This is a genomic window from Paraglaciecola mesophila KMM 241, assembly GCF_000315015.1.
Taxonomy (GTDB): domain Bacteria; phylum Pseudomonadota; class Gammaproteobacteria; order Enterobacterales; family Alteromonadaceae; genus Paraglaciecola; species Paraglaciecola mesophila.
The window spans coordinates 1-57,671 of the sequence record NZ_BAEP01000055.1 but is presented as its reverse complement, the minus strand read 5'-3'; the positions used below and the strand labels follow the sequence as shown (position 1 = coordinate 57,671).

At 43.1% G+C, this 57,671-nt stretch carries 50 protein-coding genes (1 of these 50 running past the window's edge); 23 read left to right on the top strand and 27 right to left on the bottom strand.

Features of this window, described 5'->3' with window-relative positions:
- A protein-coding gene (locus tag GMES_RS13645; RefSeq protein ID WP_006993300.1) for an MFS transporter crosses the window boundary here: on the bottom strand, positions 1 to 310 show its 5' end (the start). Its footprint begins 944 nt before the window's first position; the window shows 310 of its 1,254 coding nt (coding positions 1-310); it begins with the start codon at positions 308 to 310; its stop codon lies off the left edge, out of view.
- Between the two features lie 352 nt (positions 311 to 662).
- On the opposite strand from GMES_RS13645, the gene GMES_RS13640 reads away from it, so the two are divergent.
- From GMES_RS13640 to GMES_RS13610, 7 genes are all read left to right on the top strand, one after another.
- On the top strand, positions 663 to 3,062 hold the full coding sequence (locus tag GMES_RS13640; protein WP_006993299.1) for a TonB-dependent receptor: 2,400 nt from the start codon (positions 663 to 665) through the stop codon (positions 3,060 to 3,062).
- Positions 3,063 to 3,083: 21 nt separating this feature from the next.
- Positions 3,084 to 5,225, top strand: coding sequence for a dihydrolipoyl dehydrogenase family protein (locus GMES_RS13635; RefSeq protein ID WP_006993298.1), 2,142 nt, complete (start codon positions 3,084 to 3,086; stop codon positions 5,223 to 5,225).
- A 94-nt stretch (positions 5,226 to 5,319) separates the two neighbouring features.
- Positions 5,320 to 6,198, top strand: coding sequence for a DUF547 domain-containing protein (locus tag GMES_RS13630; RefSeq protein ID WP_006993297.1), 879 nt, complete (start codon positions 5,320 to 5,322; stop codon positions 6,196 to 6,198).
- Entirely contained in the window at positions 6,182 to 7,402 is a 1,221-nt protein-coding gene (locus GMES_RS13625) for an ABC transporter substrate-binding protein (RefSeq protein ID WP_407636009.1), read from the top strand. Before GMES_RS13630 ends, GMES_RS13625 begins: the two co-directional genes overlap by 17 nt.
- Complete coding sequence (locus tag GMES_RS13620; RefSeq protein WP_052013422.1) at positions 7,378 to 9,027, top strand: ABC transporter permease family protein; 1,650 nt, start codon at positions 7,378 to 7,380, stop codon at positions 9,025 to 9,027. Before GMES_RS13625 ends, GMES_RS13620 begins: the two co-directional genes overlap by 25 nt.
- Complete coding sequence (locus tag GMES_RS13615; protein WP_006993294.1) at positions 9,011 to 9,700, top strand: ABC transporter ATP-binding protein; 690 nt, start codon at positions 9,011 to 9,013, stop codon at positions 9,698 to 9,700. The genes GMES_RS13620 and GMES_RS13615 overlap by 17 nt, the downstream gene beginning before the upstream one ends.
- A gap of 59 nt (positions 9,701 to 9,759) precedes the next feature.
- Positions 9,760 to 10,380, top strand: coding sequence for a CDP-alcohol phosphatidyltransferase family protein (locus GMES_RS13610; protein ID WP_006993293.1), 621 nt, complete (start codon positions 9,760 to 9,762; stop codon positions 10,378 to 10,380).
- 70 nt (positions 10,381 to 10,450) lie between these two features.
- Here GMES_RS13610 and GMES_RS13605 read toward each other — a convergent pair whose 3' ends face one another.
- Positions 10,451 to 11,290 carry a sterol desaturase family protein gene (locus tag GMES_RS13605; protein WP_006993292.1) on the bottom strand — a complete coding sequence of 280 codons (840 nt, stop codon included), beginning with the start codon at positions 11,288 to 11,290 and terminating at the stop codon, positions 10,451 to 10,453.
- A gap of 122 nt (positions 11,291 to 11,412) precedes the next feature.
- On the opposite strand from GMES_RS13605, the gene GMES_RS13600 reads away from it, so the two are divergent.
- A complete protein-coding gene (locus tag GMES_RS13600; RefSeq protein ID WP_006993291.1) occupies positions 11,413 to 12,120 on the top strand; it encodes a DUF1499 domain-containing protein in 708 nt (235 codons plus the stop codon).
- A gap of 111 nt (positions 12,121 to 12,231) precedes the next feature.
- Here the strand turns inward: GMES_RS13600 and GMES_RS13595 are convergent, their stop codons facing one another.
- Positions 12,232 to 12,459: an EexN family lipoprotein gene (locus GMES_RS13595; protein ID WP_006993290.1), complete on the bottom strand. Its 228-nt coding sequence runs from the start codon at positions 12,457 to 12,459 to the stop codon at positions 12,232 to 12,234.
- A 284-nt stretch (positions 12,460 to 12,743) separates the two neighbouring features.
- Here GMES_RS13595 and GMES_RS13590 point away from each other — a divergent pair, with 284 nt between their 5' ends.
- A complete protein-coding gene (locus GMES_RS13590) occupies positions 12,744 to 13,304 on the top strand; it encodes a porin family protein (protein ID WP_006993289.1) in 561 nt (186 codons plus the stop codon).
- An 88-nt stretch (positions 13,305 to 13,392) separates the two neighbouring features.
- On the opposite strand, the gene GMES_RS13585 is transcribed toward GMES_RS13590, so the two are convergent.
- The 3 genes from GMES_RS13585 to GMES_RS13575 form a co-directional block, all read right to left on the bottom strand.
- Positions 13,393 to 13,818 (bottom strand): acyl-CoA thioesterase, encoded by a 426-nt coding sequence (locus GMES_RS13585; protein WP_006993288.1) that lies wholly within the window; start codon positions 13,816 to 13,818, stop codon positions 13,393 to 13,395.
- A gap of 54 nt (positions 13,819 to 13,872) precedes the next feature.
- A complete protein-coding gene (locus tag GMES_RS13580; RefSeq protein WP_006993287.1) occupies positions 13,873 to 14,811 on the bottom strand; it encodes a transporter substrate-binding domain-containing protein in 939 nt (312 codons plus the stop codon).
- Between the two features lie 489 nt (positions 14,812 to 15,300).
- Positions 15,301 to 16,056 (bottom strand): glutathione S-transferase family protein, encoded by a 756-nt coding sequence (locus tag GMES_RS13575; protein WP_039987450.1) that lies wholly within the window; start codon positions 16,054 to 16,056, stop codon positions 15,301 to 15,303.
- A gap of 134 nt (positions 16,057 to 16,190) precedes the next feature.
- Here GMES_RS13575 and GMES_RS13570 point away from each other — a divergent pair, with 134 nt between their 5' ends.
- Positions 16,191 to 17,162: a LysR family transcriptional regulator gene (locus tag GMES_RS13570; protein ID WP_226990300.1), complete on the top strand. Its 972-nt coding sequence runs from the start codon at positions 16,191 to 16,193 to the stop codon at positions 17,160 to 17,162.
- Here the strand turns inward: GMES_RS13570 and GMES_RS13565 are convergent.
- The 7 genes from GMES_RS13565 to GMES_RS13530 form a co-directional block, all read right to left on the bottom strand.
- Positions 17,143 to 18,906, bottom strand: a complete 1,764-nt coding sequence (locus tag GMES_RS13565; RefSeq protein WP_006993283.1) for an arylsulfatase — start codon at positions 18,904 to 18,906, stop codon at positions 17,143 to 17,145. The two genes, GMES_RS13570 and GMES_RS13565, sit on opposite strands and share 20 nt — an antisense overlap.
- A gap of 165 nt (positions 18,907 to 19,071) precedes the next feature.
- On the bottom strand, positions 19,072 to 20,253 hold the full coding sequence (locus tag GMES_RS13560) for an MFS transporter (RefSeq protein ID WP_006993282.1): 1,182 nt from the start codon (positions 20,251 to 20,253) through the stop codon (positions 19,072 to 19,074).
- A gap of 13 nt (positions 20,254 to 20,266) precedes the next feature.
- The gene (locus GMES_RS13555) at positions 20,267 to 21,082 is read right to left on the bottom strand and encodes an IclR family transcriptional regulator (RefSeq protein WP_006993281.1); all 816 of its coding nucleotides are present in this window, start codon (positions 21,080 to 21,082) and stop codon (positions 20,267 to 20,269) included.
- Positions 21,083 to 21,274: 192 nt separating this feature from the next.
- Positions 21,275 to 21,490, bottom strand: a complete 216-nt coding sequence (locus GMES_RS13545) for a 4Fe-4S dicluster domain-containing protein (protein WP_006993280.1) — start codon at positions 21,488 to 21,490, stop codon at positions 21,275 to 21,277.
- A gap of 60 nt (positions 21,491 to 21,550) precedes the next feature.
- A complete protein-coding gene (locus GMES_RS13540) occupies positions 21,551 to 23,473 on the bottom strand; it encodes an FAD-dependent oxidoreductase (RefSeq protein ID WP_006993279.1) in 1,923 nt (640 codons plus the stop codon).
- 67 nt (positions 23,474 to 23,540) lie between these two features.
- The gene (locus tag GMES_RS13535; RefSeq protein WP_006993278.1) at positions 23,541 to 24,938 is read right to left on the bottom strand and encodes a ferredoxin reductase family protein; all 1,398 of its coding nucleotides are present in this window, start codon (positions 24,936 to 24,938) and stop codon (positions 23,541 to 23,543) included.
- A gap of 128 nt (positions 24,939 to 25,066) precedes the next feature.
- A complete protein-coding gene (locus GMES_RS13530) occupies positions 25,067 to 27,427 on the bottom strand; it encodes a TonB-dependent receptor (RefSeq protein ID WP_006993277.1) in 2,361 nt (786 codons plus the stop codon).
- A gap of 363 nt (positions 27,428 to 27,790) precedes the next feature.
- Between GMES_RS13530 and GMES_RS13525 the strand changes: the two genes are divergently transcribed.
- Complete coding sequence (locus GMES_RS13525; protein ID WP_006993276.1) at positions 27,791 to 28,201, top strand: hypothetical protein; 411 nt, start codon at positions 27,791 to 27,793, stop codon at positions 28,199 to 28,201.
- A gap of 468 nt (positions 28,202 to 28,669) precedes the next feature.
- The gene (locus GMES_RS13520) at positions 28,670 to 29,587 is read left to right on the top strand and encodes a DUF2971 domain-containing protein (RefSeq protein WP_006993275.1); all 918 of its coding nucleotides are present in this window, start codon (positions 28,670 to 28,672) and stop codon (positions 29,585 to 29,587) included.
- A gap of 76 nt (positions 29,588 to 29,663) precedes the next feature.
- On the opposite strand, the gene GMES_RS13515 is transcribed toward GMES_RS13520, so the two are convergent.
- From GMES_RS13515 to cadR, 3 genes are all read right to left on the bottom strand, one after another.
- Positions 29,664 to 30,512, bottom strand: coding sequence for an HD domain-containing protein (locus GMES_RS13515; RefSeq protein WP_006993274.1), 849 nt, complete (start codon positions 30,510 to 30,512; stop codon positions 29,664 to 29,666).
- Between the two features lie 276 nt (positions 30,513 to 30,788).
- A complete protein-coding gene (locus GMES_RS13510; protein ID WP_006993273.1) occupies positions 30,789 to 31,616 on the bottom strand; it encodes an abortive infection family protein in 828 nt (275 codons plus the stop codon).
- Between the two features lie 484 nt (positions 31,617 to 32,100).
- A complete protein-coding gene (gene cadR / locus GMES_RS13505; RefSeq protein ID WP_006993272.1) occupies positions 32,101 to 32,484 on the bottom strand; it encodes a Cd(II)/Pb(II)-responsive transcriptional regulator in 384 nt (127 codons plus the stop codon).
- 81 nt (positions 32,485 to 32,565) lie between these two features.
- Here cadR and GMES_RS13500 point away from each other — a divergent pair, with 81 nt between their 5' ends.
- The 9 genes from GMES_RS13500 (at position 32,566) to GMES_RS13460 (ending at position 42,314) form a co-directional block, all read left to right on the top strand.
- The gene (locus tag GMES_RS13500) at positions 32,566 to 33,201 is read left to right on the top strand and encodes a cation efflux transmembrane domain-containing protein (protein ID WP_006993271.1); all 636 of its coding nucleotides are present in this window, start codon (positions 32,566 to 32,568) and stop codon (positions 33,199 to 33,201) included.
- Entirely contained in the window at positions 33,198 to 33,557 is a 360-nt protein-coding gene (locus tag GMES_RS13495; RefSeq protein ID WP_006993270.1) for a DUF3703 domain-containing protein, read from the top strand. Before GMES_RS13500 ends, GMES_RS13495 begins: the two co-directional genes overlap by 4 nt.
- Entirely contained in the window at positions 33,550 to 34,434 is an 885-nt protein-coding gene (locus tag GMES_RS13490; RefSeq protein WP_006993269.1) for a cation diffusion facilitator family transporter, read from the top strand. The genes GMES_RS13495 and GMES_RS13490 overlap by 8 nt, the downstream gene beginning before the upstream one ends.
- 87 nt (positions 34,435 to 34,521) lie before the next feature.
- On the top strand, positions 34,522 to 34,917 hold the full coding sequence (locus GMES_RS13485; protein ID WP_006993268.1) for a hypothetical protein: 396 nt from the start codon (positions 34,522 to 34,524) through the stop codon (positions 34,915 to 34,917).
- A gap of 71 nt (positions 34,918 to 34,988) precedes the next feature.
- On the top strand, positions 34,989 to 36,311 hold the full coding sequence (locus tag GMES_RS13480) for a TolC family protein (RefSeq protein WP_193362993.1): 1,323 nt from the start codon (positions 34,989 to 34,991) through the stop codon (positions 36,309 to 36,311).
- Positions 36,308 to 37,246: an efflux RND transporter periplasmic adaptor subunit gene (locus GMES_RS13475; RefSeq protein ID WP_006993265.1), complete on the top strand. Its 939-nt coding sequence runs from the start codon at positions 36,308 to 36,310 to the stop codon at positions 37,244 to 37,246. The genes GMES_RS13480 and GMES_RS13475 overlap by 4 nt, the downstream gene beginning before the upstream one ends.
- A 53-nt stretch (positions 37,247 to 37,299) precedes the next feature.
- A complete protein-coding gene (locus GMES_RS13470) occupies positions 37,300 to 40,413 on the top strand; it encodes an efflux RND transporter permease subunit (RefSeq protein ID WP_039987448.1) in 3,114 nt (1,037 codons plus the stop codon).
- Positions 40,414 to 40,497: 84 nt separating this feature from the next.
- Positions 40,498 to 40,926 carry a hypothetical protein gene (locus GMES_RS22480; protein WP_006993263.1) on the top strand — a complete coding sequence of 143 codons (429 nt, stop codon included), beginning with the start codon at positions 40,498 to 40,500 and terminating at the stop codon, positions 40,924 to 40,926.
- 626 nt (positions 40,927 to 41,552) lie between these two features.
- Positions 41,553 to 42,314 (top strand): site-specific integrase, encoded by a 762-nt coding sequence (locus GMES_RS13460; RefSeq protein ID WP_006993262.1) that lies wholly within the window; start codon positions 41,553 to 41,555, stop codon positions 42,312 to 42,314.
- A gap of 6 nt (positions 42,315 to 42,320) precedes the next feature.
- On the opposite strand, the gene GMES_RS13455 is transcribed toward GMES_RS13460, so the two are convergent.
- The 6 genes from GMES_RS13455 to GMES_RS13430 all read right to left on the bottom strand — a co-directional run bounded on the left by GMES_RS13455 (position 42,321) and on the right by GMES_RS13430 (position 50,683).
- On the bottom strand, positions 42,321 to 43,409 hold the full coding sequence (locus GMES_RS13455; protein ID WP_006993261.1) for a TniQ family protein: 1,089 nt from the start codon (positions 43,407 to 43,409) through the stop codon (positions 42,321 to 42,323).
- 12 nt (positions 43,410 to 43,421) lie between these two features.
- A complete protein-coding gene (locus GMES_RS13450) occupies positions 43,422 to 44,978 on the bottom strand; it encodes a TnsD family Tn7-like transposition protein (protein WP_006993260.1) in 1,557 nt (518 codons plus the stop codon).
- A 24-nt stretch (positions 44,979 to 45,002) separates the two neighbouring features.
- Positions 45,003 to 46,433: an ATP-binding protein gene (locus tag GMES_RS13445; RefSeq protein ID WP_006993259.1), complete on the bottom strand. Its 1,431-nt coding sequence runs from the start codon at positions 46,431 to 46,433 to the stop codon at positions 45,003 to 45,005.
- Between the two features lie 3 nt (positions 46,434 to 46,436).
- Positions 46,437 to 48,557: a TnsB C-terminal domain-containing protein gene (locus GMES_RS13440; RefSeq protein WP_006993258.1), complete on the bottom strand. Its 2,121-nt coding sequence runs from the start codon at positions 48,555 to 48,557 to the stop codon at positions 46,437 to 46,439.
- A complete protein-coding gene (locus GMES_RS13435; RefSeq protein WP_226990299.1) occupies positions 48,544 to 49,353 on the bottom strand; it encodes a TnsA endonuclease N-terminal domain-containing protein in 810 nt (269 codons plus the stop codon). Before GMES_RS13435 ends, GMES_RS13440 begins: the two co-directional genes overlap by 14 nt.
- A 148-nt stretch (positions 49,354 to 49,501) precedes the next feature.
- A complete protein-coding gene (locus tag GMES_RS13430; RefSeq protein ID WP_006993256.1) occupies positions 49,502 to 50,683 on the bottom strand; it encodes a BaiN/RdsA family NAD(P)/FAD-dependent oxidoreductase in 1,182 nt (393 codons plus the stop codon).
- Positions 50,684 to 50,810: 127 nt separating this feature from the next.
- Between GMES_RS13430 and GMES_RS13425 the strand changes: the two genes are divergently transcribed.
- On the top strand, positions 50,811 to 51,485 hold the full coding sequence (locus GMES_RS13425) for a cyclase family protein (RefSeq protein WP_006993255.1): 675 nt from the start codon (positions 50,811 to 50,813) through the stop codon (positions 51,483 to 51,485).
- Positions 51,486 to 51,492: 7 nt separating this feature from the next.
- Here the strand turns inward: GMES_RS13425 and htpX are convergent, their stop codons facing one another.
- The 5 genes from htpX to GMES_RS13400 all read right to left on the bottom strand — a co-directional run bounded on the left by htpX (position 51,493) and on the right by GMES_RS13400 (position 56,140).
- Positions 51,493 to 52,365: a protease HtpX gene (gene htpX / locus GMES_RS13420; protein ID WP_006993254.1), complete on the bottom strand. Its 873-nt coding sequence runs from the start codon at positions 52,363 to 52,365 to the stop codon at positions 51,493 to 51,495.
- Positions 52,366 to 52,466: 101 nt separating this feature from the next.
- Complete coding sequence (locus GMES_RS13415; protein ID WP_226990302.1) at positions 52,467 to 53,258, bottom strand: substrate-binding periplasmic protein; 792 nt, start codon at positions 53,256 to 53,258, stop codon at positions 52,467 to 52,469.
- A gap of 148 nt (positions 53,259 to 53,406) precedes the next feature.
- Positions 53,407 to 53,622 (bottom strand): hypothetical protein, encoded by a 216-nt coding sequence (locus tag GMES_RS13410; protein ID WP_006993252.1) that lies wholly within the window; start codon positions 53,620 to 53,622, stop codon positions 53,407 to 53,409.
- 318 nt (positions 53,623 to 53,940) lie between these two features.
- Positions 53,941 to 54,840, bottom strand: a complete 900-nt coding sequence (locus tag GMES_RS13405; protein WP_006993251.1) for a hypothetical protein — start codon at positions 54,838 to 54,840, stop codon at positions 53,941 to 53,943.
- Positions 54,841 to 54,850: 10 nt separating this feature from the next.
- Complete coding sequence (locus tag GMES_RS13400; protein WP_006993250.1) at positions 54,851 to 56,140, bottom strand: DUF6895 family protein; 1,290 nt, start codon at positions 56,138 to 56,140, stop codon at positions 54,851 to 54,853.
- 176 nt (positions 56,141 to 56,316) lie between these two features.
- On the opposite strand from GMES_RS13400, the gene GMES_RS13395 reads away from it, so the two are divergent.
- Positions 56,317 to 57,576 carry a DUF6895 family protein gene (locus tag GMES_RS13395; RefSeq protein WP_006993248.1) on the top strand — a complete coding sequence of 420 codons (1,260 nt, stop codon included), beginning with the start codon at positions 56,317 to 56,319 and terminating at the stop codon, positions 57,574 to 57,576.
- Positions 57,577 to 57,671: the final 95 nt, after the last annotated feature.

The following is a 57,671-nucleotide window of genomic DNA, read 5'->3' as shown; positions in this document are numbered from 1 at the left end:
CAAGCATCACCACACAAGCAACCAGGTAATTTTGCGTGTTCGCCAGCACAACCAGCGCACCAGCAGCTAAAAAACTAATCCCTATTAGCCAATGCTTGTGCTTACCAACTCGCTCCACAATACGCGCAATGAAAAACGCATACATAATGCTGCTCAGCGCATACCCCCCCAATAGCGTACTGAGTTGAGTCGCAGTGGCGTCTAAATAACGATATGCATACAAAGATAATACAGGCATCAAACTTGCCATAACGCACGCATTTAAAAAGCCCGCAAGATAGTAGCCGCTGCCCTTAGCAATGACGCTCATGCCATTATCAATCCTTTAATTGTGTTTTAGTGTTGGCAATAAAATATTTCTAAAAGCTAGGTTATTTAGCAGTGAAATTAATACTCGAGATTTAAAATTCGATTCTATCTGCATTCTATTTAGCTTATAACATATTGTTTATTATGATTTTTAATTAAAAATTTAAGCTAAGATACAGATGCAAACGTAGACATTGTCGGCAATACATTAGAATAAAAAAACTATTTAGGCTGTAATGCTTAAAAAAATATAGCGCTTAATACTGATACAAAGCCATTCATTAGAATATTCGTGTAATAAAAACTGCCGCCGATGGGTCTCTTGGCACAGAATCATTTTAAAAGGAAAAACCATGTCGATTTTACCGCACAGCTTGATTGTTAGCGCGAGCTTAGCGATGGCATTCACTGTGAGCGCCCAAGAACAGAGTAGCCCTACTCAAGCTGGTATTGGGCCACAGACAAATAGTGAACAAGACAACAACCTTGAACACGTCACTGTTACTGGCTCTGCGCAACCTACTTTAGTTATGTCACCTAAAAATGCAGTGATCGACGGTCCGTTCGGTAAAGACAAAAATTTAACGGAAATAGCCAGAACCCTAACGTCTATTTCCAGCGACATGTTAGAACAGCTATCTATTGATGACTTACAAGACGTACTTACCTTAGTGCCAAACACGTATTCAGCCAGTGGTTTTGGTGCCCCCAGTTTACCAACTATCCGCGGCCAATTAGGCGAGCTATTTCAACAAGGTATGCGTCGCCAAGCAGGCAACAATGGTTTTGGGATCCCCTTGTCGTTTAACAGCGTCGGGCAAATTGATGTAGTTAAAGGCGCCCCATCCGTCATTTTAGGTACCACCCAACGTAATGGTGGTTTTGTTAATCTAAATAATAAAACCGCAACCCTGTCTGGAACAGACTTAAAGTTGCAAGCCAGTGCAGGTAGCTGGGAGCACTATCGCGGCCAAGTTGACGTAAACACCGCAATTGAAGAAGGTAAAAGCGGTGTTCGGGTTAGTGCAGAATACATCGATAACAACAGTTACTACGACTTTACTGGATTTCAAAGCGAAGATTTATTCGTTGCTTACAAACTTCTGCCAGATGATAAATCAAGTTGGGATATCAGCTTTGAATACTACGATGTGGACTTTACCGATAATGCCGGCATTAATCGCCCCACACAGAATCTAATCGACAACGGTTTCTACATTACCGGTCAAGGCGTGCAACCAAATGGCTCACAAGTGCCCGGTGCTTTTGCTTTAGTTTCCCCTAGTGACGAAATACGTATTCCTCGCAGCACAGTGCTTACCGACCCAGACAACATCAATAATGCACAGACTTACGTTTTTCATAGTACCTACGAGCGTCAGCTAAATGCGGTGCATACTCTGACTAACCGCAGTTACTTTCAATACTTAGATCGTGAAGAAATTGCGCAAAACAGCTTTGTTGAGATCATCGATGGGGCGAAAACCGCGCAAAACCGACTTGAAATCAATTCCGCTTGGTCTGGCGATCAGCAAACTACTTGGGGAATAGACCTACGTTACAACGATGTGCTTGGCTATAGCCAGTTCACGACGGAAGCTGATTTACCTATCGATTTACTTGGCAGTATAGAGCAAAGACGTATTCCTCTGACTGAAACCCAACAGGCACGTTTAGTCGAGCTTCGCCCTGGTGTTTTTGTGTCTCCTGGTGCGAATTACGACATCGATGGAGATGGGAACAACGACTTTTCATTGTCCGACACCACCGACTCAACCACCTGGCAGACGGGCCTATTTGCCGAACAAGATAGCGACTGGACCAACAGATTTAGCACCACTGTTGGCTTACGTGCTGACCACTACGATGTCACCGCCCGCGACGCACTGCCTCCCCAAGGCCAAGTAGCGGCAAAAGACAGCTTCAGTAAATGGTTGTACTCAGGCTCTGCCAGTGCGCGCTTTAAAATCAATAACGATATCGTAACCTATGCCACCTATAGCTATAGTGAAGCGACTTCTAACAGCATGGGTGGCGGTACCGTGTTAGGTGCTGACAATAAAATAAACCCTTTGAATTTTGCTACTGAAAACGAGCTATACGAACTAGGTGTAAAATACTCGCCCGACGGCTCACCTTGGTACGCCGATGCATCAGTGTTCGAGCAAACACGTAGTTTACGTAATCGTGATGGCAGCAACACTGGCATTATTGCCAAAGGTTTCGAAGCGCAAGTGTTTTATCAAGGAAGTAGCTTGTGGGCTAACCTTGGCTACAGCTACTTAGACGCCCGCTATGACGGTTCCGCTAGCGCCCAAGACTCACAACAAGTCGCTGACGCATTTGATAATTCTCGCCCTGACATTATTCAAGGCACAGGTATCGGTGCGCCTAATTTTGCTGGTTTTGCGCCATCAAATCAGCGTGTGCAAGGTTTACCACAACAAACCGTATCGATTAGCGCTGGCTATCAAATATGGGATAACTGGGATGTATCTGGCTCAGCTATTTATAGCAAAAGTTACCCACTGGATTACCTCGCTACTGTGTTAATCCGAGACCAAATAACCATTAATATTAATACTAATGTTGCCCTAACTCACCAGTCGAGCTTGCGCCTTGAAATACGCAATCTAACTGACGAAAACAACTGGCGTCCTGTGTTTGAGGGCGGTTACTTCGGTTCAACATTGGTTTTCCCTGAACTGCCGCGTAATGTTCAGTTAACTTACACCTACAACTTTAAGGCCTAGCTCCTAAGGATCTACCCCGTAATGAATAGTAAACGTGCAATATTAGTCATCGTCATCGCTGCGCTCATCGCCAGTTTTTTTGTCTTTGACCTGAATCAATACCTCACACTTGAGAGCCTTAAAAGCAATCAGCAAGATCTTGCTCAATATATTGAAGCGAACTGGTTAGTCGCATTTGTTGGCTACTTAGTAATTTATGCTGCAGCCACAGCCTTAAGTGTACCAGGAGCTGCTATTCTCACGTTAGGCGCGGGGGCATTATTCGGCTTCGGCTGGGGGTTATTATTAGCCTCTTTCGCTTCAAGCATTGGCGCAACGTTAGCCTTTTTAGCTTCGCGTTTCTTATTGCGGGATTGGGTAAAAAGCACCTTTTCTAAAAAGCTTGAGTCTATTGATAAAGGCATCGAAAAAGACGGTGCATTTTATCTACTGAGCTTACGTTTAGTGCCTATCTTCCCGTTTTTTATCATCAACCTAGTGATGGGTGTTACTGGTATAAAGACTTGGACTTACTACTGGGTTAGCCAATTAGGTATGTTGATTGGCACCGCCGTGTACGTCAACGCCGGTACCCAATTAGTAGAAATTAATCAATTATCAGACATTATCTCAACGGATCTGATCCTGTCGTTTGTACTGTTAGGCATATTCCCGATTTTGGCTAAGTTCATCCTTAGCGCTTTGCAACAACGCCGTGTTTACAAAGGCTGGAAAAAGCCAAAGAAATTTGACCGTAACCTAGTGGTTATTGGTGCTGGTTCGGCTGGTTTAGTGACGGCGTATATCGCCGCGGCAATTAAATCTAAAGTGACCTTGGTTGAGCGCCATAAAATGGGTGGCGACTGTTTGAACACGGGCTGTGTGCCTTCTAAAAGTATATTGCATGCCAGTAAGCTAGCACACATTCATCACACCTCGCAAAACGCAGGTGTCACTTATGATGCACCAAAAATTGATTTCAAAGCGGTAATGAACAAGGTTCACAGCGTGATTAAATCAATCGAGCCACACGATTCTGTTGAGCGTTACGAATCGCTAGGGGTAAACGTGGCAATCGGTAACGCCACTATTGTGTCCCCTTGGCAGGTTGATATTCAAACTGAAAATGGTATTGAATCACTGACCACACGCAACATTGTTATTGCCACAGGCGCCCGTGCATTTGTACCAGATATTCCCGGCTTAAAAGATATCGATTATTTAACCGCTGATAACCTCTGGGAAATTACTGAACAACCTAAACGCATGATAGTGTTGGGCGGCGGCCCAATTGGCTGCGAATTGTCTCAAGCCTTTGGTCGTTTAGGTACCCATGTCACGCAAATCGAACGTGGCGATCAGGTACTGAGCAAAGAAGACCCAGATGCAGCGAAGCATTTACAAACACAGCTAGAAAAAGACGGTATCGATTTACGTTTGAATACCAGCGCCATGGCCGTTGAAACTACCAGCGAAGGCAACGTGTTAGTGGTTGAGTTTGAAGGTACAGAAGAACGTATTCCGTTTGATAAAATATTAGTTGCTGTGGGTCGTCAAGCGAACCTGACAGGCTTCGGTTTAGAAAAACTTGGTATTGAGACTGATCGTACTGTTGTCACTAATGACTTTTTACAAACCAAGTACCCGAATATATTGGCGGCGGGCGATGTTGCAGGCCCTTATCAGTTTACTCACACCGCGAGCCATCAAGCATGGTACGCTGCGGTCAATGCGCTATTCAGACCGTTCAAAATATTCAAGGTGGATTACAGTGTTATCCCTTGGGCGACGTTTGCTGAGCCAGAAATTGCCACCGTTGGTTTAAATGAAATGTCCGCTAAACAACAGGGCATCGAGGTAGAGGTCACCCGTTACGATATTGGCGGCCTTGACCGAGCATTGGCTGATGACCACGCCCGTGGTTTTGTTAAAGTACTAACAAGACCAGGTAAAGATAAAATACTCGGTGCCACCATAGTCGGCGCCAATGCGGGAGAATTATTGGCTGAGTTCGTTTTAGCCATGAAACACGGCCTGGGATTGAACAAAATATTGGGCACTATTCATATTTATCCAACGATGGCTGAAGCGAACAAAAACGCGGCAGGTAATTGGAAGAAAGATCACGCACCACAAAAAGTGTTGGCTTTCCTTGAGCGTTTCCACACGTGGCGTCGTAAGTAGGCCAGCGGTTCCCTAGAAGTCATTTATAAAACAATAGGCGTGCTGCATTTATTCGCGTACGCCTACATTTGAAATTAATTCAACGGAGAAGTGTATGCATACTCCATTCAATCAAGTTAAACGTTTGGTTCGATATACCCTAACGACAGGTAGTTTGCTACTTTCCTTATTTTCAATGGTGTTACACGCCGCTGATTTTGATCACAGTTATAATAATTTTGATCAGCTACTGAGCGAAGTAGTGCAGATGTCTGATGATAAAAAGCAAACCCGAGTCAACTACCAGCAATTGTCAGTTAAAAAAGATACGCTACAAACCTCACTAAGCGCATTTTCTGATGTTAGTAAAAGCCAATACGACGAATGGGATAAACAGCAGCAGCTTAGTTTTCTCATCAATGCTTACAATGGCTTTACACTGAAGCTGATCATAGATAACTGGGATGAATTTAAACAAGGCAATGCTAAATCAATCCGTGATTTGGGTAGTTTGTTCACAACCCCTTGGGAAAAGAAATTTTTCACGCTGTTTAGTGAAAAACACAACCTAGATGATATTGAACACGAAATGGTGCGTAAATGGTTCAAAGAGCCACGTATTCATGCAGCCCTTGTTTGTGCTGCGGTGTCGTGCCCACCACTGCGGGATGAGGCATTTGTATCGTCTAAGTTAACAGCACAATTAGATAGCCAAATGCAGCTTTTTTTAGCAGACAATAGCCGCAATGAGATAAAGACAAATGGCCAAAAAGGCGAAGCGTCACTGTCTTCTATTTTTAAATGGTATCGTGGCGATTTCGAAAAGGGTGACGAGGGTTTCAACTCGTTATTTGATTTGCTCAGTGTTTACAGCGATGCATTAGTCGAGGGTGATGACAGTGCCCAAGCTCAGCGTAATATAATTAAAAGCGCTGACTACCCTATTACGTTCAAGGATTATGACTGGCGTTTAAATGATGTGGCTAACTTCTAAACTGACTCGCTTTTTTACACTTGTTAAAGTACTAGTTCGGAGCAACTTGGTACTGCTATTGGCAGCGCTATGTGTTCCATCAGTGGCTATCGGAAATGACGCGTTAAACGACCTTAATGATAGTCAAGCTAGCCAGCTCGAAAGCACCAAACAATGGCAGCAAACCTTGGCCACTGCCCGCGGCGAAACCGTGTACTTTTATGCTTGGGGCGGTTCAAAACCAGTTAACGACTATTTACGCTGGGCGGCCCGGGAAATTGCCAGTCGCTATAAGGTACGTTTGCGCCATGTAAAAGTAGCCGATATCAGCGAAGCAGTTAGCAGGTTAAAAGCAGAAGATGGCAGCAAAAGTGCTATCGATTTACTTTGGGTAAACGGTGAAAACTTTAGTTATCTGAAAGAACAAAAACTATTACTCGGGGGGCTTACTTCAGTCATCCCTAATAGTACGCTATTGGCGACTGAAGAGCTTTCGTTGCGCAACGACTTTGGTGTCCCCATGGATGGCTTCGAAATACCTTGGGGCGTTGGGCAATTCAACATTATTGCTAATGAAAACGTCTTTGCTCAAATGAGCATTACCCCAGCTGATATCCTTAGCGCAGCGAAGAAACAGCCCGGTCGCATGAGTTATCCGCGCCCGCCCGAATTTCATGGCACGACTTTTTTGAAACAGCTTTTAGTGGCGCTTAGTCATAACGATGAACGTTTGTTCGAGCTTGCTACACCTGAAGCGCAGCAACAGCTGCTACCTACATTATGGAATTACCTCGACAAGCTGCACCCTTTGCTATGGCAAAAGGGCAGCGCATTTCCTAGTTCAAATACCGAGCAACTTGCGCTTTTTCAACAAAATCAACAGGCAATGACGGTCAGTTTCAATCCCAACCAAATAAGCAAAGAGCAAGATGAAAAACGCATTCCTCAATCTGCAAAACGTGTGTACTTTGAGGGCGGTGCTATTACTAACAGCCATAACCTTGCCATTCCTAAAGGGGCGCAAAGTCCAGCTGGCGCGAAAGTGGTGATCCATTTTTTATTGAGCGAGTTAGCTCAAGAGCGCAAGCTTAATGGCAGTTGGGGGGACCCCGCGGTCATAACGCCATTACTGGATGAAGTCTCAACATTACCCGCTCAGCAAGAGTTACACAGCTCTTGGCAACAAATGATTGAAGATACATGGCAACAAAGATACGGCGCTTAACCCTTGCTACTGGCTGGCTGCTTGTTACATTTGTCGCAGGGCTGCCGGTTTTTGGTGTAGTGCTGGGCTTATGGCTCTCACCACCAATTTCATGGGAGCAAGTGAGCGTATTTTTTACTTATAACGGCCTCCTGTCATCAGTTCTAAGTTCTCTGCTGCTTTCATTACTCGCGCCGATCATTGCGCTGTATGTGGCATTCACCGTATACAGTCAGTATCGTTTTAACCCCCGCTGGCAAGCCTTAGAGCAGCGACTTGCTCCTTTACTGTCATTACCTCATTTAGCGGTAGCTTTAGGCATAGTCTACCTCTTTAGTTCAGGTGGCATGGTGTGGAGCGTACTTTGGGAGCTCTTTGGGAGCACACCACCTGAGTGGTTTGGCCTTGGGCGTAAAAGTTTGTTGAGCATGTTAATTGCTATCAGCATAAAAGAAGTGCCCTTCTTTTTATTTATATTCAGCGCACTGGGTCGCCAGTTGGCGATTAAAGATTGGCTACTGCAAGGTCGAGCACTTGGCTACAGTGAAAGTGCTAGTTGGTGGTTGTTGGTTTTCCCTACTGTGTTGAAGCAGTCTCGCTTGGCCTTACTCGCAGCGATGGCTTTCACCTTATCAGTACTCGACATTAGCCTTCTGATCGGCCCCAACATTCCTGAGCTCTACGCGGTCGTGTTATATAACTGGCAAACTGGCTTCACCGCAGATGAGCAAGCAATGGCCTTTCTGGGCAATCTGCTTTTATTGACCATGCTTGGCGTATTAGTCGCGGCTATTTATACTCATGAATGGTTCGCTATAAAGCGAATTCGTACTCTTGCCGTTATGGCCAATCCATTGAAAATCACCCGCCTTGCTCGAATATTCACGGCCTGGTTGGGGCTCTTTAGTCTATTAACCTTAGCGATATTACTTACCTTCTTACTGTGGTCATTAGGCTGGAATACGCAAAGCCCTTTTAGCGCAGCGAGTTGGTCTACCACGTTATGGCAAGATGAATGGTTTTTCATGCAAACGCCATTACTGAACAGCTTAAACATTGCCTTTTTTAGCAGCGTTCTGGGGGTCGCAATAACCTTAATCGCCTTAGAGCTACAACGACAAAGCAAACGCTATTTACCCGATTATGTGTGGTTACTGGCAATACTGTTACCGCAGCTAAGCATGGTGTACGGCTGGCAAATCGCCCACACTGACATGAGCGCGAGTTACAGTACGGCTTGGATAGTCCTCTCGCATTTGCCTTTCACCTTTGCTTACAGTTACTTAGTGCTTCGCGGGCCGTTTCAAAGTCTGGATAGGCATTATGAGTTGGTTGCTGCCAGTTTTGGCTATTCCTATTGGCAACGTTGGTGGCAAGTACGTTTTATGTTGCTTCGCCCCGCTCTGCTAAGCGCATTGGCCATCGCGTTTTCGGTCAGTGTAGCGCAATACATTCCCACCCTAATGTTGGGTGCAGGGCGAGTCTCTACCATCACCACTGAGGCAGTTGCGATTGCATCGGGTAACGAGCAGAGCATCACTGCAGTCTATATGTTAGTGCAAGCTGCACTGCCATTTATTGCCTTTTTCATCGCCAGTGTGCTGGCTCAACGTCTTCGAGGAAGTTTCGATGCTGCGCATCAATAATTGCCAAATAAACACCGTTAGTGGGCAGATTTCCTTGCCCGATATAACACTCGAACAAGGTGAATTACTGGTACTTACCGGCCCAAGCGGTATGGGCAAGTCGACATTTTTGCACTGGGTGTTAGGTGATGAGATTGAGCACGCCTCAATCAGCGGTGACATCATATTGAACGAAAAGCCGCTCAACGACCTGAACGTCGAGCAGCGTGGTATCGGTTTATTAATGCAAGACGTGCATCTTTTTCCGCATTTGAATGTGTTAGACAATATCTGCTTTGCACTGCCCGCTCTTTCTAAAAACCAGCAAGGTAAAAAACAGAATAAACAGCAGCGCCGTGAAACGGCAACGAATATGCTCGAGAAGATTGAGCTGGGTTATGTTGCGGGCCATTTCGCTAATCAGCTCAGTGGCGGCGAACGCTCTCGCGTAGGCTTGGTGCGCGCACTGGCGAATCAACCTCAAGCTTTATTGATGGATGAGCCATTTGCTGCCCTTGACCCAAACACGAGTGCCAAGGTAAGTCAGTGGGCATTTGAGCAACTGCAGCAGCAAGGTGTCCCTAGTATTATGGTGAGTCATGATATCGACAACATTCCCGCTCACGCTCAACATATAGATTTAGGGGCCTATTTTCATAGCACGTCCAGCGCATCGCACGCTAAGCGTAACTAATAACGTATACTCAACTCTATGGGTCTGCCCTCTAGCGACCCATAAACATAAGGTAAACCATGCTAGACCCTATTTTAAATAAACTGTTGAAAAAGCCTTTGTGCAGTGCGGCCAAACAGTTAATTAAACGTGGAGCGACCGCCGATTCAGTGACAGTCGCCGGCTTTGTCATTGGCATGCTCGCAGTGCCGGCCATTATTTATGGTCAATACGTATTGGCGTTGTGCTTAATCTTACTAAATCGCCTAGGCGACGGGTTAGACGGCGCAATAGCTAGAGAAACTTCGCCTTCGGACGCTGGAGGCTTTTTAGATATCACCTTAGATTTCATATTCTATTCAGCCATCGTTTTCGCTTTTGTCTGCGCCAACCCAATGGACAACGCCATAGCAGGCAGCTTTTTGATGCTGTCATTTATGGGCACAGGTGGCAGCTTTTTGGCCTTTGCTATTATGGCCAGCAAACATGGTATCGATAGCCCTAATTACCCGCAAAAAAGCTTGCATTATATGGGGGGGTTAGCAGAAGGCTTTGAAACTATTTTAGTGCTGTGTTTGTTTTGTTTATTCCCGAATCAATTTGTATTGATAGCATCGGTGTTTGCGGTAATCTGCTGGCTTACTGCCATTATCCGAATTTGGGTGGGCTATCACACTTTAGTAGCCACCAAAGACAGCTAACTCTTTGTTAGCCGAGCACTTTATTAGCCGATCTCTTTGTTAGCCGAGCACCTTAGTAGCCGAGCACTTTTCAACTGCGTTCATTTTTAGGAGAGCCATTTTTAGGTGGCATCTGCTTGGGTATTTGTCGAAATGGCATCAGTAGTACGGTACTTATGCCCGTATTGTTATTTTCTTTGTTGTACTCTTTTAAGCCAAGCGTTAAACCGTCGTCACCGGCTTTGGCTTCATGGGTGTAGCTATGAAAAAGCCGATCCCATATGGATAAGCAAAATCCAAAGTTGCTATCGGTTTCCGTTACCACCTGGCTGTGATGAATACGATGCATGGCTTGGGTGACAATCACTTTACGCAAAGGCGTTTCTAACCAATTAGGCAGCTTTATATTGCTGTGATTAAAAACAGCACTGGCATTAAGTACAATCTCAAAAATTAAAATAGCCATGACCGGCACACCCAATAAGAATATACCAAGCCCTTTTACCCCTAGACTCAAGGCGATTTCGATGGGGTGAAAACGTAAGCCTGTTGATGCATCAAGATGGGGATCAGCATGATGCACACGGTGCAAACGCCATAACAGTGGCACTCGATGGAAAACGCGATGCTGCCAGTAAATTAGGCAATCAAGAGCGATAACCGCTAAGGCAACAGCCGCCCATTCAGGCACCGGCAGTCTATTCAGCACGCCGAATTGCTGCTCATCTGCAAAAATTGCCACAACGGCAAGTCCTGCGGGAACCAATAACCTGCCAGTAAGCGCGCCACACAGAACTAAAAAAAAGTTACTCGACCAACGTTTGTAACGCGCCACGGGTGAAACACGATTTGGCATTACCGCTTCCCAAATCATCATGAGGGCCAACACTAAGATAAAACTGCCCATTCGCAACCAGACTTCATTTTGCATACTTATCCACATTAATATTTATTAGAAAGTTAATTCCAAAAACTGTTACTGATAGTATTAGGTTGTTCATATATCATCAGTCTATAAATTCACGTTACTATAATAACAACGGAGAACACTCTATGAAGACCTTGGTTAGCTTAGTTAGCTTCCTGGCTATTTTGCTTGTCGCCCTGCCTGGCCCTCTTTACAAATTTGGTATACTCGAGTTGGGCACTGCTTTTGCTGCCTTACGCTTCGGTGTATACGCTGGGATCGCCGCGTTAGTTTTGATCTTGTTCCAGATTATTTTTATGCGTAAAAATATTAGCTGGGCAGGTGTTGCCGTATCAGCTGTTTTGGCATTGGTTGCCGTTGGTTTACCGATGAGTATGATGAGCAAAGCTAAATCAGTACCGCCGATCCATGATATTTCAACTGACTTAGTCAATCCTCCTAAATTTGTGGCTATCGTTGCCCTGCGCGCTGATGCACCTAACCCTGTGGAATATGCGGGCGAAGAAATCGCTAAGCAACAACGTGAAGCTTATCCTGAATTGATCACTCAGAAATATACTCAAGATACAGAACAAGTATTTGATGCAACTGAAGCAGCCATCAAGGACTTAGGTTGGGAGCTGGTCAATTCAGATAAATCATTAGGCATCGTTGAAGCAACTGACACCACAGGATGGTTTGGTTTTAAAGACGATGTAGTTGTACGTATTCGTACCACAGGTGAAGAGAGCTTCCTTGATGTCCGCAGCAAGTCTCGTGTGGGTATGAGCGATTTAGGTAAAAATGCCGAGCGTATTCACACTTTAATCGATGCCATAAACAGCAAGCTTTAATCTTTACCCTATCATCTGCAGATGCATAACGATGCAAGATGATAAACAAACACCCAGTGATGTGTTTTCATCGCTGGGCGTTTTTATATTTTAACAATATCTCGAAGTAGTTTAGTTACCAAGTAAACCTTTCATCACATTATTCAAAATTTGCTTTTGCGCTTCTGTGGCATTCTGGCACTCTTCGGTTTTCACCTCTTCACCTTTCATTAGTTTCTCAGTGCACTCGGCGAGTACTTCGCTTAACAGCTCAGGATCATCAACCAAATCTTCGACTGACGGCGTACCACAAGCGGCTAAGCCAAAGACTAAAGGCAGTATCAACATATATTTTTTCATTTTTCTTCCTTAAATTCCCGATGAATAAAACACTGTACGTTCGGGTTTAACGCCAGCGTGGGTTCTCAACTAATTGAAAAATCGAGCGTTACATATCCCTTAACAATTTCTCACGTTTAGATACTAAAAAAACATCTCAAAAATTACAACTTTTTCTATTGAAAATCAGCTGGTTAACATCATGTATAAGGCGCAGGACAGAAGTAGTTCTTATTGTCTGATTAGGTGTCTCTAATCCACTACTTTTGTTGCTCACTCAGTTTATTTTTTATTAAGGAATTTCAATGAAAGTTTCAAAAATTGCTTTATTAGCAGCGACCGTTATTTCCGTTCCTACTGCTTACGCAGCTTCTCCTGACTTCAACTATGTGGAAGGCGGTTATTCAAAAATCGATGTAGACAACAGCGACTATGAGCCAGATGGTTTTAAAGTTTCAGGTTCTGCACTGGTAGGTAAGAATGTTTTTGTTAATGGGTCCTACACGGACACATCCGATGAAATCAACAATAGTGATATTGATTTTAACCAGCTGAGCCTAGGTATTGGTTATCGCATGGCAGCATCAAGCAATACAGATGTATACGGTGTGGTCAGTTATGAGGAAGCTGAACTCGAAGATTATGATGAAAATGGCTACGGCCTAACAGCGGGTATACGCTCTCGTGTGACACCTAACATAGAACTTGATGGCGGCGTGTCGTATCTCGATTTGGACGATGACGACGATACCTATTTAAACTTGGCAGCAAGTTATTACTTTACGCCTGCGGCTGCCGTAAGCGTGTCTTATCGCACCTCTGATGACAACGATATTATGGGCGTCTCTGCACGTTACTCGTTCTAGTTAGAGCGATTTTTACCACAACACAGCGACTAGATCCTCTGTCGCTGTGTTGATTTGTTTTGAACCAGCAGGATCCGTTAAAAGATACTTAGAAATTCTCTAGCACATAATCAGGCAATTCGTCTTCTGATGGCAGCGGCATGGGTACACCCTTATCATCAATTGCGACAAATTTAAATTGTCCTTGGGTGACCTTCTCTCGCAATCCAATTCTATCGCGCCTTACCCAAGCCTCAACATTGATAACCATAGATGTGCGCCCTAGTTTCACAACGCGGGTATACAAACCTAGAATATCCCCCACGTGTACAGGGCGGATAAAGCTCATACTCTCTACTGACACAGTGACAACTCGTCCTTGAGCACGCTGACCCGCACATATGCCTGCGGCAATGTCCATTTGTGATAATACCCAGCCGCCAAAAATATCCCCAGCAGCGTTCGTGTCAGCCGGCATAGCGAGAGTTCGTGTGGTGAGTTTACCGAGATGTTCTTCTTGCGTTTCTTCTTGCATTTCGCTGCCTGTATCAAGATTCAATGGGGGTTTTAGCCAGATTGTAGCATTAAATTAATGTTCAATTTGATACCAAAGGGCTGGATTTTTTAACGGTGTTCGCTCAGGTAATAAAGGGTTGGGTAAATCAATCACATTTCGTTCAGACAAATTAGACTTATCAATTAACCATTGATTATGTTTCTCAAACATCAGGTCAAAGGAGCCATCTTCTAACGCTATTTGCAAGCCACGCTCTATGTCTGCAGCAAGCTCCTTATTATTAGCATTGACGAAATAGTAAACCGCAGCGGGATAGCGCAACAATAGGTGCTTCTCTACTGCGAGGTTGTATTGCGGCCTAAACTCTATTTCATTCCAAATTTCGATAATCGAACGCGGGAAAAAATCGAATCGCTCGCTGTCTAACATCATAAACAAGCGCTCATACATAGATGACGACATTACGTCGATCTTGCTGTTGGTTAAAATATAGGAGTCAGGCCAATCGTGCCCTTGGCCAGCAGTATATGCTTGCAAACCCGCTAAATTACTAACCTGATCAAAGTGACTTTGGGCGCTGGCGTGAATTAAAAATAGGCGCCAACCAATTAAACCTTTATAGAGGGGGATCCGAATGGGCGTGTATGTCTCTTCTCGGTCTTTGCTGGTCATGGTCCACACAATATCAGGCGCATTTTGAGTGCCTAACATACGTAGTGCTCTGCTTTGATTCATTAGCCCTTTGCTTGGTTTCAACTTATAGGGTTTGTTGAGTTTACTTATCGCTAATGCTAATAAACGTACGGGATAAATAGGCCGATGGTCATCAACCGACAGAGGCTTAGGGTACAAAATGGTTGTCACCGGCTCAGCAAATGCAGAAACGCTAAAAGTCAGTGAAAAAACACCCATCACCACAAATGCATATTCCCTAAGGATCCCCGGCAGCGATAAAAATCTATCGATATGATGACGCTTGCCTAAGTATTTTAGGCTGTGAGTAAAAAGCATTCTATTCTTCGTTCCATCTAAATATGCAGCACGCTTGACTAAATATAGTGCCAAAAAACAGAATGAATAGTAAACATAACAAAGTAAAACTTTGTGAAAATTCTGTTATGTCATATTCAATTTCCAGTAAATTTTAAAAGCCAAGGGCAATCGCTGCTGAAAGAGATCGAGCAACACCTAAATGAGCAAAAATTGTAGTTGATGGTTGTGGATATGAGGGATATGGGAAATACATAAGTAGAAGTGACACAAGCCCACTCTGATTTCACTCATAGTCTTGATAATAGCCTTTTACGGGGGAGAGCCCTCAGCTAGTAGAGAGCCTTCAGCTAGTAGAGAGCCTTCAGCCGATAAAGAGCCTCCGCGAGTAAAAAGCCCACAGCAAATTAACGAAAAAACCAGCGCTTTAATAAGGGCTGATTTAGTCATCACCATGAAATAACGCTAATGTTGACTGGCGATCATCTAGCAACGATTGGCCTGACCATTTTAAAAAGTGGGGCACCAGTCAAGCACACCTTTTTTAAAGCTTTCTCGCTCTTGTAAACGACTCGCCCACGCTTGAACAGCAGGAAAGCGCGAAAAGTCATAGTCTGCCCCCGCCAAGGTGAAATGCATTGGCACCCAGGTAATATCTGCTAAGGTAAATTGCTCTCCTACCAACCAATCGCGATTTTGCAAAATGCCATCCGCTAGTTTAAAGAAATGATCTAACATCGCCACTGCTTCATTTGCTTGTTCAGCCGTAAAACCTTTATCAGTATTTTTATGAAAGGCGATGAGTTCCTCATTAGTTTGCAATTTTTCATAAGCGTCTTTCTGCTCATCTGTTTGCTTCATTTTGCCCTGCATCTTATGAAAATAGATGAAGGTTTTAACCGCCTTCACATGAATTTCCACCGCAGATTTCATCCACCAATACATGCTTTCTAGCTCCTCTGCCGCGACAGGATGAAGCGGCGTCTCTGGAAATGTTTGGTCGATATAATCAATAATATCGTCAGACTCAATAATCACCACACCATCATGCACTAAGGTCGGTACAACACCGTTTGGATTAATACCAAAATACTCTGGGGTAATATGTTCCTTTTTAGTGATGTCTAAATGATGACTCGTCCAAGGCAACTTCTTTTCTTCGAGGGTCATACGCACCCGCATCGCACAATTCGATAAAGCTGAGTGATAAAGATGTAGACCTTTATGCTCGAGTACCGCTTTATTAGTTGGAGTAACTATTCCCATGGGACACCTCAATAATTGATCGTGATTTCCGTACTGCGCGAAAGCAGTATCAGTTGATGTCAGGCACTATAATTTAACTCTATAAAGATGATAATATAGCGAAATAGATACACTTTATTCACAATTTGGAAACAATGATGAATGAACTTGAATGTATGCGTACATTTGTAAAAGTGGCGGAAGTAGGCAGTTTTACTGAAGCTGCGCGGCAAATGAATTGTGCCAAATCTGCAATCACTAAACGTATTAATCAACTCGAAGCGCAATTAGAATTACAATTATTTCAGCGCTCGACCCGGCAATTATCCATCACTGAAGGGGGAAATGTATTCTATCAACGTAGCATTCACATACTGGCGGATTTGGCGCAGGCCAAAGCCGATGTGAGCACCCAAGAATGGAGCTTAAGCGGCACGTTAAGCGTAAGTTGTGTCTCTTCTTTTACCCAAGCCTATTTAGCCGATGACCTTTGTGATTTCCGCCAACAACACCCTGATTTGCGTATCGATTTAAGCCAACATGACCGTTACTGTGACCCAGTACAAGAAGGGTTTGATTTGAGTATTCAAACTGACATGCCCCACAGCGGCGTGCTTGAGAAAGTTGATATAGCGCCAGTAAGAAGGCTTATTGTCGCCTCACCTGATTACATTGAAAGGCATGGCGTACCCAGCACACCCAAAGCTTTACAGCAGCATATTCTGGCTCACAATCGCTATATTCACCCGGATTTTGTGATGCACTTTGAGGGCCGTCAAGGCGATGAATCTATCCCTTTCACTCCAGTCATATCCTCAAATACGATCACCCTGCTACGCTCTGCGGTCATGAAGGGGGAATGCTTGGCCATGATGCCGCTGTTTTATATCGAAAATGAAATTCAGTCAGGAGGCTTTGTTCCCGTTCTTACCGACTACCGCATCAAAAAAACGACCTTATGTGCGTTTTATCGAAAATCTTCATTTGTGCCGATGAAAGCGCGCATCTTCTTAAATTTTTTGAGACAAAAATACAACGAACCCGCACCATGGGAACAAAGACTACTGCAACAAAAACCTGAGCTAGCTTATGCACTAGGCGTCAATCTTACTCGTGATGTTGATTAGCCAAGGTATCTTCCTGCTCGATTAAGCATTCTTTCGGCGTTCTTACATTTTTGTCTGAAATAATCACTCCAGTGCTGGCTGCGAAGGTGTCCCAACGGCTGACCATCTCTTGCAATTTTTTAGGGTTTTCGAGCGCTACGTCATGAGTTTCACCTGAATCTTCATCAAGGTTAAACAATTGCCACTTTCCCCGCCCGAAAGGCGCTGGCAGTCTAACTAGCTTCCACTGATTATACTGTAGCCCTTGCCTGCCGTGCACACTGAACCCGTATACTTCGTCTTTATGCACAAAGTCTTGTTCGCCGTGTAAATAAGGTAAAATCGATTTTCCAACAACAGGCAATATTTTTCGACCTTTATATTCTGTTCCGGGTAATTCAGCACCTGCTATGTCTAAAAATGTCGGTAGTAAATCCATCACTGATGCGAACTCAGTTAATGTCTGGGCCTTCTCATGCGCTTGAGAATTCGGAAGATGAATAATGGCAGGTACGCGAATACCGCCTTCAGTCACCATGCCTTTGTGTAGACTAAAAGGGGTATTACTGACCTGAGCCCACGCTCCGCCATAAGAAACAAAAGAATTGGCAGCGCCGATATTCTGCATACTGTTATCGAACGTTTCCTGTACGTACTTTGCTTCCTCTGCTAGGCCTCTTTCAGGGCGGGCGTCAGCGCCATTATCAGAGATGAAAACAATCAAGGTATTATCATACTGCCCTATATCTTTTAAATGCTGGACCACCCTACCGATGTTTTCATCTAGCGCATCCACCATACCTGCGTAAATTTCCATCATACGGGCTTGTTTCGCTTGTTCTTCAGGCGACAGTTGCTGCCACTGCGGATAGCAGCCGCTGCCTGCACTATGCGTAGCGTGCTCATGAATAAGACCCAAATCCGCTAACTTTGTTAGCCTCGTTGCTTTGATTTGCTCATAACCACCTGAATACTTGCCCTTGTATTTATCGCTGTATTTCTTATCTACCTGCAATGGCCAGTGGGGCGCGGTGTATGCAAGATAACCAAAAAAGGGTTGGTCTTTCGTTTTGATGACAGAATCGATATATTGAATCGCTTTATCGCTGTAAAAGCGTGTGGAGTAAAAGTTTTCAGGTAATGTCACCGGTTTACCATTTTCCCGATAAGGCGTTTTAGCCATAAAGGGAAACAAGCCTCGATCAGAGTAATGATCACCAGCCCCCGGCAACATAGCGAACGAATCATCAAAGCCGTGACTATCAGGCCCTTGACCATCTAACATCCCGAGGTGCCATTTACCGGCCATAAACGTGCGATAACCAGCATCTTTAAGTAGCGCTGGTAAGGGGGCGACGCGATCGTTCAAGTAACCTTCGTAGCCAGGCTTGTCTCGCTGATTATCGGCGACCCACTCAGCCATAGCGCCTAAGCCAGCCAAGTGGTTATAGGTACCAGACATCAGCATTGAGCGCGTAGGCGAGCAGGTAGGTGCAACGTGGAAGTTGGTTAATTTGCTGCCACCATCACTCGCCAATTCATCTAGATTTGGGGTCGCTATTTCCCCCCCAAAGCTTCCAATATCCGAGTACCCCAAATCGTCCGCTACAATCAACAAAATATTTGGTTTGTTTTCGCTCACCTGATTTAGTACTTGTGCCTTATATTCATTACAAAAACCAGCCGTTGAGCAAGCTGCAGCGGTTAGTACAAGAGCCTTAAGCAACTTAGTGGCAGCAGAACGCGTTAAAGTGGAGCTATTCACAAATAATTACCTCGTAATAGATAGCAGGTTAGCCCGCCGTAAATGTTGCAATTATGTAAACAGTACGCTGTTCGGCACTTTTGGCAATACAGTTGTTTCGTAATGCAAAACAGAAATACTAAATAGAAGATAAGATAAGGATAAGTACTCATTTGAATGAGTGACTCATTGTTTTTGAAGTGCTTTTTCGTTTGCTTTAGTACATACAGGATATAAAAATAGCAATGAGAGCACCAGCAAACAGCCAGCTGTTATCCCTACACTGAGCAAGCCGAAAGCATTTACCACTGTGCTAATAGTGAGTGGCCCTAGACCAGATCCAATTGAGATAGCCCCAGGACCTAAAGCTGCCAGCCTACCGGTATCATCGAGCTGCCCCAACACGCCGAACTGCAGCGGCTCAATAAACATAATAAGCGGTGTAAATAAGGCTACAGCCAAGAGGTAAACAACTGTAGTCTGCGCAAGTGAAAGCATTATAGCTAACCCTGCAATCAGGGCGTAGGCGGGCAACAATAAGACCAAATTGTCTTTGCAGCGGCCCATTAACCAAATCAACATAAATGGCGCAACAATGGCTAAGCACCACCCCCACCCTAAGGATGTTGCGACCACATCTAAAGCTGCTCCATGCCAATATCCCAAACGCTCTATGAACGTTTGCGTACCCGACAATGCCACACCAAAGAATATAAGCGCAATGAATGCATGCCCCCCCGATCGCGTGAATGGCGTGGCGCGCACGGAAGAAGATGCCTGCCTAGCGTGCAGAGTAAAATCAGGCAAGCCAAAGTAAATGAAGGCTAGCGCCAGCACGTCCACCACAACAAACAAAGCAAACACCCCAGCATGACCGAACAGTGGGACCACCAGCGCCCCCACGAAAAGGAAAACCACGGCAAAAGTGGCAAGCGTGGCGTTATACAAAGCAAAGGTTTTTTCTGTTCTACGACTTAAAGCTGCACATGCGCCAGCGGCCGCTAACAAATGGCCTTGAGCAAATCCTGAAGCTCCCCGAAGCACGATAAGCTCTGTGAAGGAAGACGAGATTAGGGTGGCAGCATTAAGCAACAATTCGCAGGCAATCGCTGCCAGTACGATCCGCCGACAACTGGTTCGCGACCCTATAATGGTAAAAGAAAACGCCCCTAGGGCAGTTGTGGTGAGTTGAGCTGAGGCAACACTGCCTAGTGAAAGCGCCTGCACTGAAAAATCGTTCACAAACGCCCCCATCACTAAGGGCATCATGGGCAAGAAGAACAAGCCCGCAACATGACAAGATATCATCGCAGCCAGCGCCCCTCGTGATGAAAAGGCAGCTACATCGGCAATATGCCTAGTGGTCATAATTTATGTCCACTCAGTTTCTTTGCATAGGGTCAAATCGAAATGACGCGCTGGGTAAGCTTTTTAACTCTGTTGAAATCCCGTTTGCTGTGCGTTTTAAGCTCTTCACTGCTTCAGCTTCTTTCTCTGGTGTCATACGTGTTGCAGGCATCACCATACATACGGCGGCAACAGGTTTGCTTAAACGGTCGAAAACTGGCACCCCAATAGCGTAAATACCGAGGTGTAATTCTTGGTTATCAGTGGCATAGCCTTGGCGATTAAACGCCTCTAAGCGCTTAAGCAATTCACTTTTTGAGGTCAACGTATTTTCGGTCAAGGCTTCAAATTCATAATCGAGCATTTTGATGACTTGCTCACAATGCATAAAAGATAAGATGGCTTTCGCGCCTGCTGGAGCATGCAGTGGCAATATTTCAGCTTGAGCCATAGACACCCTTAAAGGATCTCTGCTTTCAGCAAAATAACAGGCTATCGTGCCTGTTCCACTCCACACTTCAAGGGAAATAGACTCATTGGTGCTGTCTCGTAACCTATCAATATAGGGGGATGAAACCTCGACGAAATGTTGAATAGACTGACTTACCCGCGATACGCCAAGTCGGTACGCTAAAGGCCCTAGGGAATACTTTCTGCTCTCGTCATTATGAGCAAACAGACCGTATTCCACCAAGGTCGATAAAATCCGCGATGTCGTGGCTTTATGAAACCCCGTTAGCTTACTAATCTCCCCAGTACTCAACTCATGATTGGTGTTGGTAAAGGTTATGAGGATCTCTAACGACTTCTCGATGGCATTTAATTTATCTTTCTTAATGCTCTTTTTCACTTGTCGACTCTGTACATGTGCTGCCTGCGCAGGTTTGAGAGGGTGTCGCTTGTGGTGGTCTAAACTTAATGCCTTGGGGAGCAATATCACACGCCGTATTAGCAAACACGACCATCATGACTACAAGCGCTCGATTCACTTGTCTAATGTACCTACGAAATGGATAAATGTGCATTAAAAAATTCCTTATGATTAGCCCCAGGATGTGGTGGGTAGCATCGCCTTGTCTGGCGTTAACGTAATGGCATCCACCGGGCAACTTAAGCGACACAAATGACAAATTTGGCAATCTTGCTGGTAAGCAATAAATGCCTGACCCGATTCAGGATTCATCCTGATCACATCAGTTGGGCACGCTTGCACGCATTTTTCACAACCTATACAGCCATGTATTTTTTCAATTGGCATAACATCACACCTCTTTTGTATTGTTTTACGGTTAATGTATTTATTTATCGTTCGCTATTATCAGAGCGTAAACTGTGGATTATTCGTTAGAAAATCTATTTCCCCTGGGAACTCCCGAGGATAGTTTTCCCGGTAGGTTTTGCTCTTGTCCGGCTTCCACGACTCAGGCAACATGTGCTTGCCCATCAACATTCCATCTTTTTGTTTTTGTACCGTCACCCAGCAATGCCACTCGTTATCATTCCTAGCCGGAAAATCTTCTCGAAAGTGCGTACCACGGCTTTCCTCTCTAAATAAACCAGAGCGCAATTTCATTTCCGCATTCAACAACATACTTTTGACCTCGTGCGCCATACGCAGTTCGTGGCCATCTCTGGCAATCATTTTGGGTATACATTGGGTACGTAAAAATTCGATTGAAGCCAACGCGCCATCTAACCTACGCGGTTCTTTGATATACAAAATGTGTATCGGGGTCATGGTATTTTGCAATGTCGCAGTTATCCACTCTGGGCTGTAGCCTTGCTCGACATTCCGCGGAGCCCACATTTCAGCCAACTTGGCTTCGATTTGTTGCTGGCTGATTTTCGGACGTGTCGCCACAGACTTTACGTATTTCACTGCATTTCTGGCAGCAATACGCCCTTGAATAGCAGAGCCGTAAGATGAAAACCCTCTCCCTGGATATAACGAACCGCACAACATTGAACCCAAAGCATCACCAGCAGCATATAAACCTTCAACCCCATCTGCCGCTCCGCTGTAATCGGAACAAAACACCCCTTCACTTTTATGTACGCCCATGCCTGCGGTAGCCCCGCCAACTCGGTGACCAAAGCCCGCATCTTCGCCTGCACCTTCAGGTGGCCCGCCCAAATCTAAGATCAAATCTGGCTGCGTTAAATAGCCTTTTCCTAAATATTTGCGGTTGTCTTTTACCATCGGCGACTCGGGTCTTTCCTCGCCTTTCGGTGGAGGTGGCTCGCCACCTGGTCCCATACCTAGTTGGCGATTTACCCCATTTTGATAGACGCCTAACGCATTCCCCAAGGTCAAGCCCCCGTCCAGCTTATCTGGGGGGCCTACCATTACGTACGCACCTTTAACACTTTGTGCCCAGCGCCAGCCTTCATAGGCAGCAGCAGGTGCGAAAGCAAATGTAGGGTGTGTATCGTTGTACTCTTTACCGACTATTTTGGCCCCAACATTAAATGCGAGAGCATCACCATCAAACGTTTGCCCCCAAATAGGGAAACCCGGGCTTTTATACGAGCCCGCCCCTGTGCATAACAGAACTGCGTCAGCCCTTAGCACTACAGCTTTGGACGGTTCAGCTGTGTCGTCGTAAGTGAAACCTACAGCACCACACACTTTGCCGCTATCGTCTTGCAGTAGGCTAGTTATCATGGTGCGCTCTACAAGTGATACGCCTGCATCTTCCAATTCCTGACGAAACACTACTGAGCCACGCTCAAATGGGCGCGTGTTGTGAGCCCCCATTTCATGCAAAGTGTTGAATATGTCCAAGGACTCGTCCATGAATATGTCCAACCATTTGCGGTCGTTAACATATTCGGTGTTCATGGCCATGTTTTGTTGCCATTCTTCTCTGTCATAAATGTCAGGGTCGAAGGGACGACTGTCAGATGCCCATGGTGACATGCCTGACCAGCCCACCACGCCTTTGTCGACCATCACAACACTTAGCCCTTGTTTGCGTGCTTCTAGCGCGGCAAAGGTGCCAGCAAAACCGCTGCCTATCACTATCAAGTCAGCTTTGTGTACCGGCTCACTTGCAGAGGCTTCAACTCTCGCGCCAGTATTGACAATAAATGGCGCAGCTAAAGCGGCAGCGGTATATGCCCCAGCTCTTAATACATCACGTCGTGTGACACCTTCTTTGATTTTTTCCGGTGCACTTTCATTTTGATTGACGCTTTTGTTGTCATTTCTATTGTCGTTAATATCTTTTTCATCAGTCATGAGATAGACCTTCTACTTTTCGCTATGCATTAAACACTAAGGTGTTTTCGGTATCTGTTGTCGTTTATCAGAAACCAAGTTGTTCGTACAAAATTCGCGATTGCGGGATATCAAGCTGCTGCAACGTCGTCTCAACGGCTTTGACCATGGGCTGGGGGCCGCAAATGTAATAATCCCAATTTTGGGTGTTGTAACCCTCTCCGCTCGCTTCGATGACGCTTTGATTGATAAAGCCTTTGTGCCCTTGAAACCCAATAGGAGGGAAATCGTCAGGCGTATCATTAAGTACTAAGGTGGTGACTAGATTCATGTTTTTTGCCATGTCGATAAGCTCATCCAAAAACATCATTTGCGCCATATTACGATTACCGTAAATCAAGCGAATAGGTCGGGTATCAGCACGGTTTTTAAGGTCTCGTAATATACCAATGATGGGGCCAATGCCGGCGCCACCGGCAAGCAACACTATGCCTTGGGCATTTCTGGCGTTTAGGGTAAATACGCCATGGGGACCGTCCACCCATACACGCTGACCTGTCTGTAATTTGCCTAATTGCTTGGTGTAGTCACCTAGATTTCGAATGACGAAGCTTAGTTCAGGTAACGAGCGAGGACTTGATGCGATTGAAAACGGATGTTCATTACGCTTAAACGCACTGCCTGAGGTGTTTATCCATACAAACTGGCCTGCATCAAACTCAAATTGAAAGTCCGCGTCTTTTTTAATGGTTAGATACCAATCGTCAGCACTGCCTTTATGGCAATCAACAACTGTGAATGGTCTTTTTGATACTGAACGAGGGCGAATAAAGTAAACGTAAGCCACTACACTGACCGCGACGGCGCAAAGGGCAATCCACAACACATCAAACCATAGATTGTACCTGCCGTGGCGCCCAACGGTGACTGCGTGATGGGTTGCCAAAATAATCACTGCTACAAACCCTACGCTATGGGTATAGCGCCACGCCTCGTAAGACAAGCCGATTTTGTTCTTTTTGATTGCCATTAGCACTAACACAATCAGCAGTGACCAAGCGTATACCCCCGTTGCTGACTCAGCACTGGTGAACATGATCCATAAATTATCTAGAGCAAAAGACGGCGCAACAATAAAGCGCGGCAAGCCAATCAGAAAAGGATGCAAGAAAAACAAAATGGCGAGGTATTCCCCTGCCTTGTTATGTACCCGCATAGAGTTATCTACGCCAATACGGCTATTGATGGCATCCACTCGACCATTAAGGAGGGTAAATTGGCACAACATCATGGCCATACCGCTGATACTCAGTAAGGTAACTAGTTCTTCATACCAACCACGGATCTGTAGCCCTTCAATATATGACAGCGCCCAAGGAGCAAGAATTAACATGATGTAAATCGTCACCAGTGAATAAAAACTCATCGGGGAGCGTTTGATTGCAGGTAGCTGCCCTACATCTCTTGTTAAAAGTTTGTTGTTCATTGAGATACCTATTTACCAAGGTGTTTTTAACATCGTGTTCGACGACTATGGAAAGTAGGTACAGCTCTTGTTGAATAAGCTGCCCTAAAATACGTCTCAAACAATTTTTCGATCTATGGTAAAACGCTCTAGAAACGAGCACCTACCGTAATGCCCACTGTGCGTGGTGCGCCCACGTTAACCGTGCGGCAACCGCAGCTAAACGGCGGGTTAATTAGCTGACCAACTACATAATCTTTGTCAGCTAGGTTTTTCGCCCATAAGTCCATGTAGTAAGTTTCTGCGTCATAACGGATCCGCGCGTTAAATAAGCTAAACGCTTCCTGTTTATCTAAGTCCGTATTGCCACGGTCAAAGTAAGTATCTGAACGATAAGACCAATCCAGGCGAGTCGTCAGATAGGCATCACCAATGGTTTTGGTGTATTCAATACCGGTATGTGCTGTCCATTCAGGTGCATAGTTCAAACGGTTACCTGAAAAATCTGTCGGCGGAATATCAATAGAATATTCATCATAGGTGGCATCTAGGTAGCCCACTGAACCATCGACTTTAAAGTCCTCGGAAGGTTGATATTTGTATTCCACTTCGACACCGGTAATGGTTGATTGCGCAGCATTGTCTGTTAACGGGCCATCGCCGGTTAAACGAAATACCTGCAAATCTTGATAATCGTAATAAAATGCCGTTAAGTTCAGCATCACTGTGTTATCGAAAAAAGTATTTTTAGAACCGATTTCATAGGTGTCCACAAATTCGGGGTTATAGGGAACTTGATCGCCATTTTCGTCGCTAGCACCACCATTAAAATCATAGCCGCCCGACTTATAACCGTGGGCATAACTGGCAAAAACAAGATTTGTTTTGGACAGTTGATAATCAGTACTTACCCGATAACTCGGTTCGGTAAAGGATGTTTTGCCCGTATCTGTGCCTTCAGGGCCAAGCTCGCCTGATAAAAAGCGCACATTATTAACGAGGTCTACTTGGCCGCCAGTTTCTCGTGTTTGCTCTTTTTCATCGCGGGTATAGCGCAAACCACCAGTAACAGACCATTGGTCAGTCAACTCGTAAGACAGCTGAGCAAACAAGGCCGTTGAATCTACCTCGTGGCTGGCCATCCTAAGCTGACGTATACCACCTCCACCTGCCACGGCATCCTCTCCCAAATCAACGTCCAGAGGCACTAACCCAGTTGGAACCATAGTTTCGAATCGCTCCGTGAGCTCTTCATGGTAATAGTAGGCACCTAAAATCCATTGAAAGGGGTCATCGGTTTGGGAAATTAGGTTTATTTCTTGGCTATATTGCTCGGCGCTATTCTGACGATGGCGGGTTTCAATCGCTAATTCAGAACCGTCAGCATCAACTAAAATTTCGTTGTCGTTGGTTTGATAAGAAGTAATGGCTTTAAGCAACAGATCATCCGACAAACTTACTGTGGCATCAAAGTCCATCCCCTGAATCAAGGTATCCACGAACTCGGGGGCGTTTTTTCTGATTTCATGCAGATCATTAGGAAATGGCAATATACTCTCGCCAGAAGGTGTGGTGACTAAGTTGTATGCATCAGCAAGTACAGCCGCACCTGCTCCAGCATCTGAAACACCGACTAAATAATTGCTGGGGTAGCCATTTTCAGTGCTAATGTCCGTCCCTAAATACTGCGATCCAGGCCCCGCACCGCCATTTTTTGAGAAATAGCCACGTAGTAATAATTCATCCCCTGCATCGTTAACATATAAAAGCTGAGCACGTCCGCTTTGCGAGTCTTTATCATCCACATCCCGTCCACTTTCATACAAGTTTTTAATATAGCCATCGTGGCTTTCGGTCATCATGGTCACTCGCGCATACAGGTTGTCTGTAAGGGGCACATTTACTACGCCACGTACACGCTGCTCGTTATAGTTACCAATGGTAAAATCGGTATAACCTTCCACAATGTCAGTAGGTTTCTTAGTAATGATATTAACAGAGCCACCCGTTGCGTTACGTCCGTACAGCGTACCCTGTGGGCCGCGCAGTACCTCTAATCTGTCCACATCAAACACGTCACCGGCAGCCGCTGAATTTCGCCCAACATAAACACCATCAATGTGCAGTGCAACACCTGGGTCGCCACCACCAACTAGGGTTTCAGTACCCACACCACGTAGTGTTACGCGTGCCACGTTCTGCCCTGCTGACTGCACCGAGAAGTTGAGATTAGGCGTAGACTCTTGAATACCCGCAAGCGAAGAAGCCCCTTTAATATCAAGTTGTTGTTGTGAAAAGGCAGTCACCGAAAGGGGAATATCTTGCATACTTTCAGAACGTTTGGTCGCAGAAACCATAATCACTTCAATGCCTTGTGACTCTTGTGTGTCTTGCGCTTCGGTTGTTACTTGCTTTGTGTCCGTGCTATTTTCTTGAGCACTAATATTCAGAGGGTTAAAAACGCTGGCTATGGATGTCGCTAACAATAGTAATTTGAATGGGGCTTTCACCGTGTGTTCTCCTTGGATTTTATTATTTAAGTTGAAGACAAATTGTTTAATTCATTCTTAAAATAGCGTCCAAGTGACTCACCCAATTTGGCGCTACCGTTTACCTCAACCAAAACAAAATTTACAGTTGAGTTACATAAAATTCACAAATGGACATTACGCTGGCTTTAACCGCCAATCAATACACTCGTTTCGTATAGTGAAACAGTCGAATATTTAATATTTCGGCCAATGTGAAAGTGAGAGAACTCTATTGGTGGATGTTAGGAGGGTGATTTTTCGTCAACCCCATTCGATATTTGCTATGAGTTAGCGGAGATTTTGGCATAGAGTAAGATAAGTAGCAGAGTGATGAGAGTAATTATGTCAGCCAATTTTCACGTAAAAACAGATGGTCAGGTGGTATCTATCAGCATTATCGGCCAATGGTCAGAACAAGTAGCATTAAACTTTGAGAGGGAAATGCACCGAGTCATCCCGACTGTTTCCGCTAGAAAATTCGCTCACTTAGTGTCATTTGAACAATGGGAACTTAGCACACCGTCTGTTGAGCCAATTATCAAACGCGTCATTGGTTGGTGTGTCAGTCAAGGTATGTGTGCAGCTGCAGAAGTATTCAGTACTGATGTACTTAAAGAATACTTGCTCAACAAATCCGTCGAGGAAGTCAGAGACCATGTCACGATCCGTCGTTTCAGTAGCGAATCAGACGCCCGAAAGTGGCTAGCTGAAATGGGCTTTGAAACGCACGCATCTCAATCGATAAAAATGTAAGTTTCAGAGGCGTTTATTCTCGTATGATACGCTTATAACGCTCATCAAAGTGTCTGAAACCTAATATAATTGTCTCAATCTATGATGTTTGGATACTAAATCTGTGTTGTTATAAAAAAGTCTGACTCTTAATGCCTATAATATTATAATAAAGTTTGGCGTTTAAATTAATATTGTAATAAAAAAGTTTAACGCTTAAGTGCTTTTTGTAATAACAAAGTTTGTCCGCTATATTTACTTAGAATGCTGTTTCAATCATCTTCTATATTTTAAATTCTTTCCTGTACGAGCATGATAATGTTTTTAACTCTGCATTACTCAGTAAACTGACAAATAGGTTTGAACACATTAGAAATTAGTCTAGGGTTGACAAACGGTGCGTACATTATTGTTACGTAAGTTAACTGATGCTTTGCACTAGATAAATAATATTCAAAAAAAGCTAATTTTATTTAAGGTAGTCGGTTTATGGGGAAAATATACAAGTACTTCAGTCATGATGTCATTAATTTAGTTTTCAGCAGAGAAGAATACTGTGGGGTAAAGTGCTCTTTACCATGCGACTACAACGACCCATTCGAACTATTTTTGGGAATGGATTTAAACACTCCCTCTGAACAGTTAGCTTTCTATAAAGATATTGTTGGAGGGATCCCACAAAACCCGACGACATGTTTTTCTAAATCACCGGTCGTCTCACCAATGTGGGCACATTATGCAAACAACCATTCAGGCTTTGTTCTCGAATTTGATTTAGATGGTCTGATAAAGCACTTTGAGGGAAACCCAATTTGGGATGTTAGTTACCGCAAAGCCCCTCATGAAAACTTAAAAAATATTCTTCAAAGAGCTGCGGTTCTGTTGAAGCCTAGATATTCATATGATCTTCAGCAGTTTGTTTTTACAGAATCATATTTTTCCAAATATGATGAATGGAGTTATGAGCGTGAATGTCGTTTTGTAGATATGAAGAAAATCACTGAAAATGTGGCTGGCAATAGTATTCTTTTCATACCCACCGAATTTGTTACTTCAATCATCGTTGGTACAAATTTTCCTCAAGAGTCTATTGAGTCCAGTCTCAGTCTAGCTGATGAAAATGGTTTTGACTGGTACCAACTATTCAAAGGAAAAAGTTATCCTAAACCGTATATGAATAATGAATGCAACGATACTTTCATTTTTGAAAATAACCGAATTGTCGCGACTAACCAAACTTGTCAGTCTTGTTCAGAACCATTAATCAATGACACCCCCCTCTGCCCTTGGTGCAGTATAACTGAAGCTCATGAAGAAGTTGCTGCTCAAAGTAACCCATTCAGGATAATTGACTCTATTGGTGGATTAGACGATTACATGAAAGCAATGGGTAAGATTGGTAGATAAACTAGCATGACAAAAAACTTACAAAAATTTTATGTGGAACGGACAATGTAAGTCGGGGAATTCCAGCCTACATGATTTAATTATCACGAAACGTTTGTATTGCGGGACTTTGTTCTACTGATTGTAATTGCAACTTAAAATATTCATATAACCGTTCAGATGATGAGGCACATACCTTGGCAACTTTATTGCACCAGTCTATATAACCTATCTTGCGGTCAAGCGCCCATAAGGTAGGAATCGAGGATACATTGGATATTATGTCTGCTAATTTGATTATTCGCGCTTCATTACTACCTGTTGCAACCTGATTTAGTAGTGCTATTTTTTTATCATCAGAATTGGTTGCTGAATCACACGTCAGTTCTAACACTATCTTTGAAACTTCATCCCCAAATAAATAGTTAACACCAATACTGGTAACCTCAGTGTCTTCCAAGATGTCATGTAAAACTGCTGCTATTAGCGTATTTTCATTGCTACTTGATTCGTAAAACTGAAGGATTTGCGTCACTTCAATTAAGTGGTTTAGATAAGGTTCGCCAGTACTCTTGCGTTTCTGGCTTGCATGATGCAAAGAGGCAAATCGGATTGCAGACAGTAAAGAGGGGGTATGCTGATATCCATATAGTTTTGCGCTAACAACGCAACGGATATACGTTTCATAAGGCTTTATCTCATCTGTAGTGGTGTGTTTAATAGGTAATATTGATAAGACAACAGCGTGTAAGTTACCATCCCTAAGATTGCTATTCGAAATCAAGCATTGATATTCGCTTGGCAACTCAAATAAGTCAAAATTCCCTAGACCGGCATAGAATCCGTATAAATATTTCCTGTGTTCTGGGCTGTAGTAAAGAGATTTATCTGCTATCCAGTTACTGATATTTTTTAATGCCATTTTAAGACTTACATTGTGCCTCATGACTTCTCCCGTCTAACTTTCTTCCACTAAGCTGAATCGAACTTAAGTAGCCAGACTTGATGCATACATTAGAAAGTTAGCAATGTAAGTCCACGTTTTTTCAAAGAGCGTTTTGTAGCCAAATATTAATTTATGGTAGCTAAACGGTCAACAATAAAATAACGTAAACCATTGTATTTTATGCAATTTAAAATAAATGATTGACAAAATATCAAAGAATAATTCTAACTGCCATATTTAATAGGAAGATTGCGCCACAATGTGGTTAATTGACATTTAACGCTCACGCTTATCATCCCAGGATTCAAGAACGAACAAGGCAATGGTGTGAGCAGAATGTATTGCAAGACGTGCATGGCGAGGTTTCAGTTTATAAACTCTTCTACCTTCTCCATGGGCTGAACTGGCATGAGTTCTAAAAGCTCCAATGCCATCCACGATAGATAAAATGCCGGAAAGTACTCTTTTGAGATCATCATCTTGGACAAGTTTTGTATCGAAGCCCAAGTCAGCCCTGACGACCTTCCAGACGTTTTGAAGATCTTGCTTTTGCGGTTTAGGTAGACCTTCATCCGTAATATACACTTTAAAAATGGACTCAAGAATATTGCATGCCGCAGAAACCGCTTCCCTTGGTTCTGAATTTACTTTTGACAATGCTCGATCAAACTCTGCCTCTATTGAAGGAAGATCTCTCCCTTTTATTAAATCTGATAATGATCGACTTGGTGCCGAGCTTCCATCAGAAATAATGCCGCCGCTAAGGTAAGTTAAGTTACAACGCTCAAGTGTATTGCGAAGCTTTACCTTGAGATCTTGTTTTTGGTCGCTAACATTTACACCCCAAGATACTTGATCCGTATCTTCGTCGTCTAGCAACTCCATGTACGGTTCAATCAGCTTACCCAGAATGATCAAAGGATAGTTAGACTCTTTATTTATACGTCGCAACCACTGCTGCACCTTAACAGGCTTTGAGCCTTCTGGTGGGTCGCCAGGCGCGTCCGCATGCATGAACAGATTGTTTAAACTCGCGTGAGATTCGATATTGTGCAAATTATCCGAAAGCACAGCAATTATTGGTGCTGGAATTTCTTTCTTCATGAATCCTCCATTGATATTTCAAAGACTTCCAAAGCCAATGTTAACCTGTTTTAATAAATACTGCTTCAGAGCTTCAAAAAAGTATAATCCTAACGAGAGTTAAAGTACCCAATTTGAGAATGACAAGTTTACGGCAGAATGAGCCATACACCTTCAAATTGCATGGAGAGTTTGTGGCAATTACCGTCAGTCATAGCTATTTTCGTTAACTCAATATCGATTGAGCGAATGGGTCGTCGCTTAATTACTTCTGGCAATCGGAAATGCTGAGTAAGTTAACACTCAAATGATGGTGCGATGTTGATGGGTACTTGCCATATGTAGAATTAAGGCAGAAAACGAAGTAGCGGTTACCTTTTCTATTTTCAATTGTTGAATCCTCTAAAATCTGAATAGAGACGGCCTTTCGAGTTATCAAATCTATATCCTTATGAAAACTTAGGCAAACGTAAAACATCAAAACTTGTAGATATTAGTATCACTCTTAAAGCAACTGCAATACCCCGCATTCTTTAACTTTTCTATTATCTGCGCATGCCGAAGCCATGTCAGATAAGGTAAGCTTTAGCTCCTCAAGCTCTGCAATGCGATGTGTGACGTCAACCATGTGTTGATGGATCAAATTGTTCACACTAGAACAACTTTTATCGGGATTATTTTTGGTATCCAACAGTTGTTTAATTTCTATTATGGTCAAATCTAATGAGCGACATTGTTTAATGAATCGCAGTGCTCTCAACGATGATGCGTCGTAAATTCTGTAGTTGCCTTCACTGCGATTGCAAGCCTCAAACAAATTCTGTTTTTCATAAAAACGGATCGTCTGAATAGAACACCCACTTTTTTTTGATAGCTCACCTATTTTCATAAACGTGCCTTTGTGTTGTTGACTCTATACTAGGTATAGACTTTACACTGTACCTACAGTATTTGGAATAAGAGTTAAATAATGAGTGGTTGCGGCTGTGAAGTGGAAATCAAAGATGCCTCACAAAAACGGGTTCTGTATTGGCTGCTCGGCATCAATGCGGTGATGTTTTTCGTTGAGATGACTGTGGGTATTTTGGCTGACTCTACTGCTTTGATAGCAGACTCTATGGACATGCTAGCGGATGCGGTTGTATACGGCATAGGTATTTATGCTGTGGGTAAATCTATACTTCACAAAGCCAAAGCTGCACAAATCAGTGGTTACTTTCAGCTATTGTTGGGCGTAATTATTCTCATTGATATTACCAGAAGGTTATTCTTGGGCAGTGAGCCTATCTCATCACTAATGATAGGGATTGGGTTCATTGCACTAATTGCAAACGTCGTTTGCTTGGTGATTATTCGTAATCATAAAAACGACGAAGTACATATGCGAGCCAGCTGGATTTTTTCGGCCAACGATGTCATCGCCAACATAGGTGTCATTATCGCCGGAGTTTTAGTGGTATGGCTTGATAGCAGAGTACCGGATTTGGTTATCGGCTGTATTGTGTCGATTGTCGTGCTGCGCGGAGCGTGGATGATCCTGAAAGACGCCAAGCAAGAAGTACTTAATAATAAACTAGCTAAAGGTAAAGGGGGTGATTCACTATGACATACAATAAAGCCGTTAAGCCGCATATCGATTCCAAATTAATAGATTACTCAGATGCAATGTCTAACAATAATGAGAGGCAGGCATTTGCAGCGCTGGAGGATGCGCATGTAATTGGTCAGCACTCTACTTATTATCATTGTTTAATTCATTGTAAAATGCTGCGACATGGTCTTCTAAACAAAGATTGGAGAGCCGTTTTTGGACAAGTAATAAGAATAGTTGGTGCTGCAACCAAAACAGCTATCGGCCTTGTACCCAAAGGGAATACAGGTGGCACTGACATCAGCCCCTTTAAGCGACTGCCAATCAGTGCTGAAAATAAAGCGATATTGGACAAAATCAACCATGCATAATCATAACCACAGTCACAGTGATAACAGCGCATCAAAACGTATTGGCTGGGCATTTTTCTTGAATGTCGTGTTCACTATCATTGAATTTATCGGCGGGTGGCTGACAAACAGCACGGCTATTATGGCCGACGCAGTGCATGATTTGGGCGATAGTTTATCCATTGGCACCGCTTGGGGCTTAAATAAACTCAGTGATAAAGAAGCAACCAATACATTTTCCTATGGCTATAAACGCTTTTCACTTCTTGGTGCATTGATCAACGGGTTAGTTTTAACGACTGGCTCAATATGGATCTTATTCGAAGCTATCCCAAGGCTTTCAGCACCCGAAATGCCGCAGGTCGAAGGCATGTTACTCTTGTCAATTTTTGGCATCGCCGTTAATGGATTTGCTGCGTATAAACTTAGCGAAGGGAATTCTTTAAACGAGCGTATCTTAAACTGGCATTTGCTTGAAGATGTTTTAGGTTGGGTGGCAGTGCTGATCGTATCGATTGTGCTGATGTTTAAGCCATGGCCAATTTTAGATCCTATCTTATCTATTGGCTTCACGTTATTCATTTTATTCAATGTTGTCAGAAATCTAAAAGAAACCTTATTGTTATTCTTGCAAGCCACGCCCGATGCTAAGCAGATGGAAGAAGTGCGTAAAGTGCTCATGTCAAACGATGATGTGACGGATATACATCATTTTCATATCTGGTCTTTGGACGGTGAACATAGCGTCATGACGGCACATGTGGAGTTGAAACAAGATGTTTCGGTTTCTCAGTTGAGAACACTTAAAGACGAACTTCGCCAAGGCCTTGATGAGTTTGATTTTGTGCACACTACCATTGAAATTGAATTTGCCAATGAAGATTGTCGTGATGAGTAATGTAATGATTGAAATACTTTGTTTCGGTTGGTCGATTGGTCTTAGTTCGATTACCTGTTAATATGAAAAAGATGAGAGTAGATAGATATGTTTAGTGTAAGGGTGACAAGCTACCTGTTGATTTCGCTGATTTTGTTTCAGTCGTTTTCTGCTGTCGCCAAGTCCTTGGATTTTCATGCTATCGACTCGCAACATCTCAACGAAATACACGAGCATCAGTTAGGCGATAATATCGCTTCTGAAAAGCCGCAGGTGCAACTAAAATCTATCGAACATCCCGATACTGATAACGCCCCCATAGATGTTTCTCACAATCCTGCTGATTGCCACCATTGTGGTCACTGTCATGGAACCCATGCCCAATGGCTTGGAAATAACACCGCAATTGAACTTGCTTCTGTTGCCACCCATCACGGTTTCTATTACTTATCAAAAGTAATAGATGCACCGGTCACGCAATTACTACGCCCACCTAAAGCATAACCCTGAACTAATCAAACACCGTTCGCCAACTGCTTGGCGATATATATTTTTGATAATTTAGGAATAAAACAATGATGCATTTTTCATTGAGTCGCCCTGTGCGTGCGCACGCTTGGGTGATTTCCACGATGCTTGTCCTTTTGACAACACACACCGTGGTAGTAGCACAAACAAACAGTATCACCAATCGCGAAATGACCTTGCAAAGCGCCATACAGCGAACATTAGCGAATTCGCCCGAGTTGCATGAGTTCACATATAGGCAACAAGCGATTGAGGGAGAAATTAAAACTGCTTCTCTCAAACCTGCCCTCAACGCAGGCATTGAAGTGGAAAACTTCTTAGGAACAGACGAGGTCTCTGGCATTAAGGACACCGAGCTGACTCTCACATTGTCGTCGGTCATTGAATTGGGCAATAAACTCAACTCACGTAAGGCGTTTGCTAAGGCGCAATCCACCTTAGTCGAAGCGCAAAAACAAGTGCATACCTTGGATGTACTGGCTGAAGTGACACGTCGCTACATCGATGTATTGGCGCAACAAGCGTTAATTGACGCGCAAAAAGATGCAGAAACACTTGCTCGATATACCTATCAGGCTGTCGCAAGACGCGTGGATGCAGGTGCTTCCCCTGCATTTGAACAGAAACGCGCTGAAGCGGCTTTAGCAAGAGCTAGACTGGATGTGGTGACGGCACAGCAAACTAAGCAAGGCATGATAAATAGTCTGGCTATTATGTGGGGGGAAAAAGATCCCTCTTTTACTGATGTGGAGGGTGACTTATTTGCGCTGCAATCGTCTCCTTCGTTAACCGCGCTTTTTACCACCTTATTGGACAGCCCCAATCTTGAGGTCTATACGCAAGGTTCGAGATTGCAGGCATCTCAAGTCCGTCTTACTCAAGCAGCTAATCAATCGGATTTAAGCTGGACGGCTGGTATCAGGCGCATGAATGGCATAGATGAAACAGCCTTTGTAGCAGGCGTGAGTATGCCTCTGTTTGCCGGTGACCGAAATCTTGGCGAGTACGAAAAGCAGCGGGCAATTCAGGCACAGCTGGAACAACAAAAAGAGTCAGCGACGCAAAGCCTATACCATCAGCTAAATATGGCCTTGATTGTCAGAAACAATGCGCTGCTCAATGTACAGACACTGCAAAACTCTATTATCCCACCCTTAGTCCAAGCGCTGGAATTAGTAGAACAAGCCTATATAAACGGTCGATTCAGCTACCTTGAATGGGTGAGTACACGTCAAGAACTACTCAATGCCAAACAAGCCTTAATTCAATCAGCGAAGCAAGCTCATCAGCGTGGTGCAGATATCGAATCACTGACTGCACAGCCTCTTGTGGATACGATCAACAGCTCTTTTTCGAGAAAAACAAAATGAACAAAAATATATTAATTAAGAAGCAAAACACTCTGTTAGTTTTCATTGTTTGCAGTGCGTTGGGATTTTTTTCAAGCACCACAATACAAGCATCAGAAGGCGAACATGGTAAAGAGGAAGCCCATAAGGATGAACGCGTATTCATGTCGGATAGCATGGCGCAAAAAATGGGCATAATGACGCAAAGTGTGCAAACGGGTAGTCTCAATATCACCACCACTGTCTACGGAAATATCGTGACCGACCCTGCTTCACTGAGTCATGTGCGTGCACGATTCGACGGTATGGTGACTAAGGTCAATGCAAATTTAGGTAACAAGGTAAAAAAAGGCGAGACACTGGCGGTAGTTGAATCCAACGAAAGCCTGAAAAGCTATCCCGTCGCCGCGCCGTTTTCAGGCACCGTGATTGCCAGACATGCCAATGAAGGTGAGTTATCTAATGGCCAAGTGTTATTTTCAATCGCAAACTATGATGACGTGTGGGCACAGCTTAAAATTTTCCCACAACAGCTATCAGATATAGCAGAACAGCAACCTGTTCAGCTTAGCCTGTCAGGGGCAGCGTTAGACACCACTATCCAACATATCTTACCCTCACCCGATGAAAAGCCTTATGTCTTGGCGTATGCCAAAATAGCTAACACCTCAGGTCAGTGGCCGGTTGGCGCAGCTATCAAAGGCCTTGTCACAATCAACACCCTTGATGTCGCCATGATGGTGCCTAAAACGTCGATTCAAGAGTTTGAGGGGGCTTCTGTTGTGTTTGTCGAAGAAGGTGACGAATACCGTCCCGTACCCGTTACCTTAGGTCAACAAGATAACCACAATATTGAAGTGTTATCAGGTCTGCACATTGCAGATGTGATTGTCAGCCAGAACAGCTACTTGTTTAAAGCCGATTTAGAAAAGTCGGAGGCCGGTCATGACCACTAATAACTCAATGCAATTTACTTGGTCATGCGTCTCAGTTATTGGGGGACGAACACATGATTGAATCCATATTACGTTTATCCATAGAGCGACGAGGGATAATGCTGATGTTGATCTTCCTTGTTCTGGGCATGGGGATATTCAGTTATCAAAAATTACCTATTGATGCAGTACCCGATATCACCAACGTGCAAGTGCAAATCAATACACAAGCATCGGGCTATTCGCCTTTGGAAACCGAGCAGCGGATCACATTCGTAGTAGAAACAGCACTGGCGGGATTGCCTGATCTGTCCTACACCCGCTCTTTATCTCGCTACGGACTATCTCAGGTAACAGCGGTATTTGATGAAGGTACTGATCTGTATTTTGCGCGTAATCTCATCAATACCCGATTAGGTGCAATCAAAAGTCAGCTACCTGAAGGGTTAGCGCCTGAAATGGGACCTATCGCTACTGGGTTGGGCGAAATCTATATGTATACCTTGCGAGCCAAGCAAAATGCCATGCAAAAAAACGGTGAGCCGTACGATGCAATGGCGCTTCGCGAGATACACGACTGGATTGTAAAACCGCAGCTCGCACTGGTTAAGGGGATCACTGAAGTCAACGCCATCGGTGGGTACGTAAAACAATATCATGTGAATCCTGAACCACAGAAAATGCTGAATTTTGATATTGGTCTAAGTGATATCCATCGTGCGCTGGAGCGAAACAACACGAATCAAGGTGCGGGGTTTGTTGAGCGAAATGGGCAACAAATACTGGTGCGCTCACAAGGTCAACTACAGACACTTAGCGATATCGAAAATGTGGTAATAAAACGCATTAATACCGTCCCCATTGCGGTGAAAGACATTGGCAGTGTAGCTATTGGTAAGGAGCTGAGAACGGGTGCGGCAACGCAGGAGGGTGAAGAGACCGTTTTAGGTACAGCAATGATGCTAGTTGGCGAAAACTCACGAGCCGTTGCTCAATCCGTTGCCAAAAAGGTGAAGGACATTCAATCCAGCTTACCTGATGGTATTGTCATTGAGCCAGTCTACGACCGCACCCTACTGGTCGATAAAGCTATCGACACGGTTCAAAAGAATTTAGTGGAAGGTGCATTATTAGTCATAGTGATCTTGTTCATATTGCTTGGCAATATTCGCGCCGCGCTCATCACTGCGGCAGTTATTCCGCTAGCGATGTTGGCAACCATCACAGGCATGGTTAATACCGGTGTCTCTGCCAATCTGATGAGCCTTGGGGCATTGGATTTTGGATTAATTGTCGATGGGGCGGTGATCATCGTAGAGAACTGTATCAGGCGGTTATCCGAGTCTCAAAAACGCACAGGCGGAGTCTTACCACTTAAAGAGCGGCTAGAACTGGTTTTTCAAGCAACCAACGAAGTCATTCGTCCTAGCTTGTTCGGTGTATTGATTATTACTGTGGTGTATATCCCGCTGTTCTCATTGACAGGCGTTGAGGGCAAGATGTTTCAGCCAATGGCGGCAACGGTCATCATGGCGCTGATAGCAGCGATGCTGTTCTCCATTACCATTGTACCAGCGGCAGTCGCGATGTTTATGGGCGGTAAAGTCAGTGAAAAAGAAAGCTTCATTATTGTTGCAGCCAAATCCGCCTATCGCCCCATCATTCACCTTGCACTGAAATTACGCTGGATAGTGCTTGTCGGCTCAGTCGTGCTAGTAGTAGGCAGCTTATGGTTGGCAACGCGACTAGGCTCTGAGTTTGTTCCCCAGCTTGACGAAGGAGACATCGCACTGCACGCCATGCGAATACCGGGCACAGGTATTGAACAAGCCGTCGCAATGCAAAAAACACTTGAATCTACCTTGATGGAATACGAACAGGTACTTACAGTGTTTGCGAAAACCGGTACAGCAGAAGTAGCTACCGATGCGATGCCGCCCAACGTAACCGATACCTTTGTTATGCTAAAACCACGAGCGCAATGGCCTGATCCTGACCTATCAAAAGCGGATTTCGTGGAAACTCTTGAGCGAGACTTACAAGCGGTGACAGGTAATAACTATGAGTTTACCCAACCTATCCAAATGCGCTTTAACGAGTTGATTAGTGGGGTAAGGGCTGATCTGGGTATAAAAGTCTTCGGAGATGATTTAACCACGCTTGTTGCCTCTGCAAACGACATCTTAACGGTTTTGCAATCAATAGACGGCGTGGCGGATGCACGACTTGAGCAGGTCGATGATATCCCTATCTTCACTATCAACCCTAAGCCAGTCGAGTTGGCACGTTATGGATTGGACGTCGCCGATTTGCAGGAGTGGTTGGCTTCAGCTATCGGAGGTAATACCGCTGGCTTAATTTTTGAGGGAGATAGACGATTCGAGTTGCTTGTGCGATTTGATGAAGGTATCCGCACAGACTTAGATGCCATTGGCAGCACTCCTATTATTACATCCGATGGGGAATTTGTGCCGTTATCAGAAGTCGCTACGCTGGGTTACTCGTCTGTTCCCAATCAAATCAGTCGAGAAAACGGTAAGCGCAGAGTCGTGGTTACCGCCAATGTCAGAGAACGCGACTTAGGGAGTTTTGTTGACGAAGCAAAAATCAAAATAACCGAACAGGTTTCACTGCCAGCAGGCTACTGGCTGGATTATGGCGGCACGTTTGAGCAGCTTGAAAGTGCCAGTCAGCGACTGTCTATCGTGGTGCCGGCCACGCTTTTCCTGATACTTGTGTTACTAGTGGTGGTGTTTGGCTCATTTCGTGATGCCTTGATCATCTTCACTGGTGTGCCTTTAGCCTTAACAGGGGGTGTTTTCGCACTCTGGATGCGTGACATGCCACTGTCTATATCTGCCGGAGTCGGGTTTATTGCGCTCTCTGGTATTGCGGTACTAAACGGCTTAGTGATGTTGTCATTTATTAAACAGCGAGTACTAGAAACAGGTGACTTGATTAACTCAATCGTTGACGGAGCTATCACAAGATTGCGTCCGGTTCTGATGACGGCACTGGTAGCAAGTTTAGGTTTCATCCCCATGGCACTGAATGTCGGGACTGGCGCTGAAGTGCAAAGACCGCTAGCAACGGTGGTGATTGGCGGGATCATCTCGTCCACCATCCTAACATTGGTCGTTTTGCCTATTTTGTATCGGATGATGCATTCGAAATCAATCAAAGTGTGATTGTTTTAGGCACCGTATTGCAGAAGATACGGTGCTCTTTATCTTTAAAGAACACAACCCAATTCAACATGAGGTATAGACTTTATGTTTACCAAATACACTATATTACGACTAGCCACTTTGGCTCTACTGAGCATTTTTTTAACGGGATGCGCTTCGCCAGCAAGACTGATAGAGGTGAATAATGTGCCAAATGAAAAGTGGCGGATCACCAGCGTTTGGGTAGCCGAAACTGAGAATAAATGGCATGTTTCTGGCCGGTTGAACGCGCCCAATATTTTTGGCTTACCGGACGGGCATATTCTCGTTTCTATTCTAACTGAAGATGGAGCGATAATTGACCAGAAGATAGCAAGCTACAGAAGGGTGATAGGCAATGCAGGACGACCTAGAAGACATCAATTTGGCGTTGCTCTGTTCTTTGTTGACTTTGAATCTATCCCCGAAGACGCAGAAGTAGGTGTCGAGTATATTATTGAGACAATAAGTGAAACGAAGAAAAAACCTTTTTGACTCTCAACTTAAACATAATTTTTGTTTAGAGCAGTGATTAGAAAATTCAGTGTATCAGGTTCACAGCAGACAAGTGGAAGCCGCTATTATTCCTATTTTTTGTACAACAAAATTAAAATTTGAAGGCCTACGCAACTGATTTTTTTATTTATCAATAAGGAAGGGTATGGCCGTAATACGGAATTTTTGCCAGTTAGATTAAGTATGAAGGACGATATGAAAATGACAAAACGTGTCAGTCAAGATTGGTGATCGTATGTGCACTTTTTTATAAATTTGTTGTAGAAGTCATCGTTTCCGACTGTATCTTTAACGGTCATAATCGAAGTCGTTAGTAAAAACCACAACGGCAGTTTACTGCCTAGACCGACCTGTTAGTTTTTAAAGTATGGCGCTTTTTAGTACGTCTATAAGTACCAAATTGAATAGGTTCTTGCTTTGAAGTTAGAGATAGCAGCACCTTTAGCAAAGTATTGCTGAATGATTAAATACCCATCTTTTTTTGAGGCACGACATGCATACTTGAGTTACCGAAGCAGCTTTATTATGATAAATGAGTTGTTTCTTATCATATTAAAAATTATCACTAATAAAATGGCTTGCCCGTGATGGATGAAATTTATTAAATGGCTATAAAAGGCAGAGCAAGTATCCTCACATCTAAAGAGTGGGAGAAGGTTTTTAGTGTGATCTTGAACAATAGGCATGCTGAAAAAAATACAGCAATTATGAAGATGAGTAGGCATTTAGGTTTAAAAGCTCAGGAACTGGCTGCATTAACAATAGATGATGTTTCTATGCTAGAGGGAAATGACAGGGAGGCTAGGCAATCGTTCACTTTGCGAAAAGAGGTTTATATTGCTTCCAGAGAAACGCCAAAAAATCGATCGCGAAGTAAATATGTTAAAAAGAATTTGACCTTCACCGTTAGTGAGTTCGAAAATGCATTAGAAAAAGTTGCATCATTGGTCAAGGCAGATAAAAAGATCAACCCTATCGATTTCTATCCAACAAAAAATCAAAATTCTACGACACCAAGGCTGCTTCCTCTTATTGAAGAACCTCTCGTAAACGCATTAAAAACATACGTTGAGATGAGACTAATTAATCAGCCATTTTTAAAGTCAACAGATCCACTTTTCGTGACCCAAAAAGGCGGTTCTTATTCACCAAATACGCTTCAAGAGCATATGGCTCTGATACTTCGAGATTGGGCTGGTGTTTCAAGTGCGACATCAAATAGTGGCCGCAGGGGGCTAATTACACACGTTCTTCAAACATATGATGTTAACGTTGCACAAAGTGTGGCAGGAGTACGCAGTCCATCGAGTGTCGCAGTTAGCTACAATGATCGAACTGAACCATACTCAAACGACTCGAAAAAGTGATAGCGTCTAATTAACTTCTTTTATCTTGTTAAATACACTCCATACTTCGTCTTTTATAGCGTTGCTTCCACCTAATGGGTAATCATTCCAGTATGGTCTCTTGTTTGTTAAGTAATAATCACATGGATTTTCATGAAGAAGCTTATAGTTTGTCTCTTTCATTGCCACACTGATGATCTTACTTTCTGAACATTGATAACCTTCTCGATGCAGCTTGCAGATTGAACAATTTCGTTCTTTTATAACCTTTAACTTATTCTTAAATAAATGGCTATCTAATTTAAATGAAGTATATATCTCTTCAGATTGCTCATTAACAAAGGCTTTAAATACATTAGGATGATTGTCTTTAACGATATTACAAACGTTTTCTAATTGGACTTCATCAACTTGCGCATACATGCCGGTCTTTTTCATCAAGATCGAGGTTATTCTTTCTGTGTCATTCGTTTCTCCTTCTAATTGCATACAATTTTTTCTCAACCAATGAAGTAGCCTTTTTTGAAGACATGGAGCGAACTTGACATCATTTTCAACAACATCAGTACCCAACGAAGTTTGATCACCATAACAATCATACTGCTCACATTTAGTCGGAATTTCACCACGCAGAGCTTTTTGGATATTAGATGCGGCAACGCTTTGACTTTTGCCTGTTAAGTTGAAAAGAGCTTTTTTATGATGGTGGCAATATTTTTGGTTTAACCACTCTGCTCGGAAGAAACCAAACCCACAATTCTTGAGGTCATCTGCGATGCAATCAACACAGAAGTTAACTTTGAGAAAATTATTTTGAGTTTGTTGACTGTAATTTTCAACACCATTTCTAAATACAGTTGGCACTAACTCAAAGTGTGATAAAGGGTTCGAAAACATTCCCGCGACAGGGTTTGCTATGGCTGACCTTTGTAAAACACTAAGTAGATATTCTGGATCATAATGCCTGAACAGATGAGAATGCATCGTCGCAACAAAAGGGAAGGCTCGCCACTCTCCCATTCTATTTAACACACCAGCGAAGTCACTTTCGCCGTTTAACATTAACACCCTGAAAATGAAACTCTGTACCGATTCGTCTCCTTGCAATTGCTTCATGTAATTATATTCTCAGTTATTAGTCATGAATTTGTTGATCATATTCATTGTTAAAGGCAACTTTCCTTTACTCTTCAGTAGCCACCCATGTCCGCCGATTTGCTTATCAAGCTTGCTTAGAGATATGTTGTCATCAGTTTTAACTAATATGTCGGCAACTCTCTTAGCTAAGGTAATATCTCGTTCAGCCCAATCAATTATCCGATGAAACTTATTTTTTTGAGGGGGTGGCAACGAATTATTAAGCCAATATTTGTCATTACGATACAACCAATGAAACGCTGCATAACACTGGTTTTTTATTTCTTGTTTGATTGCAGTGGGGTAGCGACCTATACAACGTCTAATTTCTAGCCTGCATCGTCTGCGCTTAGACTCAAATTTATAACATTTTCTCTTTTCAACCAAGCCAGGATCACAAGAAATAATCTGCTCAACACTCCCAACGGAAATACCTAAGCTATTTGCAATATACTCACGATGAAAACCTTTATATGCCAAATCCAAAACTTTTTTGATAGCAAATTCGTCAATGGTGCGCGGGATTTTTTTTATCTCTATGTTATTCAACAATGCTAGTTGTTTGATATAACACCTACTCTTACCAGTTTTACGATGAATTTGCAGTATAGGCATTCCCTTTTTTAGCAATTCAAGACACTCTGTTTGGTAGCTCTCTTTTGCTTTTATATTTAACGTAGCTCTATCATTTTTCTCTGAGTTCGCTGACAACATGAACGAGATAAGTAGGTGCTTGAAAGGGTGTTGAGCAAACTTTCCATTCACCAGATGATAAACATAATTTGTTTTCGCTGTTTGAAGAGGTATGAGCATGTCATTCGGTAACGCCAATTTAGCAGCTAAACTTTTTAAGTCAGTCGTTAATTTTTTATTTTTAATCGTTCCAGACGTAAGTAAATAGCCAGATTTATATAGTGATTCCCTGAGTTCTGTTAAATCAAAAAAGTCTGAATATGCTAACTCATTGAAAATAAATGTATTGGCAAACCTTGCAAAATCTGAGGTTATTTTATTTGAGCTGTCAGCAGGCATGTTATGAGGTGGTAGGAAGGATGGCGCGATATATATTCTTGCTGGTAACACTAGTCTGTTTAACCTGACAGGATGCTCACTGCATGACTCAACCCCTGGTATCTGATGAGAAATATGCCAATAACTTACACCATGTTCATACATATCTTTTTTAGCGCATAATGGACAATACTTAACCGTTAAAATTTCTGTTTCCTTAAAACTAGCCAAGTTGCAAGCTCGAAGTACAGCATTACAATTGCCAGCCATCAATGCATTATTAATCTCCTTTGATCGTTTTGGTTGGTAGTACTTAAAAAGCTTTATCAAGGTTTGTTGATTGATTACACATTCAACCTCATTTCGCGATAGGCTTGCAATGGAACCTATCCCAACGGTTAGATACGGGTGAATAGAAACCCGCTTCCTATTGAAGTAAGTATTCAAAAATTTATCTACTGGCATGCCAGTTAGCGTAAGACTTCGTACTATCCTGCTATAAAAAGATTCATCTGGTAAGGCAATTGGCACCCACATTGATCAAGGCTCTTAAACCACGCATCATGCAAGTTGCTTTAGTGGATCGTCGCAAAGGATGCCAATACCACGAAAATATTCATTGGCATCCTCCTCGTCCACTCCCCGTCTTAATAAGTCTGGATCCTCAATGCGAGATAGAAGATCGATACAGGCAGTTAATTCTAATAGCTTCGCTGAGAATTCAGGATGCTGCGGCCTTGTTACGTCTGCAATAGGAGCAGATGTAATTGAGGTATCTTTAACCTCAGTGACAATTGTTTGATTGGCAACACGGCGGTTACGGCGAGGCATTGTGATTTCATCGCGCAAATTTATCACTTCTTTTGTTTTAGACGATAAGCCAAGAGCACTAAGCGCCGCTTGTTGCAGAACTCCTACTGTAATACGCTCGTCACCCGAGCCTATGACCAGCCTTTGCGCATCTCTGTATATACGATGAGCCATGTCAAGGTTACCAACAGAAAGCTCAAAAATTGTATTGTTTAACTCCTCAGTCAGCTCAGTTGTAATATCAGTCCAATGCAAATCCCATAGTTCTTGTATAAAATATTCCCATTCCTGACTGTTCCTAGTAAGTTGCTTCATTATAAAATAACCGCCACCTTCTGCTCGTCTAGCAGCTTTGAGTGTTCGCGCTAAAGTATCGTCAAATGGCGGATTTGCGCAGAAGAACATCGGTATACCCAACTTGTTTACAAGGGTATGTATAAAATTAAGAAGATTGTTCTCTCCCCCTGTTCTTTTTAAAGTAAGCCTTTGCATTTCATCGATAACAAGCATGCCTAAGAAGTTCACCTTAATTTTTTGCTCTATTTGTCTGGTTAATGCTCCTATAGTTGTTGCAGGTTTTGTTTTTCCCTCTTGGACAATATCGTCAATGCAAGAAAGTATTTCTTCACATAGGTCGCGTACACTTGAATTGTGAGGGCAATCAACTTTAATCCACACAATCTGGCGTTGATACTCCATTTTTTTGCCATTGTAATTGTTATGCACTATTACATTTGGGAAATAGTTAAGCACTTGCTCAAGCATGCTAGATTTGCCGACACCGCTATCGCCAACTAAGGTCAATCCTTCTGCTTTCGGTTCAAAATAGCCTGTTTTGGGTTCAATTTTGGGGCGCTCATCGGCTGCATAATGAAGATATTGTGCAGTTGTTGGTGTAAATGGATTTTTAGCCGAATAGCCATCTTTTAGCGCAGTTTCAATAGCTCTGAAAACCTCAGCATAAAGTGGAAGCGGTTGGCGAAGCGCCTTTAAACGGATTGTATATTCAGCTCTAATCAATGGATCGGGGTTTTCTCGAATATGAATATCAAGATCGGGGTAATTACTGAATTTATCCATTATCTCATCGGCACTTACTTTTCTAGGTAGTGCCTCTATCCATGGATTACCCCTGTATTCAGGAAGAATTGCTTCGTGGTAAGTTGCTTGTTCTGTACGCACTGTTTACTTCCCTTTTGGTCTGCGAGGCAAATGAACTTTTTTACCCTTTGGCTGATCGACTAGCTTGGCTACTTGAGTAGATTGAATTGACTCTTGCTTATCTTCTATTGCGTTGCTAGTGCTGCTAATCTCGTTCTTTCTACTTTCCCGCATATTTTTGATTTTCTTGGCAAAGGGAATCGTATTTTCATCCTGATTAGACTTAGCAACACGCTCTTCTTCTTTACGCATTTTCCGGCTATCAATAGATTCAATTGATATCGGAGATTTCGCTTTACTCTGGTCTAACCAATCGTTGAATGCGTCTGCTTCATACATTGGTTTATTCTCAAACATGTTACTTCGTTGCAGGAGATTGCATTTGACAAAGTTTTCATTCTTGTCGAATTTAACGTAGATAAAGTTTGTAGTATTTTCGTTGATCCGTGCATCTAGCTGCCAATTTCCATGTGTTCTTGCGATAGTAGTTAAATCATCTTTAATCACACGCTCATTGGAGTAATACAAGCCGTTGTACTCGATTGCATGCTTTGTCATAGTTGCTTTTGCGGGAGGGTACATTCGACTAATAACTACATCAATATCCGCCACCTGAAGTGAATGCTTATAACTAGCTACATTCACTTTCCAGTAATTAATTGGTGTCGGAAGCAAATCATATTTAATAAGCAGTGCATTTGATTTTGCTAATCGATCATATTTAGTTCTGTTAAGTTCCAAGGCTGCATCAATAAGCAGGGTAGTGAACTGTTTAAGGGTATAAATTGCGTCCTTTCTTGGATCCTTATCACCACGGATAACTACGCCACCGCGAGTAGTGCCGCTCAGATCGTGTATCAGCTCTTTATTTAGAAGACCATACCTGACTTCAACCATAGACTTAAAGTCTGGTCTATATGGCGGTGATAATTGAAGTTCTGTTAGAGGGACGACAAGTTTTTGTGGATTAAGACCAATCATCTCTCCGTTGTCGCACATTAACGTTAATGGAATATGATTAACTGGCCAATCACTGTCTTGTATATTGATTCCAAACTCTTTGCAATAATCTGCCTTTGGCAAGAACGTGTTGGCCAATGCTTGTCGTGCTGCTCGCCATGAAGCGTAAAAAAGTGAAACGTTTAACCCACATACAACACCTGTAGCTCTATCAACAACTGAATAAATGGTAGGGCGGCCAAGTATAAGGTTAGACGACCACTCTGAGACAATGTGAACATCAGCAACTGTAGCATCAATTTCAAAACAATCACCAGGCACAGACCATTTTGTGGACGTACTGCCACTGACGCCTCGTCGATTAAGCAAGTAATCTCGCTCAGTAGTTGTCCTTTTTGCTGTTTCAGCTTTATCAAACAGCTTTTCTTTCCAATATCTTAATTGTGCTAGGCTTGGCACATTAGGTACGGTACCCAGAGCGTTAGCCATTTTAATTTCATCAAAATAATATGCCCTAAGTAATTCATCGTAAGCTTTAGGTATTGATTTACCATGGGGTTTTAGGACATGAACTGACAATATTTTTCGAAATTTGTCCTTATCTTCCTCAGTAACAATAAAGTTTCTAGCCCTTTCAACCGCGACAGTCCTTGCTTTTTTGGGTCTCCCCATAGGAAGGGATTTGACTGTTTTGAGTTTTCCGTAACCACCACACTTACTATAAGCCGGTAATAACGCGTCTGGGGTTTGTCCATACTTCCAAAATAACTTCAAGAGTCGAGTTATTTTTTTTGAATCGCTTCCTACCTTTTTTGCATGAATATTTATGCCTTTGGCACGCTTACTGGTTGATATTTGTATGAGGAATTCTTCATCGCTAACCAAGGCTTTAATTAGATTGTATTGTCTATCTCTGTAGGCACGGTGATTTTCACTTATTTCATCCTCGTCGGACAACATATAGACAGGCAACTTAAAGCTCGCTTTAAGCACATCTTGCTCGCTAATTGCAGTTTGGAATGTCCTAAAATCAGCAATTGCAGGGCGTCCTTCTGCAATGGGTTCGATAATCGGAAACAATATTACATAGTTAAATTCTTCATCCAGTTTTAGTATTCGGTACAAACCTGCACCAAAACCTTGAAAGGTTTTTATGTCCCAAACACTGTTTCTAAGAATTTCCAAGGGCTAAATCCTGATTAAAGTCAGAAATAGAGTATACGGTTATGAAATCACTGCGTTCCAAAGCAATTGAAAGATCGACCTCGATATATTTGTATCCTATTAAACATCTTAGTAGCTCTAGTGCGTGTTCTTGCTTTACGTTCAAGTAGAGCGCGAAACTATCGCAAACCTCTTTTATCAATACCAGGCCAACATTGATATATTGCAAAGCTGCCAACAACTGATCTTCTGAGAATCTATTCTTATTTGAGCGAATGATATGTGTAGCCCAATTTACATTTTTACTCTGAATTTGAGTCGTTTGATTGCCGGTAAAATAGTTGAATTTAATACCAAATAAATCCCACCACACTCTCTCAATTTCTATTTTCTCCAACACCCTTAGCTTATTAGAATCTTTCTCTGGCTTGACTGAATAGGCCTCGTAAACCTTTTTGCCGTTAACGTTGCGTGTAATTAAGAAATCAGTAGTGATCACTATAGGTATTTGACTTGTGGGGTGAGTTGGATGTTTTATATCCAATGTTTTTGCGATCTTTATAGAAAGGTTAATTGGCAATAGAGGGAACTGTTCTCTAATATCAACCACAGATTCACTGAATTCCGCTAAGTAAAAAAATTCCGTTTCAATTGCCGACAGTAAATGATGGGTTCTTCCTGATTTAACGCCATATATCTGAGAGCGAACGCCAGATGATTTGACATCCTGAACTCTCAACCAGGGCTTGTAAGAGGAATTTTCTCCAATTCCATATTTGTTTTTCAACGCTCTATTAAAATCGTCGAATGTTTCCAACTTGCGCCTTGGCATAACACACACCTAAATTAAAACAATAGGTATACAATAAGAGGGAATGCTTTAAAGGACAATCTTTTTTATGCTATTTATAGTTAAGGGGTAAACTTTTTTATTTAGGGACAAACTTTTTTATGATGTCACAAAATCAAACCACTTGCCCGGCTACATAACCAGACGACCATGCCCATTGGAAGTTATAGCCCCCTAGCCAGCCAGTGACGTCCATCACTTCGCCGATGAAATATAGCCCTTTCACATCTTTGGCTTCCATGGTTTTAGAGGACAGAAAATCTGTGTCCACGCCGCCTAATGTGACCTCTGCGGTGCGATAACCTTCTGTGCCGTTAGGTTTTAAGTGCCATTGATGAAAGGCTTTTGCAACCTCATTTAGGCTCTTGCCTTGATATTGTTTTAAGGGTTTGTTCTCAATGCCCAAATAGGGCAACACGGTTTGTACATAGCGTTTGGGGTAAAATGCCGCTAAGGCATTACTGAGCAATACATCCGGTTGGCTTTGTTGGGCTTTGTGCAATTGTTCATACAAATCACCATTTGGGTATAAGTCGAACTCAACTGCTTGGCCTGGCTCCCAAAAAGACGAGATTTGCAGTACTGCGGGGCCACTTAAGCCTCTGTGAGTAAACAAGATATTTTCATTGAAGCTGGTGTCGTTGCAGTTAGCGCTAGCATCAAGGGAAATACCGCTTAGCTCAGCGAGTACGTTTTTGTCTTGCTCGTGCAGAGTGAAAGGCACTAGGCCTGCGCGGGTCGGCTTTACCGTTAAACCAAATTGCTCCGCGACTTTATACCCAAATGGGCTGGCACCCAGTTTCGGCATAGAAAGCCCGCCCGTGGCAATCACCAGGGATTCACATTGATACTCGCCTTTACTGGTCTGCAAGGTAAAACCGGTATCACCTTTTTCTATTTTCAGTACATCACATTGATTGGTGACTGTGGCGCCTGCTTTGTCGCATTCGCTCAGCAGCATGTTGAGTATATCTTTGGCGCTGTCATCACAAAACAGCTGACCTAAGGTTTTCTCATGATAGGCAATACCGTGCTCAGCAACCAGACTGATGAAATCCCACTGGGTATATCGGCTTAGCGCAGATTTACAAAAGTGTTTGTTATCACAAAGGAAGTTTTCGTGAGAGGCGTACATGTTGGTGAAGTTACAACGACCGCCGCCAGACATGAGAATTTTGCCACCGATACGCTTTGCGTGGTCGAGCACAGCCACACTACGCCCGCGCTTTCCCGCTTGCGCTGCGCAAAATAAACCTGCTGCACCTGCACCTATGACGATTACGTCTACTTTCTTCACTTTACTGCCTGTTGTTTTAGAGGGATGTATTTCGCGCGGAGTATAAAGAATTTTGCTTTAAAAACCCAAATTAATGCTAAGTTGTGCTCACGCTATCTTGTATATTCCGCCTATCTGAGGAGCCACTTTGACTGACCTTCAACCTAGCAAACGGACTTTTATCGATTTGAGCCACCGCATCTATGACGGCTTAATTACTTACAAGGGTTTACCCGCGCCCATTATGTGCGACTACCTAAGTCGCGAAGAATCAAAAAAGATTTACGGTGATGGTTATCAAGTACAGATTGGCAAAATCGAAATGGTCAGTAATACCGGCACCTATATCGACACACCATTTCACTTTGCGGCAGACGGTGACGACCTTGCACAAGTGTCTTTAGAATTGCTAGCTGATTTACCCACAGTGGTGATTGATGCAAAAGATAGCATAGAGATCGGCCTACACTTTTTTAAGAATGCGGATGTAGCGGGTAAAGCAGTACTTATCAATACCAATTGGAGCAAGCACTGGAACAGCGAGCAATACTTTGAGAATCACGCATATTTGACTGAAGAGGCGGCGCAGTGGTTGCTTAATAATGGTGTAAAACTAGTGGGTATTGATTCACACAATATTGATGATACGCGAGGCCAAAAACGCCCAGTACACAGCCTGTTGTTGGCTAACGAAGTATTGATTTGCGAGCACCTTACCAATTTGGATAAAGTGCCCACCAGCGGTGCGCGCTTTTATGCGGTACCGCCTAAAATTACCGGTGTAGGCACCTTCCCGGTTCGGGCGTTCGTGCAAATCAACTAAGGGCTTGTTAACTTTTTTGCAGAGCTTCTATGCGTTTATCTAGCGGCGGGTGGCTGGAAAACAGTTTTTGTACCTTACCTGCACTGATAGCAAACGCCGCCATTTCTTCTGGCATGGGCGGCGCATCTTGGTTTTGCTTCAAACGTTTAAGCGCCGCAATCATATTGCTGCGCCCAGCTAAACTTGCGCCACCAGCGTCCGCTCTGAATTCACGATAGCGTGAGAACCACATTACGATCATCGACGCTAAAATGCCCAATATCACTTGGCTGATAATCGATACAATCCAAAACGCTGGCCCATGACCCCGTTCTACTTTAAATACGACTCGGTCTACCACATGGCCGATAACCCGCGACAAAAACACCACGAAAGTATTCAGCACGCCTTGGATTAGGGTCATGGTAACCATATCGCCATTGGCTACGTGGCTAATCTCGTGCGCAAGTACTGCCTCAACTTCGCTTTGGGTCATGCTCTCAAGCAAACCTGTACTGACTGCAACCAGGGCGTTGTTTTTATTCCACCCTGTGGCAAAGGCATTTGGGCTTGCGTGCACAAATATACCCACCTCAGGCATGCCGATATTAGCTTGCTCTGCTTGGCGCTCTACTGTGCGTAACAGCCAACGCTCGGTGTCATTTTCGGGACGCTCAATCACATGCACATTCATGCTACGCTTGGCCATAAATTTCGATATCAGCAAGGAGATGATTGAGCCACTAAAGCCAATAACGGCCGAGTAAACAAGCAAAGCCTGCAAGTCTAAGTCAACCCCGTTTTGTGCTAACAAACCTTGAAAACCAAACAGACTAAAGACCAAGCTAATCAATACCATAACGGCAATATTAGTGGCTAAAAACATTAATATTCGAAACATATTTCACACTCCAATTAGATATGCTTAATATGTGGACAATCTCTGCACAGCGCAATAGCCAAGGTGCGATGATTCAATATTTTTTGAAAGACATGGCTTCATTAAACAGAGTTACATTGGCCCGGCATTGGAAAACGAGGAATAGAAGAATGCGATGCTAAGGATTGAGTTGCCTTGCCACTCGTTATAAACCCGGTGAGCTCTTCATCAATAAGTGCTTTCACCTTGTGTAAAGCAGGTCGCATAACAATGGTTAATGGAACCGTACTGGTTGGTTTTGGGGAATGATGAATTGTCAGCCCACAGTATTCAGGAGCCGAGAAGATGAGTTTAGCGTTATAGTTATTGAGCACTGCATAATCGCAACGGCCCTTTGCCAACATTAAGCCCAGCGTGTCTTGAGTAGATGATTCAAATCGAAGCAATTTTCCAGCCTCAAAAGATGCCTGTAGGCCAGTGTAGGCGTAGCCTAGCTGAGTACAAACCCGCTTATTCTCAACGCTAGCGAAGTCAAACTCGTCATCAAACGGCGTGAGGCTATATAAAAAGGTCTTATGCTGAATAATCGGTATGCTGGTAATGACTTTGCTAGGCTCAGATACCCAGCCCAAATTCGCAAGATACAAATCAACTTTGCCTTCTTTTGCAAATGTTTCGCTACGTTGTTGATTTGAATCCACGAAGGTAATGTCTAATAGTTCGCGCCGCTTTAAGGCTGCAAAAAATTCTGGTACCAGCCCTTTGTAGGTTTGCGAAGGATCGTCGTAATACAGATAGGGGAAGGAACCGGGAGTATTAACCGCAAAGGTAAGTTCATAGGGTTCAGTGGCTTGCGCCAGTTTCGCGTTAAACGGCAGTACAAGAAGTAATATGGCAAGTTTACATAAGCGCACCAGCGTCAAACGAAATTCCTTTACTAAGCGACTTTAAGTCAATCAGTATCAATATTTCACGCCCATAGGTCAACTTTGATTACTTGAAAATTAACAGCAGAAGAGGCTTGCCCCCAACTCCATTAGCACCGCACTCAACGCCTGCGGGTTAGTCTTTTGAAGGTATGTTCTGCAGTAGGTTGATAATAGTGCGGTTATTATTTAATTTGGCCAGCTCAATCAAGTAATCTTTCTCAATGTCTTGCATAGGCCCAGTTGGCAGTAGCTCTTTCACGGTTTGCTCTTCACCGTTGGCAATAGCGGTTTTTAAGGCTGCAAAGTGCGCGATACCGTGTTCATTTTGATCCTGTTTACTAGACGTCATAACATGTCCTCCATTAAGAATTCACTTCTAACCTAACAGCTCAGCCTTGGCTTGATCAACAAGAGCTAACAATTTGTAACCTTTGTATTTGCTTTATCATACTCAGGGCGCCGGCAGGTAAAAAAGCCGATTGGCAAAACCTTCTGAGAATAGCGCATGATTAGAGGTAGGCTATATTGTCGGTTTGTCGGCGTAGAAAGATTGTGAATAACTAGAAGGTGCTACAGCACAGACGACTGCCACCAATAGCAGGTGACAATTGTGCCGCAAGGATTACATGTCTGATTGAAATACTCACACCTGCCTTTTATTTTTGCACTAGGAGCAAGCTTCCACTTGGTGGGTTATATCTTCTTTTTGTTGCTCTGCTTGTTCAAAACGGCTGATTAATGCACTTCTGATCCAAAGTGTGGCTAAAGCTAAAACAACCCCTTTAGCCGCCATACTTGCGCTGGCATCATCGGGCAGCAAGAACAAGTTACTGCTACCAATAAAGTAAATACCTAACGCTATGGCGGTAGGCCAAGCACTGACTGTATTTATTGCTAAGCCCGCTAATACGTAACTCAGGCCTACAGATAACAGCGGCATGTAAATAAAAGCACTTAGTAGAGGGGAGTTTGGGTTAATGTACCCAAAAAGGCTTAAAGGCATAGCACAGAGTCCAATCAACAGACCCACAAAGATTGGAGCCTTATGGATCCCTACCAAATTGGACAGCTCTTGAAAGATAACTCCTCTCCAGCAAGCCTCGAAAGGGAAAACCACTAAAATAGCCATTAGCACCCCGACAACAGTGATCGTAAGACACAAGTTAAGGGCAAAGAAAGCATAGGATTGAGGCTCGTTACCTAACAACAATGCGACATTAGTTATGTGGATTTGTTGGCGTACCGTATCTAAAAAATACACTTGATCATTTAGATGTCCCAGTCGCCCAAAATACAAAGAGCCCTGCTCTGCGAACAATAATACGAAACCAGTAAAAATACCTATCCCTATCCATTTAATATCGATACGTTTAACACTGACTAGCATCAAGTTAATGCATTTTCTTCCACTTAATAAACATGCCAATAGGGGGATCCACATTAAACTCACTATTAGCATTCCTCCAAAGCTAATAATGTCGATATAGGCAAATAGACACTGCACTGAGATACTGGTGATAAAAATAACTGCAATAAGAAAGTTAAACTTTTTTATGGTGAGTTGCATGTACGCCCCCTTAGCTTGCTAAAGCATCGAATTGTTGCCAATTGATTTGGCGGTGAATATTCAATAAAGGCACTTGAATCGTATTAACTGCTTCGTCCCAAGTTTTCCCCGTTGTAGTTAACGCGTGGTACTGATCATAGTAAAAGCCAACTTTGCCGTCTGCTTGGCATTGCTGCTCGATAAAACGCAGAGAAAAGGTGAGGATATACTCTATATCTAAACGCTGAATATCTGGTATTTGCTCTTCTAAAGTCTTAAGTACCGTCAGTGCTAATGGCAAGTTGTAGTCATTAAGAAGTCTAACCAGCTGCCCTGAAGCATATGCTGCAAAGTAAGATAATGAGGGGCCTCTTGCCCATATGGTATCTATATGGGTAGCAGCCAGTCTGAATGTCATGCCGGCCACGAGCATTGTGTGATAATGCTTGACCCAGGTTTGAAATTCATCACTGGTTTCACTTAGCTTTTCGAACCCTTCTGGCTCACCTGGGCCCGGTACTATGGTGTGACCAATTAAATTCTTGTCTACTAGGTCTAATGCATACTGCAAATGCCAACGCTTACAGAGTCCAGTCAATATCAAACACATCAATAACTCTAACGCTAGATCTAAATTATTATTTGCCATATAGCGCACGAAAAGAGCTTCTAAAGCTTGCAACTGAAGGTGTCCGTATGTCGGTTCAAGCCCAAGAAAATCTTGATTGACCTTCATACCAGTCAAGTAAAAAATATTATGCGTTAAAGCATAAGCTTGCGCTTCATCACATTGAATCGGATCTGGCAGACGATTCATGTTGGTCAACCTATTCACCTCTTTAAGTGAATAGGGCATTTCAGATAATCCATATATTTTTGCGAAAAACAGATTATCCATCAGTCGAAAAGGAGGTAGCTCTATTGATCGTAAATGAGTTGATAGGTAAGTATCTTCGAAATAGGCATCTAGTTTTTCGGTACTTTTGCCTAAGCTTTTTGCCACAGCTACAGGGAATGCATAGAGACCATATGTGGCGAGATTCCGCCTAGCTAAATCCAAGTATTCATTGGAAGAGATGGTATGCCAATAGCTTTCAACTAATGCTGTTGGTGATCCAAATGCTTCATATTGTGCGGCCACATATATGTACAAGCCAGCTTCGCCAAACGCTTTGCGGCGATAATCAGTCCCTTTGGGGCAGTCAGCGACTAAAGGTTGGAAGCATGACAAGTTTCTATCTACCCAGTTATCAATTTTATCAATTCTTTTTTCTAAGTATTTTAACGTCGTACTACTTTCTGCAAAATTTTGATTATTCATGATAGTCGTTCCTTATTAAAGTTAATTAATAGTAATCAAAGACAGCATTAAGCGAACTGTAAGATCTATCAGCTAACCTCAATTAAACGCTAAAAATAATAACCTGATACTTTTTACAGTTTCCCAAATCAAAAAAACAAACAATGATTATCCCATCAATTTCAGGGGAAACAAAAATGAATAAACTTAAAATAGAACTATTTAAGAAAGACATAGAAGCCAAAATTAAAAATATAGATATTTGGTTAGATGAAAATAAAGAGTATTTTGATTTATATAGAATTTCAGATAGTGAAACTACATTTTTACATAGAAAGTCATTTTGCGAATATTCTCTTTATTTATTAGTTTGTAATAACCATACAATTAAATCAAAAAGTAAAATCGTTGAAAAGCAATTCTTTGATCAACTGAAAGATGAAAAATTCCTTCAATTAGCTAAAGCAAATCGCGAACTTTTCCTCGCCTTTGGATTACCCATTGCAGTCGCTAAGCACCTTGGGGTTAACAATACAGAACACGAAAACTATTTTGCAGACGAGCTTTATTCACAACATGCACGTTCGTTGGAGTTAGTGCCCTTTCGTATGATGGATTATATTTTTGCTACGCAGATCCACGGTGACTTAGCACATATATTCCCAGTAAAAAGCCTATATGCCATGTCGAACTTTACCCGTTTACCCGACCCCATTCACACTGATGAGTCCCAGGCGTACGCCTTAACACATAACGTGTTTTATCTGACTGGCATGCGCAAATGCCATGACTTTTTGGATGTTGGGCTGCGGTTTGACCACGGGATCGTCAACTCTTTAGAGGCTCTGCTAATAAAATATATTGCCAAGCAAGATCTCGACGTATCGCTAGAATTACTAGCGTCCCTCGCCTTAACTGGACATTGCAAAGAATGGCATATGGATCTGGTTTTTTGTGAAATCGCCAAGGTAATACAAAACGACACAATCATTCCGGGTCCGGTTGGGCGAATGGGTGATGATGTTAAGCAGCGCCACGGAGAGAAGTTCCAAACGTGGGCTAAAAATTATCACACCATGCTGGTCGCGGCGATGTGCTTGCGAATTATTTATGACCAATTAGACGACATTTTCGTTAGCGAGGCCCCTGTCGATTTGAAGCTCATATATTCTCTTGGACACTCCCTAAGATTGGCCGACGAATACAACCTTCCCCTTCTGCTGACCGTTCTCAAATCGCTAGAAACTGATCGTGAAGCAATTGAAAAAGTCGGTTTGGGTCACGTCATTGATAACACGGTTAAATTTGTTAATTCGCAACGAAATGAACGCGGCTATATAGGCTATTTTCATGACGAAAAATTGAAGAATCAAAGCAAGTGCTTCGAAACTTCAGTCCACAGCACGATTAAAAAGATTGATGACTGTATCGACTGGAAGAAACTAGCAATTGCTTAATAAATTGAATAGCTAACGCACTTATTTGCGTTAGTCATTCATAACTTGTTATCGCAACGAAAATTAGTCCGTTCGATAACGTATATAAAACTAAA

What these genes read in the sequence shown, in the direction of transcription:
- GMES_RS13640 (WP_006993299.1), top strand. Translation starts at nt 663, where the DNA reads ATGTCGATTTTACCGCACAGCTTGATTGTTAGCGCGAGCTTAGCGATG.
- GMES_RS13635 (WP_006993298.1), top strand. Translation starts at nt 3,084, where the DNA reads ATGAATAGTAAACGTGCAATATTAGTCATCGTCATCGCTGCGCTCATC.
- GMES_RS13630 (WP_006993297.1), top strand. Translation starts at nt 5,320, where the DNA reads ATGCATACTCCATTCAATCAAGTTAAACGTTTGGTTCGATATACCCTA.
- GMES_RS13625 (WP_407636009.1), top strand. Translation starts at nt 6,182, where the DNA reads ATGTGGCTAACTTCTAAACTGACTCGCTTTTTTACACTTGTTAAAGTA.
- GMES_RS13620 (WP_052013422.1), top strand. Translation starts at nt 7,378, where the DNA reads ATGGCAACAAAGATACGGCGCTTAACCCTTGCTACTGGCTGGCTGCTT.
- GMES_RS13615 (WP_006993294.1), top strand. Translation starts at nt 9,011, where the DNA reads ATGCTGCGCATCAATAATTGCCAAATAAACACCGTTAGTGGGCAGATT.
- GMES_RS13610 (WP_006993293.1), top strand. Translation starts at nt 9,760, where the DNA reads ATGCTAGACCCTATTTTAAATAAACTGTTGAAAAAGCCTTTGTGCAGT.
- GMES_RS13605 (WP_006993292.1), bottom strand. Translation starts at nt 11,290, where the DNA reads ATGCAAAATGAAGTCTGGTTGCGAATGGGCAGTTTTATCTTAGTGTTG.
- GMES_RS13600 (WP_006993291.1), top strand. Translation starts at nt 11,413, where the DNA reads ATGAAGACCTTGGTTAGCTTAGTTAGCTTCCTGGCTATTTTGCTTGTC.
- GMES_RS13595 (WP_006993290.1), bottom strand. Translation starts at nt 12,459, where the DNA reads ATGAAAAAATATATGTTGATACTGCCTTTAGTCTTTGGCTTAGCCGCT.
- GMES_RS13590 (WP_006993289.1), top strand. Translation starts at nt 12,744, where the DNA reads ATGAAAGTTTCAAAAATTGCTTTATTAGCAGCGACCGTTATTTCCGTT.
- GMES_RS13585 (WP_006993288.1), bottom strand. Translation starts at nt 13,818, where the DNA reads ATGCAAGAAGAAACGCAAGAAGAACATCTCGGTAAACTCACCACACGA.
- GMES_RS13580 (WP_006993287.1), bottom strand. Translation starts at nt 14,811, where the DNA reads ATGCTTTTTACTCACAGCCTAAAATACTTAGGCAAGCGTCATCATATC.
- GMES_RS13575 (WP_039987450.1), bottom strand. Translation starts at nt 16,056, where the DNA reads ATGGGAATAGTTACTCCAACTAATAAAGCGGTACTCGAGCATAAAGGT.
- GMES_RS13570 (WP_226990300.1), top strand. Translation starts at nt 16,191, where the DNA reads ATGATGAATGAACTTGAATGTATGCGTACATTTGTAAAAGTGGCGGAA.
- GMES_RS13560 (WP_006993282.1), bottom strand. Translation starts at nt 20,253, where the DNA reads ATGACCACTAGGCATATTGCCGATGTAGCTGCCTTTTCATCACGAGGG.
- GMES_RS13545 (WP_006993280.1), bottom strand. Translation starts at nt 21,490, where the DNA reads ATGCCAATTGAAAAAATACATGGCTGTATAGGTTGTGAAAAATGCGTG.
- GMES_RS13540 (WP_006993279.1), bottom strand. Translation starts at nt 23,473, where the DNA reads ATGACTGATGAAAAAGATATTAACGACAATAGAAATGACAACAAAAGC.
- GMES_RS13535 (WP_006993278.1), bottom strand. Translation starts at nt 24,938, where the DNA reads ATGAACAACAAACTTTTAACAAGAGATGTAGGGCAGCTACCTGCAATC.
- GMES_RS13525 (WP_006993276.1), top strand. Translation starts at nt 27,791, where the DNA reads ATGTCAGCCAATTTTCACGTAAAAACAGATGGTCAGGTGGTATCTATC.
- GMES_RS13520 (WP_006993275.1), top strand. Translation starts at nt 28,670, where the DNA reads ATGGGGAAAATATACAAGTACTTCAGTCATGATGTCATTAATTTAGTT.
- GMES_RS13515 (WP_006993274.1), bottom strand. Translation starts at nt 30,512, where the DNA reads ATGAGGCACAATGTAAGTCTTAAAATGGCATTAAAAAATATCAGTAAC.
- GMES_RS13510 (WP_006993273.1), bottom strand. Translation starts at nt 31,616, where the DNA reads ATGAAGAAAGAAATTCCAGCACCAATAATTGCTGTGCTTTCGGATAAT.
- cadR (WP_006993272.1), bottom strand. Translation starts at nt 32,484, where the DNA reads ATGAAAATAGGTGAGCTATCAAAAAAAAGTGGGTGTTCTATTCAGACG.
- GMES_RS13500 (WP_006993271.1), top strand. Translation starts at nt 32,566, where the DNA reads ATGAGTGGTTGCGGCTGTGAAGTGGAAATCAAAGATGCCTCACAAAAA.
- GMES_RS13495 (WP_006993270.1), top strand. Translation starts at nt 33,198, where the DNA reads ATGACATACAATAAAGCCGTTAAGCCGCATATCGATTCCAAATTAATA.
- GMES_RS13490 (WP_006993269.1), top strand. Translation starts at nt 33,550, where the DNA reads ATGCATAATCATAACCACAGTCACAGTGATAACAGCGCATCAAAACGT.
- GMES_RS13485 (WP_006993268.1), top strand. Translation starts at nt 34,522, where the DNA reads ATGTTTAGTGTAAGGGTGACAAGCTACCTGTTGATTTCGCTGATTTTG.
- GMES_RS13480 (WP_193362993.1), top strand. Translation starts at nt 34,989, where the DNA reads ATGATGCATTTTTCATTGAGTCGCCCTGTGCGTGCGCACGCTTGGGTG.
- GMES_RS13475 (WP_006993265.1), top strand. Translation starts at nt 36,308, where the DNA reads ATGAACAAAAATATATTAATTAAGAAGCAAAACACTCTGTTAGTTTTC.
- GMES_RS13470 (WP_039987448.1), top strand. Translation starts at nt 37,300, where the DNA reads ATGATTGAATCCATATTACGTTTATCCATAGAGCGACGAGGGATAATG.
- GMES_RS22480 (WP_006993263.1), top strand. Translation starts at nt 40,498, where the DNA reads ATGTTTACCAAATACACTATATTACGACTAGCCACTTTGGCTCTACTG.
- GMES_RS13460 (WP_006993262.1), top strand. Translation starts at nt 41,553, where the DNA reads ATGGCTATAAAAGGCAGAGCAAGTATCCTCACATCTAAAGAGTGGGAG.
- GMES_RS13455 (WP_006993261.1), bottom strand. Translation starts at nt 43,409, where the DNA reads ATGAAGCAATTGCAAGGAGACGAATCGGTACAGAGTTTCATTTTCAGG.
- GMES_RS13450 (WP_006993260.1), bottom strand. Translation starts at nt 44,978, where the DNA reads ATGTGGGTGCCAATTGCCTTACCAGATGAATCTTTTTATAGCAGGATA.
- htpX (WP_006993254.1), bottom strand. Translation starts at nt 52,365, where the DNA reads ATGTTTCGAATATTAATGTTTTTAGCCACTAATATTGCCGTTATGGTA.
- GMES_RS13410 (WP_006993252.1), bottom strand. Translation starts at nt 53,622, where the DNA reads ATGACGTCTAGTAAACAGGATCAAAATGAACACGGTATCGCGCACTTT.
- GMES_RS13405 (WP_006993251.1), bottom strand. Translation starts at nt 54,840, where the DNA reads ATGCAACTCACCATAAAAAAGTTTAACTTTCTTATTGCAGTTATTTTT.
- GMES_RS13400 (WP_006993250.1), bottom strand. Translation starts at nt 56,140, where the DNA reads ATGAATAATCAAAATTTTGCAGAAAGTAGTACGACGTTAAAATACTTA.
- GMES_RS13395 (WP_006993248.1), top strand. Translation starts at nt 56,317, where the DNA reads ATGAATAAACTTAAAATAGAACTATTTAAGAAAGACATAGAAGCCAAA.